At 72.7% G+C, this 56492-nt stretch carries 55 protein-coding genes (1 of these 55 running past the window's edge); 33 read left to right on the forward strand and 22 right to left on the reverse strand.

Annotated elements, in window-relative coordinates; genetic code table 11:
- Window positions 1-96 precede the first annotated feature (96 nt).
- From F4692_RS19780 to F4692_RS19790, 3 genes are read right to left on the reverse strand one after another with little or no spacing between them, the layout of a single operon-like run.
- Window positions 97-1149: a tetratricopeptide repeat protein gene (locus F4692_RS19780; protein WP_179621460.1), complete on the reverse strand. Its 1053-nt coding sequence runs from the start codon at window positions 1147-1149 to the stop codon at window positions 97-99.
- A gap of 4 nt (window positions 1150-1153) precedes the next feature.
- Window positions 1154-2368: an AAA family ATPase gene (locus tag F4692_RS19785; protein WP_308645393.1), complete on the reverse strand. Its 1215-nt coding sequence runs from the start codon at window positions 2366-2368 to the stop codon at window positions 1154-1156.
- Between the two features lie 22 nt (window positions 2369-2390).
- Window positions 2391-3455 (reverse strand): tetratricopeptide repeat protein, encoded by a 1065-nt coding sequence (locus F4692_RS19790; RefSeq protein ID WP_179621461.1) that lies wholly within the window; start codon window positions 3453-3455, stop codon window positions 2391-2393.
- A gap of 32 nt (window positions 3456-3487) precedes the next feature.
- Here F4692_RS19790 and dxr point away from each other — a divergent pair, with 32 nt between their 5' ends.
- The 6 genes from dxr to F4692_RS19820 all read left to right on the forward strand — a co-directional run bounded on the left by dxr (window position 3488) and on the right by F4692_RS19820 (window position 9233).
- Window positions 3488-4567 carry a 1-deoxy-D-xylulose-5-phosphate reductoisomerase gene (gene dxr, locus F4692_RS19795; RefSeq protein WP_308645402.1) on the forward strand — a complete coding sequence of 360 codons (1080 nt, stop codon included), beginning with the start codon at window positions 3488-3490 and terminating at the stop codon, window positions 4565-4567.
- A gap of 16 nt (window positions 4568-4583) precedes the next feature.
- Window positions 4584-5930, forward strand: a complete 1347-nt coding sequence (locus tag F4692_RS19800) for a M50 family metallopeptidase (protein WP_179621463.1) — start codon at window positions 4584-4586, stop codon at window positions 5928-5930.
- Window positions 5931-6066: 136 nt separating this feature from the next.
- Entirely contained in the window at window positions 6067-7218 is a 1152-nt protein-coding gene (ispG, locus tag F4692_RS19805; RefSeq protein ID WP_179621464.1) for a flavodoxin-dependent (E)-4-hydroxy-3-methylbut-2-enyl-diphosphate synthase, read from the forward strand.
- 30 nt (window positions 7219-7248) lie between these two features.
- On the forward strand, window positions 7249-8100 hold the full coding sequence (locus tag F4692_RS19810) for a GNAT family N-acetyltransferase (RefSeq protein ID WP_179621465.1): 852 nt from the start codon (window positions 7249-7251) through the stop codon (window positions 8098-8100).
- Window positions 8101-8184: 84 nt separating this feature from the next.
- Window positions 8185-8778 (forward strand): RNA polymerase sigma factor, encoded by a 594-nt coding sequence (locus F4692_RS19815; RefSeq protein WP_218858814.1) that lies wholly within the window; start codon window positions 8185-8187, stop codon window positions 8776-8778.
- The gene (locus F4692_RS19820; RefSeq protein WP_179621467.1) at window positions 8775-9233 is read left to right on the forward strand and encodes a peptidase associated/transthyretin-like domain-containing protein; all 459 of its coding nucleotides are present in this window, start codon (window positions 8775-8777) and stop codon (window positions 9231-9233) included. Before F4692_RS19815 ends, F4692_RS19820 begins: the two co-directional genes overlap by 4 nt.
- Before the next feature lie 18 nt (window positions 9234-9251).
- Here the strand turns inward: F4692_RS19820 and F4692_RS19825 are convergent, their stop codons facing one another.
- Window positions 9252-10523: a S8 family peptidase gene (locus F4692_RS19825; protein WP_179621468.1), complete on the reverse strand. Its 1272-nt coding sequence runs from the start codon at window positions 10521-10523 to the stop codon at window positions 9252-9254.
- An 81-nt stretch (window positions 10524-10604) separates the two neighbouring features.
- Between F4692_RS19825 and F4692_RS21905 the strand changes: the two genes are divergently transcribed.
- Complete coding sequence (locus F4692_RS21905) at window positions 10605-13190, forward strand: CHAT domain-containing protein (protein WP_179621469.1); 2586 nt, start codon at window positions 10605-10607, stop codon at window positions 13188-13190.
- Window positions 13191-13252: 62 nt separating this feature from the next.
- Window positions 13253-15046 (forward strand): proline--tRNA ligase, encoded by a 1794-nt coding sequence (locus F4692_RS19835; protein WP_257030101.1) that lies wholly within the window; start codon window positions 13253-13255, stop codon window positions 15044-15046.
- A gap of 269 nt (window positions 15047-15315) precedes the next feature.
- Here F4692_RS19835 and F4692_RS21910 read toward each other — a convergent pair whose 3' ends face one another.
- Together F4692_RS21910 and F4692_RS21915 are read right to left on the reverse strand one after the other, a co-directional pair.
- Window positions 15316-15744, reverse strand: coding sequence for a ferritin-like domain-containing protein (locus F4692_RS21910; protein ID WP_179621470.1), 429 nt, complete (start codon window positions 15742-15744; stop codon window positions 15316-15318).
- Window positions 15741-16235, reverse strand: coding sequence for a hypothetical protein (locus tag F4692_RS21915; protein WP_179621471.1), 495 nt, complete (start codon window positions 16233-16235; stop codon window positions 15741-15743). The genes F4692_RS21910 and F4692_RS21915 overlap by 4 nt, the downstream gene beginning before the upstream one ends.
- A gap of 116 nt (window positions 16236-16351) precedes the next feature.
- On the opposite strand from F4692_RS21915, the gene rimP reads away from it, so the two are divergent.
- From rimP to F4692_RS19885, 8 genes are all read left to right on the forward strand, one after another.
- Entirely contained in the window at window positions 16352-16846 is a 495-nt protein-coding gene (gene rimP, locus F4692_RS19850) for a ribosome maturation factor RimP (RefSeq protein ID WP_179621472.1), read from the forward strand.
- A complete protein-coding gene (gene nusA / locus F4692_RS19855; protein ID WP_179621473.1) occupies window positions 16846-17823 on the forward strand; it encodes a transcription termination factor NusA in 978 nt (325 codons plus the stop codon). Before rimP ends, nusA begins: the two co-directional genes overlap by 1 nt.
- A 117-nt stretch (window positions 17824-17940) precedes the next feature.
- Complete coding sequence (locus F4692_RS19860) at window positions 17941-18249, forward strand: YlxR family protein (RefSeq protein ID WP_308645403.1); 309 nt, start codon at window positions 17941-17943, stop codon at window positions 18247-18249.
- A gap of 99 nt (window positions 18250-18348) precedes the next feature.
- The gene (gene infB, locus F4692_RS19865; protein WP_179621475.1) at window positions 18349-21174 is read left to right on the forward strand and encodes a translation initiation factor IF-2; all 2826 of its coding nucleotides are present in this window, start codon (window positions 18349-18351) and stop codon (window positions 21172-21174) included.
- Between the two features lie 110 nt (window positions 21175-21284).
- Complete coding sequence (gene rbfA / locus F4692_RS19870; RefSeq protein ID WP_179621476.1) at window positions 21285-21785, forward strand: 30S ribosome-binding factor RbfA; 501 nt, start codon at window positions 21285-21287, stop codon at window positions 21783-21785.
- Window positions 21785-22654 carry a tRNA pseudouridine(55) synthase TruB gene (gene truB / locus F4692_RS19875; protein WP_179621477.1) on the forward strand — a complete coding sequence of 290 codons (870 nt, stop codon included), beginning with the start codon at window positions 21785-21787 and terminating at the stop codon, window positions 22652-22654. The genes rbfA and truB overlap by 1 nt, the downstream gene beginning before the upstream one ends.
- Before the next feature lie 21 nt (window positions 22655-22675).
- The gene (locus tag F4692_RS19880; protein ID WP_179621478.1) at window positions 22676-23611 is read left to right on the forward strand and encodes a bifunctional riboflavin kinase/FAD synthetase; all 936 of its coding nucleotides are present in this window, start codon (window positions 22676-22678) and stop codon (window positions 23609-23611) included.
- Complete coding sequence (locus F4692_RS19885) at window positions 23608-24585, forward strand: hypothetical protein (protein ID WP_179621479.1); 978 nt, start codon at window positions 23608-23610, stop codon at window positions 24583-24585. The genes F4692_RS19880 and F4692_RS19885 overlap by 4 nt, the downstream gene beginning before the upstream one ends.
- Window positions 24586-24730: 145 nt before the next feature.
- Here the strand turns inward: F4692_RS19885 and F4692_RS19890 are convergent, their stop codons facing one another.
- The 4 genes from F4692_RS19890 to F4692_RS19905 are packed head-to-tail and all read right to left on the reverse strand — an operon-like array spanning window position 24731 to window position 28871.
- On the reverse strand, window positions 24731-24973 hold the full coding sequence (locus F4692_RS19890) for an HPr family phosphocarrier protein (protein ID WP_056602465.1): 243 nt from the start codon (window positions 24971-24973) through the stop codon (window positions 24731-24733).
- 51 nt (window positions 24974-25024) lie between these two features.
- Window positions 25025-27145: a PTS fructose transporter subunit IIABC gene (locus tag F4692_RS19895; RefSeq protein WP_179621480.1), complete on the reverse strand. Its 2121-nt coding sequence runs from the start codon at window positions 27143-27145 to the stop codon at window positions 25025-25027.
- A complete protein-coding gene (locus F4692_RS19900; RefSeq protein WP_179621481.1) occupies window positions 27142-28107 on the reverse strand; it encodes a 1-phosphofructokinase family hexose kinase in 966 nt (321 codons plus the stop codon). The genes F4692_RS19895 and F4692_RS19900 overlap by 4 nt, the downstream gene beginning before the upstream one ends.
- A complete protein-coding gene (locus F4692_RS19905) occupies window positions 28104-28871 on the reverse strand; it encodes a DeoR/GlpR family DNA-binding transcription regulator (RefSeq protein ID WP_179621482.1) in 768 nt (255 codons plus the stop codon). The genes F4692_RS19900 and F4692_RS19905 overlap by 4 nt, the downstream gene beginning before the upstream one ends.
- 86 nt (window positions 28872-28957) lie before the next feature.
- On the opposite strand from F4692_RS19905, the gene ptsP reads away from it, so the two are divergent.
- The 4 genes from ptsP (at window position 28958) to F4692_RS19925 (ending at window position 34667) form a co-directional block, all read left to right on the forward strand.
- Window positions 28958-30646 (forward strand): phosphoenolpyruvate--protein phosphotransferase, encoded by a 1689-nt coding sequence (ptsP, locus tag F4692_RS19910; RefSeq protein WP_179621483.1) that lies wholly within the window; start codon window positions 28958-28960, stop codon window positions 30644-30646.
- A 37-nt stretch (window positions 30647-30683) separates the two neighbouring features.
- Window positions 30684-32420 carry a zinc-binding dehydrogenase gene (locus tag F4692_RS19915; protein WP_179621484.1) on the forward strand — a complete coding sequence of 579 codons (1737 nt, stop codon included), beginning with the start codon at window positions 30684-30686 and terminating at the stop codon, window positions 32418-32420.
- A 138-nt stretch (window positions 32421-32558) separates the two neighbouring features.
- Window positions 32559-34082 carry a PTS mannitol transporter subunit IIBC gene (locus F4692_RS19920; RefSeq protein WP_179621485.1) on the forward strand — a complete coding sequence of 508 codons (1524 nt, stop codon included), beginning with the start codon at window positions 32559-32561 and terminating at the stop codon, window positions 34080-34082.
- Window positions 34083-34232: 150 nt separating this feature from the next.
- Entirely contained in the window at window positions 34233-34667 is a 435-nt protein-coding gene (locus F4692_RS19925) for a PTS mannitol transporter subunit IIA (protein WP_179621486.1), read from the forward strand.
- A 107-nt stretch (window positions 34668-34774) separates the two neighbouring features.
- Here the strand turns inward: F4692_RS19925 and F4692_RS19930 are convergent, their stop codons facing one another.
- Entirely contained in the window at window positions 34775-36916 is a 2142-nt protein-coding gene (locus tag F4692_RS19930; RefSeq protein ID WP_179621487.1) for a molybdopterin-dependent oxidoreductase, read from the reverse strand.
- Window positions 36917-37033: 117 nt separating this feature from the next.
- Between F4692_RS19930 and F4692_RS19935 the strand changes: the two genes are divergently transcribed.
- From F4692_RS19935 to F4692_RS19950, 4 genes are all read left to right on the forward strand, one after another.
- The gene (locus F4692_RS19935) at window positions 37034-37300 is read left to right on the forward strand and encodes a DUF6458 family protein (protein WP_179621488.1); all 267 of its coding nucleotides are present in this window, start codon (window positions 37034-37036) and stop codon (window positions 37298-37300) included.
- 152 nt (window positions 37301-37452) lie between these two features.
- Window positions 37453-37728: a 30S ribosomal protein S15 gene (gene rpsO / locus F4692_RS19940; protein ID WP_056906479.1), complete on the forward strand. Its 276-nt coding sequence runs from the start codon at window positions 37453-37455 to the stop codon at window positions 37726-37728.
- A gap of 258 nt (window positions 37729-37986) precedes the next feature.
- A complete protein-coding gene (locus F4692_RS19945; RefSeq protein ID WP_179621489.1) occupies window positions 37987-40218 on the forward strand; it encodes a polyribonucleotide nucleotidyltransferase in 2232 nt (743 codons plus the stop codon).
- A 110-nt stretch (window positions 40219-40328) separates the two neighbouring features.
- Complete coding sequence (locus tag F4692_RS19950; protein WP_179621490.1) at window positions 40329-41639, forward strand: M16 family metallopeptidase; 1311 nt, start codon at window positions 40329-40331, stop codon at window positions 41637-41639.
- A 57-nt stretch (window positions 41640-41696) separates the two neighbouring features.
- On the opposite strand, the gene F4692_RS19955 is transcribed toward F4692_RS19950, so the two are convergent.
- Window positions 41697-42212 (reverse strand): class I SAM-dependent methyltransferase, encoded by a 516-nt coding sequence (locus F4692_RS19955; RefSeq protein WP_179621491.1) that lies wholly within the window; start codon window positions 42210-42212, stop codon window positions 41697-41699.
- 99 nt (window positions 42213-42311) lie between these two features.
- Here F4692_RS19955 and dapB point away from each other — a divergent pair, with 99 nt between their 5' ends.
- Window positions 42312-43055 (forward strand): 4-hydroxy-tetrahydrodipicolinate reductase, encoded by a 744-nt coding sequence (gene dapB, locus F4692_RS19960; protein ID WP_179621557.1) that lies wholly within the window; start codon window positions 42312-42314, stop codon window positions 43053-43055.
- A gap of 1 nt (window position 43056) precedes the next feature.
- On the opposite strand, the gene F4692_RS19965 is transcribed toward dapB, so the two are convergent.
- The 5 genes from F4692_RS19965 to F4692_RS19985 form a co-directional block, all read right to left on the reverse strand.
- Entirely contained in the window at window positions 43057-43356 is a 300-nt protein-coding gene (locus F4692_RS19965) for an AzlD domain-containing protein (protein WP_179621492.1), read from the reverse strand.
- Window positions 43356-44042: an AzlC family ABC transporter permease gene (locus F4692_RS19970; RefSeq protein WP_179621493.1), complete on the reverse strand. Its 687-nt coding sequence runs from the start codon at window positions 44040-44042 to the stop codon at window positions 43356-43358. The genes F4692_RS19965 and F4692_RS19970 overlap by 1 nt, the downstream gene beginning before the upstream one ends.
- 35 nt (window positions 44043-44077) lie before the next feature.
- Window positions 44078-44305, reverse strand: a complete 228-nt coding sequence (locus F4692_RS19975) for a hypothetical protein (RefSeq protein WP_179621494.1) — start codon at window positions 44303-44305, stop codon at window positions 44078-44080.
- A gap of 113 nt (window positions 44306-44418) precedes the next feature.
- Window positions 44419-44985: a GNAT family N-acetyltransferase gene (locus tag F4692_RS19980; protein WP_179621495.1), complete on the reverse strand. Its 567-nt coding sequence runs from the start codon at window positions 44983-44985 to the stop codon at window positions 44419-44421.
- The gene (locus F4692_RS19985) at window positions 44982-45578 is read right to left on the reverse strand and encodes a DUF3043 domain-containing protein (protein WP_308645394.1); all 597 of its coding nucleotides are present in this window, start codon (window positions 45576-45578) and stop codon (window positions 44982-44984) included. The genes F4692_RS19980 and F4692_RS19985 overlap by 4 nt, the downstream gene beginning before the upstream one ends.
- Before the next feature lie 160 nt (window positions 45579-45738).
- Here F4692_RS19985 and F4692_RS19990 point away from each other — a divergent pair, with 160 nt between their 5' ends.
- The 5 genes from F4692_RS19990 to F4692_RS20010 are packed head-to-tail and all read left to right on the forward strand — an operon-like array spanning window position 45739 to window position 49499.
- The gene (locus F4692_RS19990) at window positions 45739-46545 is read left to right on the forward strand and encodes a PspA/IM30 family protein (RefSeq protein WP_179621496.1); all 807 of its coding nucleotides are present in this window, start codon (window positions 45739-45741) and stop codon (window positions 46543-46545) included.
- Entirely contained in the window at window positions 46542-46820 is a 279-nt protein-coding gene (pspAA, locus tag F4692_RS19995; protein ID WP_179621497.1) for a PspA-associated protein PspAA, read from the forward strand. The genes F4692_RS19990 and pspAA overlap by 4 nt, the downstream gene beginning before the upstream one ends.
- A 13-nt stretch (window positions 46821-46833) precedes the next feature.
- A complete protein-coding gene (gene htpX / locus F4692_RS20000) occupies window positions 46834-47736 on the forward strand; it encodes a zinc metalloprotease HtpX (RefSeq protein WP_179621498.1) in 903 nt (300 codons plus the stop codon).
- Window positions 47737-47745: 9 nt separating this feature from the next.
- Entirely contained in the window at window positions 47746-48321 is a 576-nt protein-coding gene (gene pspAB / locus F4692_RS20005; protein WP_179621499.1) for a PspA-associated protein PspAB, read from the forward strand.
- Entirely contained in the window at window positions 48318-49499 is a 1182-nt protein-coding gene (locus tag F4692_RS20010; protein WP_179621500.1) for a GAF domain-containing sensor histidine kinase, read from the forward strand. Before pspAB ends, F4692_RS20010 begins: the two co-directional genes overlap by 4 nt.
- A gap of 24 nt (window positions 49500-49523) precedes the next feature.
- Here F4692_RS20010 and F4692_RS20015 read toward each other — a convergent pair whose 3' ends face one another.
- Window positions 49524-50705, reverse strand: a complete 1182-nt coding sequence (locus tag F4692_RS20015; RefSeq protein WP_179621501.1) for a winged helix DNA-binding domain-containing protein — start codon at window positions 50703-50705, stop codon at window positions 49524-49526.
- Window positions 50706-50719: 14 nt separating this feature from the next.
- Window positions 50720-51904, reverse strand: coding sequence for a quinolinate synthase NadA (gene nadA, locus F4692_RS20020; protein ID WP_179621502.1), 1185 nt, complete (start codon window positions 51902-51904; stop codon window positions 50720-50722).
- Between the two features lie 124 nt (window positions 51905-52028).
- Here nadA and F4692_RS20025 point away from each other — a divergent pair, with 124 nt between their 5' ends.
- Entirely contained in the window at window positions 52029-53264 is a 1236-nt protein-coding gene (locus F4692_RS20025) for a glucose-1-phosphate adenylyltransferase family protein (RefSeq protein WP_179621503.1), read from the forward strand.
- A gap of 31 nt (window positions 53265-53295) precedes the next feature.
- Here F4692_RS20025 and F4692_RS20030 read toward each other — a convergent pair whose 3' ends face one another.
- Window positions 53296-54183, reverse strand: coding sequence for a GNAT family N-acetyltransferase (locus F4692_RS20030; protein ID WP_218858816.1), 888 nt, complete (start codon window positions 54181-54183; stop codon window positions 53296-53298).
- Window positions 54180-54599, reverse strand: a complete 420-nt coding sequence (locus F4692_RS20035) for an SRPBCC domain-containing protein (protein WP_179621504.1) — start codon at window positions 54597-54599, stop codon at window positions 54180-54182. The genes F4692_RS20030 and F4692_RS20035 overlap by 4 nt, the downstream gene beginning before the upstream one ends.
- Window positions 54600-54641: 42 nt before the next feature.
- On the opposite strand from F4692_RS20035, the gene F4692_RS20040 reads away from it, so the two are divergent.
- Window positions 54642-55724, forward strand: a complete 1083-nt coding sequence (locus F4692_RS20040) for a glycerate kinase family protein (RefSeq protein ID WP_179621505.1) — start codon at window positions 54642-54644, stop codon at window positions 55722-55724.
- Between the two features lie 160 nt (window positions 55725-55884).
- Window positions 55885-56244 (forward strand): iron-sulfur cluster insertion protein ErpA, encoded by a 360-nt coding sequence (gene erpA, locus F4692_RS20045; RefSeq protein WP_090971856.1) that lies wholly within the window; start codon window positions 55885-55887, stop codon window positions 56242-56244.
- A gap of 93 nt (window positions 56245-56337) precedes the next feature.
- Here erpA and F4692_RS20050 read toward each other — a convergent pair whose 3' ends face one another.
- On the reverse strand, window positions 56338-56492 hold the 3' portion of the coding sequence (locus F4692_RS20050) for a hypothetical protein (RefSeq protein WP_179621506.1). Its footprint extends 100 nt past the window's final position; only the last 155 of its 255 coding nucleotides appear in the window; the start codon falls outside the window, past its right edge; its stop codon occupies window positions 56338-56340.

Genomic DNA, 56492 nt, shown 5'->3' on the forward strand with positions numbered 1-56492 from the left:
TAGACAGCTCCACTCCACGCCCGGAGGTCTTCGCCTTCCAAGCTCATTCAGATCGTGTCGTCACACGATCTCGACCAACGTGCCCGATCAGTACACCTAGCGTGGTCCGGACCGCTCCCACCGGTGGGCGACGTAGGCCAGGACTCCGATCCCGGCCACGACCCACATCAGGACGCTCGCGGCGTCCTGGGCGAGGTCAGCCACGCGATCGGGAGCGAACGCCGTCACGACGACGCACGCGCCGAAGAGGAGCAGTCCCGACGCGATGGCGCGCAGCGGGAGGGTCAGCCGGGACAGCACGCCCCGCGCCCAGTGCCGCAGCCCCCGGGGGACCTGCCGGGCGAACCACGTCACCAGCAGGCCCAGCACCGTCAGGTGGACCGCACCCGTCAGCGCCCGGCCCCACCAGGGGGCACCGAGCTGCAGCTCCGCGCGCAGCACGAAGAGCGCGAGCAGCGTCGGCCAGACCAGGCGTACGCCGAAGCGCAGCACCAGGGTGTCGAGGTTCTGGTGCACGACCGGCTCCTGCGGCATGCCGCCCGCGGCCGCACGCAGGTGCCGCCCCGTGCGCCCGACGCGGAGCCCGCGGTCGAGGTCGAGCTTGGCGAGGTTGTTGTGGAGGTAGGGGTCGTCGGGGCTGATCCGCAGGCCCTCGCGCATCACCCGCCGCCCGGCCCGGCGCTGACCGAGACCGGCCAGCGCGAGACCGAGGACGCTGTGCGCCGCCGTGGCGCCCGGCTCGAGCTCGAGCGCGCGGGCGGCGGCGTCGCGGGCCTCCTCGTTCCGCGGCGGGTCCGAGCGGTGCAGCGCCCAACCGAGCGCGTGGTGCGTGGCCCAGCCGTGCGGTGCGAGGGCCACGGAGCTGCGGGCCACCGCCACGGCCTCCTCCGCCTGCTCGTCGCCCACCAACGCCCACGCCAGCGCGACGAAGGCGTCCGCGTGCTCGGGATCCGCGGTCACGGCGGCCCGTCCAGCCGCCACGGCCTCGGCGTGACGTCGCTGCCCCGCGAGCGCGCGGGTCAGCACGGTCAGCGCCTCCACCGACCCCGGGTCGGCGCCGAGCGCCTCGCGCGCCGTCGCCTCGGCCTCGACCGGCCGGCCGAGCTCGAGGAGCGCGGTGGCCCGCTCGACCTGGTGCTGGGGATCCACGCGGTCAGCGCTGCTTGCGCAGCCACTTCGCCAGGTCGTCGTACTCCCCGGACGCGTTGGCGTAGAGCGCCACGTTGCGTGCGGTCTCCATCCACGGCCCGATCGAGGGCCGGATCTCCGCCAGCGCCTGGTCGAAGTCGCGCATCGCGATCATCCGCACCTGCCCGGACCCGACGGAGTCCATCAGCGCGTTCTCGGAGGCCGACTCGCACAGGTGGGCGAGGTCGGCGCCGCTGAACCCCTCGGTGGCCTTGGCCAGGCGCCGGGTGTCGATCCGCTCGACCGGGCGGTCTCTGAGGTGGGTGCGCAGGATCGCCTCGCGCGCCTCCCGGTCGGGCGGCAGGACGAGCAGGGTCCGGTCGAGGCGCCCCGGACGGCGCAGCGCCGGGTCGACGTCCCACGGGTGGTTGGTCGCGGCGAGGACGAAGACGCCCTCGTTGTCGGACCCGACGCCGTCGAGCTCGGTGAGCAGCTGGTTGACGGTCGTGCGCGCGCCCGAGCTGCGGTTGAGCGAGCGCTTGCCGCCGATGGCGTCGAGCTCGTCGAGGAAGAGCACGCAGGGCGCGGAGGTGCGGGCGACCTCGAAGAGCTCCTTGACGTTGCGCTCGCTCTGGCCGATGTACATGTCGAGCACGTCGGCCAGGGACACGTGGAGGAAGGCGGCCCCGAGCTCGCCGGCGACCGCCTTGGCGAGGAAGGTCTTCCCGCACCCGGGCGGGCCGTAGAGCAGCAGACCACCGCGCAGCGACTTGCCGTAGAGCGCCCGCAGCTCCGGGTTGCGCAGCGGCGCGAGGAAGCTGGCCTCGAGGCGCTTCTTCACCTCGCTCAGCCCGCCGACGTCGGCCAGCCGGACGCCGGCGCTCTCGACGTCGTACGGCGCCGGGCCCGGGTCCTCGGTCGAGCCGTCGACGAACATCGGGCCGACGGCGCCGCCGAGGTCGGACTCGGCGGCACGCCAGTCGAAGCCCGCGGGGGCCGCAGGCTCGTCCGCCGGAGCGACGGGGGGGTCCGCCGCGGGCGGGGTCCCCATCGCCCGGGCCATCAGGTCGCGGGCCTCGGCGGAGCCGGGGTCGGAGGCCAGCACGGTGGCGGCGTGGGAGATCGCCTCGGGTCCCCGGCCGGCGTCGACGAGCAGGCCGGCGAGGTGCAGCCGCAGCGTCAGGTCGTCGGGGGCCGCGGACACGGCCGCGGTGAGGCTGTCGATGAGGCGGTCGTCCACGTCGGCCAGCCTAGGGGCGTGGTCAGCGACCGCGCACGAGGTTGACCGCGGCGACGCCGATCCAGCCGAGCACGCACACCATCCCGATGAGCTGGAGCGAGGAGCCCAGCGCGACACCCGCGGCGGCGGCGATCGGGGAGGGTGCGAACGCGAGGAGCAGGACGCCGACGGTGCAGAGCGTCAGCAGGCCGATGAGGTACTTGCCCTGCCACCGCGTCCGTCGCCAGATGCCGCGCCCCCACTGGCTCACCCCCCGCGGCAGCTGCGACCGCACACGGTGCAGCAGCCAGCCGAGGACGCCGACGTACGCCACACCGCTGAGGGCGCGCGCCCACCACGGCGCGCCCGTCGCGAGCAGGATGCCGAGGACGATCGCAGCGCCGAGCAGCGACCAGAGCACCCGGCGCCCGAGCATCAGGAGGACCACGTCGAGGTTGTCGCGGACCCGCTTCTCCTGGGGGTCGTTGCCGACCGCCGTGCGCAGCAGTCCGGCGGCCCGGCCGAGCCGCCCGCGATCCATCTCGAAGGCGGCCAGGTTGTTCTGGGCCAGGGTGTGCTGCGGGTCCAGCTCGAGGGCGTTGCTGAAGGCGGTGCGGGCGGCCTCCGGGTTGCCGAGGGCGTCGAGGCACAGTCCGACCAGGTTGTGCGCGTCGGGGCTGTGCGGCGCGAGGTCGACCGCGCGCAGGGCCGCGCCGTACGCGTCGCGGACCCGCGGCCGCCGCAGGCTGAGCAGCGCGCGGGCGTACTGGTAGTGCGAGCTGAAGTCGTGCGGCGCGAGCCGCACCCCGCTCTCGGCTGCCGACACCGCGGCGGGCCCGTCCCGCCGGTCGCACAGCACGTCGACCAGCACCCGGTAGCCGCCGGCGTCGTCGGGCTCGAGCGCGATCGCGCTCCGGACCGCCCGCTCGGCCTCCTCGTGGCGGTCCTGCCGGTTCAGCGCGCGGGCGAGCCCCTGCAGGCCGCGGACCGACTCGGGGTCGCGGGACAGGACGTCGCGGAAGCGCTGCTCGGCCTCCCGGTCGCGGCGCAGGTCGAGGAGCATCTCGGCGTGCGCGATCGCCTGCCAGTCCGCCCCTGCGCTGTCCACGTCGCCCATCCTGACAAACTGGCGGCGTGACTGTGCGCGACATCGTGATCCTCGGCTCGACCGGGTCGATCGGGACCCAGGCCCTCGACCTCGTGCGCGCCAACCCGGAACGCTTCCGGGTCGTCGGGCTGACCGCCGGCGGCTCGAACCCCGACCTGTTCGAGCGACAGGTCGCCGAGTTCGCCCCCGCGTTCTCCGGGCTGGGGGAGGAGGCGTCCACCGAGGCCGCCGGCCGCCCCTGCGACGTGGTGCTCAACGGCATCACCGGAGCCGTCGGGCTGCGGCCGACCCTCGCCGCGCTCGACGCCGGCACCACCCTCGCGCTCGCCAACAAGGAGTCGCTGATCATCGGCGGGCCGCTGGTCAAGGAGCGCGCGAGGCCGGGGCAGATCGTCCCGGTCGACTCCGAGCACAGCGCGATCGCCCAGAGCCTGCGTGCCGGCAGCGCGGACGAGGTGCGCCGGCTGGTGCTCACCGCGTCGGGCGGGCCGTTCCGCGGGCGTACGCCCGACGAGCTCGCCGCGGTCACCCCCGAGCAGGCGCTGGCCCACCCCAACTTCGCGATGGGCCGGGTGATCACCACCAACTCCGCGACGCTGGTCAACAAGGGCCTCGAGGTGATCGAGGCGCACCTGCTCTTCGACGTCCCGTTCGACCGGATCGACGTCGTCGTGCACCCGCAGCAGCTCATCCACTCCATGGTCGAGTTCGTCGACGGCGCCGTCGTCGCCCAGCTCGGGCTGCCGACGATGCTGGTCCCGATCTCGCTCGGCCTCGGCTGGCCCGACCGCGTCGTCGACGCGGAGACGCCGATCGACTGGACGAGGGCGGTGGACTGGCGCTTCGAGCCGCTCGACGACGTCGTGTTCCCGGCCGTGCGCCTGGCCCGCGAGGCGGGGGAGCGGGGCGGCACCGCGCCCGCGGTCTACAACGCCGCCAACGAGGTGGCCGTCGACGCGTTCCACGACGGCCGGCTGCGCTTCCCCGACATCGTCGCCACGATCTCCCGGGTCCTCGCCTCCCACGACGTACCATCGAGGGAGCACTTCACCGTGGACGACGTCCTCGCCGCCGATGCCTGGGCGCGCGCAGAGGCGTCCGCCCTCATCTGACAAGGATCGCCCCACCATGACTGCCCTGCTCTACACCGTGGGCGTCGTCACGTTCGTCGTGGCGATCCTCGTGTCGATCGGACTCCACGAGTTCGGACACCTCGTCCCCGCCAAGAAGTTCGGGTGCAAGGTCCCGCAGTGGTTCATCGGCTTCGGTCCGACCGTGTGGAGCAAGCAGATCGGCGAGACGGAGTACGGCGTCAAGGCCATCCCGCTCGGCGGCTACGTCAAGATCGTCGGGATGCTGCCCCCGGGGGCGGAGGGCCTGGTCGAGGAGACCACCTACGACGAGGACGGCGAGGCCGTCCACAAGGTGCGCCGCTCCAACACGGGGCTGTTCACCCAGCTCATCTCCGACGCGCGCGCCGCGGAGTGGGAGTACGTCAAGCAGCACGACACCGACCGCCTGTTCTACCGCCTCGCGTGGTGGAAGAAGGTGATCGTGATGGCGGGCGGCCCGATGGTCAACATCGCCATCGCGTTCTCGCTGTTCGTGCTCCTGTTCGCGACCTACGGCAACCCGCGTGACGAGGTCGTCGAGCCGACCGTCGCCTCGGTACCCGCCTGCGTCATCCCGGTCGAGGAGCTGCCGCGCGACTGCACGGCGTCCGACCCCGCGACGCCCGCCAGCGAGGCCGGCATCCAGCCGGGCGACGAGATCCTCAGCTTCAACGGCCAGCCCTTCCGCGACTGGGACAGCTTCCAGTCGCTGATCCGGGCCAACGCCGACGGTGACGCCGTCATCGAGGTGCAGCGCGGCGACGAGCGGCTGACGCTGACGACCAACACGACCGTCACCCTGCGCCAGACCTCGGTCGAGGACCAGACGCTCACCGAGGTCGGCTTCCTCGGCGTCCAGCCCGAGACCCACTTCGCCACCGGCGGGCCGATCTACACCGCGATCCAGATGGAGACGATGGCCGTCGAGACGGTCAAGGCGCTCGGCCAGCTCCCGGTGAAGGTCTACGAGGTCGGCCGGGCGATCGTCGGGCTCCAGGAGCGCGACCCGGAGAGCCCGGTCTCGATCGTCGGCGGCGGCCGCTTCGCGGGAGAGGCCGCGTCGAGCGAGGCGTTCCCGCTCACCGAGAAGATCGTCACGCTGCTCTTCCTCATCGCGAGCTTCAACTTCTTCATCGGCATGTTCAACTTCGTGCCCCTCCTCCCGCTCGACGGCGGCCACATCGCGGGGGCCCTCTACGAAGGCCTCAAGCGTGGTGCGGCCCGGCTCCTCGGACGTCCCGACCCGGGCCACGTCGACGTCGCCAGGCTGCTCCCGGTGGCCTACGTCGTGGGGCTGGCGATGCTGGTCATGGGCGTCGTGCTGATCGTGGCCGACATCGTGGTGCCGCTGCGCCTGAGCTGACGCGGCAAAGAAATTCCCGACCGTCCGCGGTGCCCGTCCGCGCGTGTGATCCTGCTGCTGCACCGCCGCCGGGCGCGGGGTGCGGGAGGCGTGCCCGAGCAGCGGTGTCCACTGGCCCGGCCCGTACGATGACGGCATGAGCACCGTCGGACTGGGCATGCCCGCCCTCCCGCCCCCCGTCCTCGCCCCGCGTCGCAAGACCCGCCAGATCAAGGTGGGCTCGGTGGGGGTCGGGAGCGACTCGCCGATCTCGGTCCAGTCGATGACCACCACGCTCACCTCCGACGTCAACGCGACGCTGCAGCAGATCGCCGAGCTCACCGCCACCGGCTGCGACATCGTGCGCGTCGCGTGCCCCAGCCAGGACGACGCCGACGCGCTGCCCCAGATCGCGCAGCACTCGCAGATCCCGGTGATCGCCGACATCCACTTCCAGCCCAAGTACGTCTTCGCCGCGATCGACGCCGGCTGCGCGGCCGTGCGGGTCAACCCCGGCAACATCCGCAAGTTCGACGACCAGGTCAAGGAGATCGCGCGGGCCGCCAAGGACCGCGGCACCTCGATCCGCATCGGCGTCAACGCCGGCTCGCTCGACAAGCGGATCCTCGACAAGTACGGCAAGGCCACGCCCGAGGCGCTCGTCGAGTCGGCCGTGTGGGAGGCCAGCCTCTTCGAGGAGCACGACTTCCACGACTTCAAGATCTCGGTCAAGCACAACGACCCCGTCGTCATGGTCCGCGCCTACGAGCTGCTCGCCGAGGCCGGCGACTGGCCGCTGCACCTCGGCGTCACCGAGGCCGGCCCCGCCTTCCAGGGCACCATCAAGTCGGCCGTCGCGTTCGGCCACCTGCTCAGCCAGGGCATCGGCGACACGATCCGGGTCTCCCTCTCCGCGCCCCCGGTCGAGGAGGTCAAGGTCGGCCTGCAGATCCTGGAGTCGCTGAACCTCAAGCCGCGTCGGCTCGAGATCGTCTCCTGCCCGTCCTGCGGGCGCGCGCAGGTCGACGTCTACAAGCTCGCCGAGGAGGTCACCGCCGGCCTCGACGGCCTCGAGGTGCCGCTGCGCGTCGCCGTCATGGGCTGCGTCGTCAACGGACCGGGGGAGGCACGCGAGGCCGACCTCGGTGTGGCCTCCGGCAACGGCAAGGGCCAGATCTTCGTCAAGGGCGAGGTGATCAAGACGGTCCCGGAGTCGCAGATCGTGGAGACCCTCATCGAGGAGGCCATGCGCATCGCGGAGGGCATGGAGACGGTCGACGGCGCCGAGGCCACGGTCAGCGTCTCCTGACCCTCACGGGGGAGCCACTAGGCTCCGAGCGTGTTGAGGACTCGCGAGCAGGTGCGCGTGCTGGGCCCGGGTGACCGGGACCGCTTCATCGCGCTCGCGGAGCAGGACCCGGTGGTCAACGTCTTCGCCGACTACCGCGCCCGCCTCACCAACCTCGACGAGCGCTGGCTCGGCGGGCAGGTCTGGGGTCGGTTCGAGGGCGACGAGCTCGTCGCGGGCTGCCACCTCGGCGCCAACCTCGTGCCGGTGCAGTGCACGCCGGACGACGTGGGCGCGTTCGCCGACGTGGCGCTGCGTCGCCGGAGCACGGTCGGCACCATCGTCGGCCCGAGCGACGTCGTGGCGTCGCTGTGGGACACCATCTCGCCGCGGTGGTCGCGACCGCGCGAGCACCGGCCCGACCAGCCCCACCTCCAGACCAGCCGGCTCTCGGCCGTGCCCCCGGCCCGGGACGTCCGCGTCACGACCCCGAGCGACCTCGAGGCGCTCTACCCGGCGTGCGTCGCGATGTACACCGAGGAGGTCGGGGTGTCCCCGGAGAGCGACGCGGGCGGCGGCGACCTCTACCGGGCCCGCGTCCAGCAGCTCATCGGCCGCGGCTGGTCGCTGGCGAGCTTCGACGACCGCGGCGTGGTGTTCAAGGCCGAGGTCGCCTGCGCGACACCGTTCGCCGCGCAGGTGCAGGGCGTGTGGGTACGCCCCGACCGCCGCGGCGAGGGCCTCGCGACCAGCGGCATGGCGGCCGTCGTCGCCCGCGTCCTCGGGTCGGGCATGGCGCCCGTGGTCTCGCTCTACGTCAACGAGTGGAACACCGCGGCGCGTGCGGCGTACGCCCGGGTCGGCTTCGAGCAGACCGCGACCTTCGCCACGCTGATGTTCTGACCTGCTCGGGAAAACTCCTCGGGCCCGGGACGTATCACGCAGGGGTGTGCGCGCACCTGAGCAGACATGGGGACAATGGTCACCATGTCAGAGGACCGCAGAGCTGAGGGGCAGCTCGACCAGTCACCGTGGGACATGGCCAGTGGGGCGTTCATCGCCTGGCGCTCGGGGGAGCCCGGCGCGATGGACGAGCTGGTGTCCGCGATGACCCCGGTCCTGTGGCACGTGGTGAGGGCGTACGGGCACGACCGCCAGTCCGCCGAGGACGTCGTCCAGGCGACCTGGCTGGCCTTCGTCCGCTCGCACCAGACCATCAAGGACCCACAGGCGGTCGCGTCCTGGCTGATCACCTCGGCCAGGCGCGGCGCCGCCGCTCACGCCCGCACCGCACGCCGTGCGCTGCCGGTGGAGGACGAGTCGCTGCACGCCGCACTCCCGGACACGGAGTCGGCCGAGGCGCTCGCCGTGCTCGGAGACGAGAGGTCACGGCTGTGGGGTGCCGTGGCCTCCGTCGACGAGCGGTGCCGGAAGCTGCTGCGGGTCGTCGCCTTCATGGACCGACCCGACTACCAGTCGCTCAGCAAGGACCTCGACATGCCTGTCGGGAGCATCGGGCCCACCCGGGCCCGGTGCCTGGCCAAGGTCAGGACCGCCCTAGCGAAAGGAGGCGAGCGATGACTGATGGGGACGCCGCTCTCCTCGAGGAACTGCGAGACATGTGGACCACCTACGACCCTCCGCCGCCGGACCTGGTGGCGACGATGATCGCCGCCGTCGCGGCCGCCGAGCTCGACGACGAGTGGGAGATGCTCGTGCTGATGCGCGACTCGGCCGACGGTCCCGTCGCCCAGGTGCGCGGGCTCGGCACGTCGCGGATCCTCTACTTCACCGCGGCCGAGGGCTGGTCCCTCGACGCCGAGCTCGACGAGGGCCAGGTGCGCGGGCAGCTGCTCGACCTCGACGGTGACATGGGGGCCGTCGAGATCGTGGTGGAGACCTCCCACGGCCAGACCTGGGAGACCACGCTCGACGACTACGGCTTCTTCGCCATCAGCGCCGAGCCGACGGGGTCGCTCCGCTTCACCGTGCGTCGCGACGGGCACTCGGCCACCAGCCGGTGGGTCGAGCTCTGAGCCTGCCGGCCGTGCCGGTCAGGCCCCGGGCAGGGGCAGCTCGAGGTGCGGGCCGACCAGCGGGTCGGAGTCGCGTACGGCCCGCGCGAGCACCGCGTCGCGGGCGTCGGTCGCCGAGCAGCCGGTCTCGCTGATCTCGCGGGCGATCATGCCCGCGACGACGGGGGCCGCGAAGGACGTGCCGCTCCAGCGCGCCATGCCCGTGGAGAAGACCCGGACGTCGCCCTTGTTCGGCGTCTCGTGGCACACGAACGTCCCGTCGGGATAGGCGTTCACGAGGTTGCGGCCGACGGTGTAGACATCGGCCGAGACGCCGTAGTTGGAGAACTCCGACACCCGTCCGTCGCGGTCGAGCGAGCCCACGCCGACCGCCCACCGGAACGCCGCGGGCCAGAACGGCGCGGCCCAGGAGTCGTTGCCGGCGGCGGCCACGAGGACGCAGTCCGCGCCCTTGAGGTGCTTGCGGTGGAACCGCGCGAAGGCCTTGGACGGCAGGTCCCGGCGGGTGCGGCACCCGGCCGAGAGGTTGATGACCTGCGGGTCGTGCCGCATCGCCTCGACGAGCTGGCCCACGATCTCCGACTCCAGGATGCCCCCGCCGCCGACGCCGCCGACGGCGAAGCCCTCGACCCACACGTCGGTCCTCGGTGCCACGCACCGCACCACGCCGGCGATGAAGGTGCCGTGACCGGCGTAGGGGCGCAGGTCGGGACGGTTGTCCTCGTCGTCGCCCTCCACGCCCTTCAGCCAGGGCGTACGCCCGTCGGACCCCGACGCCGGGTTCCAGCCGGTGTCCACCACGACGACGCTGACCCGGCGGCCCTCGTCCTGCGGCTGGACGGCGGGCCACGGCTCGGCGAGACCGGTCTCCTCGGGCTCGGTCGCGGGGCAGGTCTGACCGCCACCACCGGGGCTGACGTGCACCCAGTGGTCGGGCGTGGCGACCCCGTGGCGGAGCCCGCCGGCCTCGAGCAGGTCGAGCACGTCGGGCACGCTCTCGCCGCCGGCACGCTCGGGAAGGACGTAGCGCACCAGCTCGCCGTCGAGCAGGCGCACGTCGTCGCGGCGCGGCGGCTCGCCCAGCACGCCCTTGTCGAGGCGGTCCACCGCGGCCTCGAACTCCTCGACGTCCTCGATCTCCACGAGCACGTGGTCGGGGTGGTAGAGGTAGGTGAAGTCCGCGGGGGCCTCGGTGTCCCAGGCCACCTGCCCCCGGTTGGCCTCGTTGAGGTCACGGAGCTGGTCCGTGCTGCGTCGTCGCTTGTCGTCGCCGATCTTCCAGTCGCCCATGGCCCGACGCTATCGGGACGCGGGGCCCCGGAGCCACGGAATCGGGCGCGGATCGCCTGGGGGATCGGCAAGGATGGCGCGGTGGACCGGGCCGAGGCGGATGAGCTGCTGCGCACGCTCTTCACCGACCCGGCCGCCGCCCGGGCGCGCGCGGCCGCCGAGCTCGTCCCCGACCCCGACCCCCATGTCGCCTCGGTCGGCCACCAGGTCGTCGCGATCGTGCTGCGCGACCTGGGGCACCCCGAGGACGCGCTGGCCCACCTGGGTGAGGCCCTGCGGCTCGCCCGACGCACGGACGACGGCGAACGGGCCGGCGACGTCCGCGCGACCCTCGGCGCGACGCTCGCCCGGGTCGGGCGGGTCCGCGAGGGCATGCGCGAGCTCGACCGTGCCGCCGAGGGCCTGACGGGCCTCCCGCTCGCGCGGCTGCTCGTGCGGCGTGCCCAGGTGCTGGGCTACCTCCTGGCGCGCTACGAGGACAGCATGGTCGACCTGCGTCGTGCGGTGGGCGTGTGCGAGCGCGAGGGCGACCTCGTGTGGAAGGCGCGTGCGATCAACCTGATGGGGCTGGCGCACGTGGCGCTCGGCGAGCTCGCCGAGGCGAGCGTCGCGTTCGAGGAGTTCGGACGCCTCTCGGCGGCGGAGGGCAACGCCTCGGCGGTGGCGACGTCCGTGCACAACCTCGGGTGGGTGGCCCAGGTCGGCGACGACCTGCCGCTCGCGCTCGCCCGCTACGCCGAGGCCAGTGACCTGTTCGCGAGCATCGGGCAGACCAGCACCGACCTGGTCACGGACTGGTGCCGGGCCTACCTCGCCGGGGGACTGGCCGCCGACGCGACGGCCGTCGCCGAGCAGGCCCTGGCCGCACGCCCCCTGCTCCCACCCGAGCGCGCCGACGTGCTCGTCTCGCTCGCCGACGCCGCGCTCGCGGCCGGGTCCGACGCCCGTGCCGCCGACGCGGCCGAGGAGGCGTCGGCGCTGCTGCGCGTGCAGGGTCGTGCCCAGGCTCGCGTGCGTGCCGACCTGCTCGCGCTGACCGCCCGCTCGCGGATGGGTGGGCAACGGGCGCCACTGCTCCGCAGGGCCGAGCGTCTCGTCGTGGCTGCGCGGTCGACGGCAGCCCCCGAGCTCCCGCAGGTGCTGCTCCTCGCGGCCAGGGTCGCGCGGTCGGTGCGCTCGCAGCGCGCCGCACGGCTCGCCGCGGACTGGTCCGGGCAGGCGTCGGCCTCGACCTCCGCCGCGACGGCGAACGATCGCGCTCTCGGCTGGCTCGCCGCGGCGTGGCTGGGCGCGAGTGCCGGGGACGCCGCGGCCACGCTGCGTGCCTGCGACCGGGGACTCACCGAGCTCGACGAGCACCGGGCCACGTTCGGGAGCCAGGAGCTGCGCGCGCTGTCGTCCGGGCACGGAGCCGAGCTCGCCGAGCTCGGCACCCGCACCGCGCTCGAGTCCGGTGACGCGCGACGGCTCCTGCGCTGGTCCGAGCGCTGGCGCGCCACGGCCCTGTCAGTTCCCTCCGCCTTCGGCGGTCACGACGCGGCCACGACGGCGGATCTCGCCGCCCTGCGGGTCCAGCAGCAACGGATCGCCGAGGCGCGGGCCGAGGGTGCTCCGACCGACCGGCTCCAGGCACGCGCCTCCCGGCTCGAGCAGGACGTGCGCCGCAGGCTGCTGCACGCCCGTGGGTCCGGACGGGCCGTGGACGTCCTCGACGTCGGCGCGCTGCTCGAGGCCCTGGCCGAGGACGACACGGTCCTCGTCGAGCTCGCGGAGATCGACGGGGTCCTGCACGCGCTCGTCGCGGGCGGCGGCCGCGTACGGCACCGCGTCGTGGGCAGCGCGGAGGCCGCGGCGCGGGCGGTCGACTTCGCCCTCTTCATGCTGCGCCAGGCGGCGCGCGGTCGGCGCGCGCAGCTCGACGTGGCCGGGGCGCGCCTGCAGGACGCGCTCGTGGGCCCGGCGCTCGACGGGGTCCCCGGGGCGAGGGTCGTCGTGTCAGCGACCTCGGCGCTGCAGGGCGTGCCGTGGGGGCTGCTGCCCGGCCTGGCAGACCGGGCGTTCACCAGCACGCCGTCGGCACGGCTGTGGCTGCGCGCCCGGGCCGCCGCCGCCGAGGACGACCGGCGCGTGCTGCTCGTCGGCCCGGGGCTCGGCAGCGGTGGGGCGGAGGTGCCCGCCGTCGCCGCCGAGGACCCGGACGCCGAGGTCATCGACGGGTCCGACGCGACCGTGGCGGCCTCCCTCGCCGCGCTCGACGGCGCCGCGCTGGCCCACGTCGCCGCGCACGGCCACTTCCGCGAGGACAGCCCGCTGTTCTCCTCGCTCACGCTGGCGGACGGACCCCTGCTCGTGCACGACCTCCAGCGCCTGGAGCGGCCCCCGCACCGGGTGGTGCTCTCGGCGTGCGAGTCCGGGGTCATGCAGCCCGTCGGGGACCAGGAGCTGCTCGGCCTCTCGGCGGCACTGCTGTCCATGGGGACCGCGGGCGTGGTCTCCAGCCTCGCGGAGGTGGACGACGAGGCCACCGTCGAGGTGATGGTGGCCCTGCACGCACGGCTGCGCGAGGGCGGCGGGCTCGGTGACGCGCTGCTCGCCGCCCGGCGGGCCGCCGCCGGCAGCCCGGTCCTCGCGGCGACCGCGGCGTCCTTCACCGTCCTCGGGGTCTGACGCACCGCGCACGGGCGAATCTGGTTCGCGGTCCTCGGAGGCCCACACCTATCCTTGCGCCCATGACTGGCCGCATCCTCCGCATGTCGACCCTGTTCGTGCGCACCCTGCGCGACGACCCCAACGACGCCGAGGTGCCGAGCCACAGGCTGCTGGTCCGTGCCGGCTACATCCGCCGCAACGCGCCGGGCATCTACACCTGGCTGCCGCTCGGCCTGCGCGTGCTGCGCCGCATCGAGAACATCATCCGCGAGGAGATGGACGACATGGGCGCCCAGGAGCTGTCGTTCCCCGCGCTGCTGCCCAAGGAGCCCTACGAGGCGACCAACCGGTGGACCGAGTACGGCCCCAACATCTTCCGGCTCCAGGACCGCAAGGGCGCCGACTACCTGCTCGGCCCCACGCACGAGGAGATGTTCACCCTCGTGGTGAAGGACCTCTACTCGTCCTACAAGGACCTGCCCCTCTCGATCTACCAGATCCAGACCAAGTACCGCGACGAGGCGCGTCCCCGCGCCGGCCTGCTGCGCGGGCGCGAGTTCGTGATGAAGGACTCCTACTCCTTCGACGTCACCGACGCCGGGCTCGAGGAGTCCTACCAGAAGCACCGCGACGCCTACATCCGCATCTTCGACCGGCTCGGCTTCGAGTACGTCATCGTCAAGGCGACCTCCGGCGCGATGGGCGGCTCGGCGAGCGAGGAGTTCCTCGCCAAGGCCGAGGTCGGCGAGGACACCTACGTCCGCTGCACCCACTGCGACTACGCCGCCAACGTCGAGGCGGTGGCCGTACGCGCGCCCGCAGCGGTGTCGACGGCGTCCGACAACTGGGGCGACGCGCCGGCCGCGCACGCCGAGGACACGCCCGACACCCCGACCATCGACTCGCTCGTCGACCACCTCAACGAGGCGTACCCCCGCGACGACCGTCCCTGGGCGGCCGGCGACACCCTCAAGAACGTCCTGGTCGTGCTCAAGCACCCCGACGGCACCCGCGAGCCCCTCGCCATCGGCGTCCCCGGCGACCGCGAGGTCGACCAGAAGCGCCTCGAGGGCCAGCTCGAGCCGATCGAGGTGGAGGCGATGGACGAGGCCGAGCTCGCGAAGCACCCGGCGCTGGTGAAGGGCTACATCGGTCCCGAGGTGCTCGGGGAGGAGTCGAAGTCCGGCATCCGCTTCCTGGTGGACCCCCGCATCGCCGAGGGCACCCGCTGGGTCACCGGCGCCAACGTCCCCGGCTCCCACGTCATCGACATGGTCGTCGGTCGCGACTTCACCCCCGACGGGACCATCGAGGCCGCCGACGTCCGCGACGGCGACGCCTGCCCCAACTGCGACGAGGGCACGCTCGAGTCGGCCCGCGGGGTCGAGATGGGCCACATCTTCCAGCTCGGCCGCAAGTACGCCGAGGCGCTGGGGCTGCAGGTGCTCGACGAGAACGGCAAGCTGGTCACCGTCACGATGGGCTCCTACGGCATCGGTCCGTCGCGCGCGGTGGCCGCGATCGCCGAGGGCACCCTCGACGAGATCGGCCTGTGCTGGCCGCGCAACGTGGCGCCCGCCGACGTCCACGTCGTCGCCGCCGGCAAGGACGAGGCGATCGCCGCCGCGGCCGAGCAGCTCGCCCAGGACCTCAAGGCCGCCGGTCTCGAGGTGCTCCTCGACGACCGCACCGGCAAGGTCAGCCCGGGCGTGAAGTTCAAGGACGCCGAGCTCATCGGCGTCCCGACGATCGTCACCGTGGGCCGGGGCCTCGCCGACGGCAACGTCGAGGTCCGCGACCGTGCCTCCGGTGAGCGCGAGGACGTCGCCGTCGGAGCCGCCGTCGCGCGGATCACCGACATCGTCCGCTCCTGAGGGGGCTCGGTACTGCAAGTTTGTGCGGTGCAGGAACATGCAAGTCCGATCCACTTTCCACCGCATCGGAACGAATGCATGATTGTGCATGTCGCCGGGACCACCCCCACAGGCCCCGCGGCACAGGGTGATGCTGACCAACCCCATGAGCGGTCCGCGTCCTCGGCCTTTGGGAGAGATCTCGGGACTTTCCCAAAGGTTGGGGCCGCGGGCCGCTCTCAGCATGTCCGGACACGCGGACGTCGCGGCCGTCCCGGCCGCCGCACCGCTCAGCCCAGCTCGGGTGCCCCCGGCCACGTCACGGGCTCGGCGCCCTGCGTGACCTGCCAGGTCGCCGACCAGACCGCCTCGGTGAGCGCCCACTCGCGCACGTCTCCCGAGGACCGGGCGACCAGGGCGAGGAGGACCTCGGCGCTGGTGGCCTCGAGGTCGAGCGCGGCCTGCACGACCTGCGCCGGGCGCCGCACCGGGCCGGGCAGGGCGTACGCCACCTCGGCCGCCACGGGCGTACCCCCCGCGTCCACGACCATGAGGCGCAGCTGGTCGCGGCGGGCACGGTGGCGCCGGTAGGCCGTGGTGAGTGCGTCGTACGTCGCCGGTGTCGCGGCCTGGGAGGTGCGCGCTCCGAGGACGCCGTAGGTGTAGACGGCCGCGTGCTCGTCGGCCAGCGTCGCCTGCAGGGCGTCGAGGACCGTCACGCGCGGGCTCCGTCGGCCAGGGCGGCGGCGTGCTGGGCGGTGGAGGCCACGATGCTCGCGAGCACGCGGGCCAGGTCGCCGCTCGCGGCGTCCACGCACCCGCGCCGGACCTCGCGCAGGAGGCGCTGCTCCGCGCGACGGACGGCGGCGAGCGCGGCCGGGGCCGTGACGACGGGCGGCGCGGACGGCGTCGTCGCGGCGTCCGGCACCGCGCCGAGGAGGACGTCGAGGTGGGCGGCGTGCGCGGTCGCGAGCGGCTCGAGCCGTGGGGTGAGGTCCGGGGCCGACAGGGTCGCGGCCTCGATGACCGACCGGGAGAGCACGAGCGCGGCGACGACGGAGGCGACGAGGGCCGAGTCCTCCGGCGGGGGAGCGGTGGCGGGGGCGGCGCCGTCGCGGGCGGGTGGATCGATGTCGCAGCCGGCCAGCAGGACGGGTGTCACGAGCGCGGTGCCGACGGCCGTACGGCGGGTCAGCGGGCGTCCGGGCACCCCACGACCCTACCCAGTGCCGGGGTCGGTCCGGACCGGTCGGCCGGGGATGTCGACGCGCTGGAGCCGGCGGCTAGGGTGTTCACTCGACAACTGCACAAGGAGGTCGGATCCACATGAGCCCAGCCCACCAGGACACCACCCGGGACCGCATCGAAGCGGAGCTGGTCGACCCCTTGCGCGTGATGGACCTCGACGTCGAAGCCGTCGAGATCACCCCGGCCGGCAAGCGTCGCGTGCTGCGGGTGGCCGTCGACAAGGACGGCGGGGTGACCCTCGACGACGTCGCCGACGCGACGCGCGAGGTCAACCGCGTGCTCGACGAGTCCGACGTGATGGGCGAGCAGCCCTACACGCTCGAGGTGACCTCCCGCGGCGTCGACCGGCCGCTCACGCTGCCGCGCCACTGGCGCCGCAACCAGGACCGGCTGGTCAAGGCCAGCCTCCGTGACGGCTCGAGCCTCACCGGACGGGTCCTGTCCTCGACGGAGGAGGCGGTGACCCTCGACGTCTCCGGGCAGCGGCGGGAGGTCGCGTACGCCGACGTGACGAAGGCGCTCGTGCAGATCGAGTTCAACCGCAAGGCCGACACGGACGAGAAGGACGACTGATGGACATCGACCTGAGCATCCTGCGCATGCTGGAGCGGGAGAAGGAGATCTCCTTCGAGGTGCTGGCCGAGGCCATCGAGCAGGCCCTGCTGACCGCCTACCAGCGCGCCACCGAGTCCCAGCACCCCGCGCGCGTCGAGCTCGACCGCAAGACCGGGCACGTCACCGTGTGGGCGCGCGAGGTCGACGACGAGGGCACCGCGGGCCCGGAGTACGACGACACGCCCCAGGGCTTCGGCCGCATCGCCGCGACGACCGCGAAGCAGGTCATGCTGCAGCGCCTGCGCGACGCCGAGGACGAGATCCGGTTCGGCGAGTTCGCCGGCAAGGAGGGCGACATCATCTCCGGGATCATCCAGCAGGGACGCAACCCCGACGACGTGATGGTCGACCTCGGCAAGCTCGAGGCGCTGCTGCCCGTCAGCGAGCGGGTCCCGGGGGAGAAGTACGTCCACGGCGAGCGCATCAAGTGCCTCGTGACCTCGGTCCGCAAGGGCATGCGGGGTCCGCAGATCACCCTGTCGCGCTCCCACCCGACCCTGGTCAAGAAGCTCTTCGCCCTCGAGGTCCCCGAGATCGCCGACGGCACGGTCGAGGTGGCCGCCATCGCGCGCGAGGCCGGCCACCGCACCAAGATCGCCGTCCACTCCACCGTCCCCGGGGTCAACGCCAAGGGCGCCTGCATCGGTCCGATGGGCCAGCGGGTGCGCAACGTGATGGTCGAGCTGCACGGGGAGAAGATCGACATCGTCGACTGGGCCGAGGACCCGGCCGAGCTGGTCGCCCACGCCCTGTCGCCGGCTCGGGTGAACTCGGTCGAGATCGTCGACCTCGCTGCGCGGTCGTGCCGCGTCGTCGTCCCGGACTTCCAGCTCTCCCTCGCCATCGGCAAGGAGGGCCAGAACGCCCGGCTCGCCGCGCGGCTGACGGGCTGGCGCATCGACATCCGTTCGGACGAGGCGCCCGCCCCGCAGTAAGGAGCGGGCGAGCCGCCGGTGCCCGCCCAGTTAGTGGACAGGTGGCCTCACCGGCTATTGTTGAGGACAGTGGCCACCACGTCTGACACCCCTGCGCCCGGACCCGTCCGGACCTGCGTGGGTTGTCGGGCCAAGGCCGCTGCGAACGAGCTGCTCCGCGTGGTCGCGGGCTCGGACGCCGAGGGCCGACCGGCCCTGGTGCCCGATCCGGATCGCCGGGCACCCGGCCGCGGGGCGCACGTCCACCCCACGCCCGAGTGTTGGCAGCTCGCGGTGCGACGCCGAGCCTTCCCCCGGGCCCTCCGCTCGGGCGAGGCACTCGGCACCGCGCTGGTGGAGGAGCTCCTCCGGGAGGCCCCCGCCGCGCACGCACCACCGTCCGGATCACCGCAGCACCGACCAGGAACTGGAGCACACAGCTCATGAGCACTCGATGAGTAACTCGTAATGAGTGTGCACACCCACTAGCTGTTCCGTCTCCCCTCTCCTTCTGGGGTCACGGACCAGAAGGAGCGAAAAACCACCGTGGCAAAGACCCGAGTCCACGAACTCGCCAAGGAGTTCGGAGTCGAGAGCAAGTTCGTTCTCGAGAAGCTCAAGGAGATGGGGGAGTTCGTCAAGTCGGCGTCGTCGACCGTCGAGCCCCCCGTCGAGATGCGCTTCAAGAAGCAGTACGGCGACGAGCTGAAGGCCGCAGCGGCCGCAGCGCCCGCCGAGACGGCGGCGCCGGCTGAGAAGCCCGCCGCCAAGAAGGCCGCGCCGAAGCCCGGTCCCAAGGCCCCGGCCGCCCCCGTCGAGGAGGCGGCACCCGCCGCCGAGGCACCCGCGACCGAGGCACCCGCGACCGAGGCACCCGCGACCGAGGCACCTGCGACCGAGGCACCTGCCGCAGCCGCACCTGCCGCTCCGGCCGCCAGGCCCGGCCCCAGGCCCGGCCCCAAGGCCCCGGCCGCCGAGCCCGAGGCCCCGACGGCCGAGCCCGAGGCGCCCGCCGCCCCGGCCGCGAAGTCGCCGAGCCCGGCTCCCCGCCCGGTCGGCCGGCCCGGTGCGCCGCGCCCCGGCAACAACCCGTTCGCCCCGAGCCAGGGCATGGGCCAGCGTCCCGCCCCGCGCACCGGTGGCGACGACAACCGCCCGCCGCGTCCGCCGGCCGGTGGTGGCGAGGCCCGTCCGGGCATGCCGCGTCCCAACCCCGCGATGATGCCGAAGTCCCCGGCGGCGTTCGGCAACGGTCCGGGCGCCCGTCCGGCCCGTGGCGGACCCGGTGGCGGCCCCGGCCGTCCCGGTGCCCCCTCGCGCGGTGGCGCTCCGGGTCGCGGCGGTGCTCCGGGTGGAGCCCCGGGCGGTGCCCCCGGGCGTCCCGGTGGCTTCGGCCCGTCCGGTGGCGGTCGCCCCGGTGGCGGTCGTCCCGGCCAGCGCGGCCAGACCCAGGGCGCGTTCGGTCGCCCCGGCGGCCCGTCGCGTCGCGGTCGCAAGTCGAAGCGCGCCCGTCGCCAGGAGTTCGAGGCCATGGAGGCCCCGACGATCGGCGGCGTGCGCGTCCGCAAGGGCAACGGCGAGACCGTCCGTCTCCCGCGTGGCGCCTCGCTGACCGACTTCGCCGAGCGGATCAACGTCGACGCGGCAGCGCTCGTGCAGATGCTGTTCTCGCTCGGCGAGATGGTGACCTCGACCCAGTCGGTCGGTGACGAGACGTTCGAGCTGCTCGGCGAGGAGCTCAACTACGTCGTGCAGATCGTCTCGCCCGAGGACGAGGACCGCGAGCTGCTCGAGACGTTCGACCTCGAGTTCGGTGCCGACGAGGGCGACGAGGGCGACCTGGTCGTACGCCCGCCGGTCGTGACCGTCATGGGTCACGTCGACCACGGAAAGACCAAGCTCCTCGACGCGCTGCGCAACGCCAACGTCGTCGACAAGGAGGCCGGTGGCATCACCCAGCACATCGGTGCCTACCAGGTCCACACCGAGGTCGAGGGCGAGGACCGTCGCATCACCCTCATCGACACCCCCGGTCACGAGGCGTTCACCGCCATGCGTGCCCGTGGTGCCCAGGCCACCGACATCGCGATCCTCGTGGTCGCGGCCGACGACGGCGTGATGCCGCAGACGGTCGAGGCGCTCAACCACGCCAAGGCCGCCGAGGTGCCGATCGTCGTGGCGGTCAACAAGATCGACAAGCCGGAGGCCGACTCGACGAAGGTCCGCGGCCAGCTCACCGAGTACGGCCTGATCCCCGAGGAGTACGGCGGCGACGCGATGTTCGTCGATGTCTCGGCCAAGGCCAACCTCAACCTCGACAAGCTGCTCGAGGCCGTCGTCCTCACCGCCGACGCGTCCCTGGACCTGCGGGCCAACCCCGACCAGGACGCCCAGGGCCTCGTCGTCGAGGCGCACCTCGACCGGGGCCGCGGCCCCGTCGCGACCGTGCTGGTCCAGCGCGGCACGCTGCGGGTCGGCGACTCGATCGTGGCGGGTCCGGCCCACGGCCGTGTCCGCGCCATGCTCGACGAGCACGGCAACGAGATCGCCGAGGCCGACCCGTCGCGTCCGGCGATGGTCCTGGGCCTCTCGGCGGTGCCGGGTGCGGGCCAGAACTTCATCGTGGTCGAGGACGACCGCATGGCCCGCCAGATCGCCGAGAAGCGCGAGGCGCGCGAGCGTGCGGCCATGCAGGCCAAGCGTCGCGTGCGTCGCAGCCTCGAGGACTTCATGGCCTCCATGGAGAAGGGCGAGAGCCAGGAGCTCAACCTCATCCTCAAGGGCGACGTGTCCGGCTCGGTCGAGGCCCTCGAGGACGCGCTGTCGCAGATCGACGTCGGCGACGAGGTGTCGCTGCGCGTGATCGACCGCGGTGTCGGTGCCATCACCGAGACCAACGTCGACCTGGCGGCTGCCTCCGACGCGATCATCATCGGCTTCAACGTCCGCCCGCAGGGCAAGGCGACCGAGATGGCCGACCGCGAGGGCGTGGAGATCCGCTACTACACGGTGATCTACCAGGCCATCGAGGAGATCGAGGCCGCGCTCAAGGGCATGCTCAAGCCGATCTACGAGGAGTCGACCCTCGGGCAGGCGGAGATCCGCGAGATCTTCCGCTCGTCCAAGGCCGGCAACATCGCAGGCTGCATGGTCACCTCGGGTCTCATCCGCCGCAACGCCAAGGTGCGCGTCATCCGCGACGGCGCGGTCGTCCAGGACAACCTGGACCTGGCCTCGCTCCGCCGCGAGAAGGACGACGCCTCCGAGGTCCGCGAGGGCTTCGAGTGTGGTCTGGTGCTCCGCAACTTCCAGGACATCAAGATCGGCGACATCGTCGAGTCCTTCGAGATGCGCGAGATCCCGCGCGGCTGATCGATCCGCAGCACCACCCGAGTCGGCGTCTCCCCACCGCGTGTGGGGAGGCGCCGACTCGGTACGTTGGAGTCGAGCCACGAGCCGACCTGCCCGAGAGAGTGAGCACCATGAGCAGCAACCCCCGCGTGCGGAAGATCGCCGACCGGATCCAGGTGATCGTCGCCGAGATGCTCGAGCGCCGGATCAAGGACCCGCGTCTGGGCTTCGTGACCGTCACCGACGTCCGCGTCACCGGCGACTCCCAGCAGGCGTCGATCTTCTACACCGTCCTCGGCGCCGAGGAGGAGCTCGCCAGCACCGCGGCGGCGCTCGAGTCGGCCAAGGGCGTCATCCGCTCCGAGGTCGCCAAGCAGCTCGGCATGCGGATCGTGCCGTCCCTGACCTTCATCCCCGACGCGCTGCCGGAGAGCGCGCGTGCGCTCGACGAGGTGCTCGAGCGCGCCCGCCAGCAGGACGAGGAGGTCGCCGCGCGCCGCGTGGAGGCGTACGCCGGTGAGGCGGACCCCTACAAGAAGCCGCGCGTCGTCGAGGACGACGAGGACGACGAGGACGACGAGGACGACGCCGACGGCGCCGGCAGGGCCCACCCAGAGGACCTCGACGACTGATGGCCGACCCCGGTCTGGTCGTCGTCGACAAGGCCCCGGGCATGACCTCGCACGACGTGGTGGCCCGGGTGCGCCGGCTCGCCGGCACCCGCAAGGTCGGCCACGCCGGCACGCTGGACCCGATGGCGACGGGTGTGCTGGTGCTGGGCGTCGACCGCGCCACGCGGCTGCTCGGGCACCTCATGCTCACCGAGAAGTCCTACGACGCCACGGTGCGGCTGGGCGTCTCGACGACCACCGACGACGCCGAGGGCGAGGTCGTCGCCGAGACCGCCGCCTCGTTCCACCAGCCCGGTCTGGTCGCGGCGGAGTTCGAGGAGCTCGTCGGGGACATCGAGCAGGTGCCGACCGCCGTCTCGGCGATCAAGGTCGACGGCAAGCGCGCCTACCAGCGGGTGCGCGACGGGGAGCAGGTCGAGCTCAAGGCGCGGCCGGTGACGATCCACGAGCTGGTGGTGCACGACCAGCACGTCGTCGGCGACTGGCTCGACGTGGACATCTCGGTGCGCTGCTCGTCCGGCACCTACGTCCGGGCGATCGCCCGCGACGTCGGGCAGGCCCTCGGGGTGGGCGGGCACCTGACCGCGTTGCGGCGTACGGCTGTCGGTCCATTCGGTCTCGACGTGGCACGCACCCTGGAGCAGCTCGGCGACGACCTCGCGATGGTGCCGATCGCCGCTGCGGCGCGAGCGTCCTTCGCCGGCGTGGACCTCGACGAGGAGCAGGCCTCGCACGTGCGCTTCGGCCGTCCGCTCGACCTCGCCCTGCCGGGTCCGGGCGCGCACGCGGTCTTCGCTCCCGACGGTGAGTTCCTCGCGCTCTACGAGGCGCGGGGCGAGCAGGCCCGACCGGTCGCCGTCTTCGTCTGAGCGCGCCAGTAGGCTTCGCGCGTGCAGATCTGGCGTGACGTCGACGACGTGCCGGCCGACCTCGGCCGCACGGTCGTCAGCATCGGCAACTTCGACGGCGTGCACCTCGGGCACGCCCACGTGCTGCGGGAGGCGCGCGCGACCGCCGACCGGCTCGGCATCGACACGGTCGTCGCGGTGACGTTCGACCCGCACCCGATGGCCGTGCTGCGGCCCGACCACGCCCCGCCGACGCTGACCTCCATCGACACCCGCGCGCGGCTGCTGGAGTCGGCCGGCGTCGACTCGATCCTGGTGATCGGCTTCGACCGCGAGATCGCCGCCTGGTCGCCGGAGCAGTTCATCGACCGGATCCTCGTCGACGCGCTCCACGCCGGAGCCGTCGTGGTCGGCGCCAACTTCCGCTTCGGCGCCAAGGCCGCCGGCGAGGTCGCCACGCTCGTCGAGGCGGGCGCCACCCGCGGCTTCGAGACGGTCGGCGTGCCGCTGGACGGCGGCCCGCAGGTGTGGAGCTCGACCTACGTCCGCCAGTGCCTGTCCACCGGCGACGTCGCCGGCGCGACCGAGGCGCTGGGCCGCCCCTTCACCGTGCGCGGCACGGTCGTCGAGGGCGACAAGCGCGGCCGCGAGCTCGGCTACCCGACGGCCAACGTCCCGATCCCACCGATCGACGCCGCGCCGGCGGACGGCATCTACGCCGGCTGGCTGACCCGGCTCGACACCGGGGAGCGCTTCCCCGCCGCGATCTCGGTGGGCACCAACCCGACCTTCGAGGGCGAGCGCGAGCGCCGCGTCGAGTCCTACGTCCTGGGCCGCGACGACCTCGAGCTCTACGGCGTCGAGGTGCTCGTCGAGTTCGTCGAGCGGCTGCGCGGCATGGTGAAGTTCGAGGGCATCGACGCGCTGCTCGAGACGATGGCCGACGACGTGCGCCGCGCGCGCGAGCTCCTCGGGTGACGCAGGACCGCACCCCGGTCGAGGCGTGGTTCCTCGACCACGGCCTGCCCTACTTCGTCCCCGAGGAGCGCGCCGCCGCGCGCGCCGGGCTGCGACCACGGAGGCTGGCGGGGCTCGCGTTCGCGCTGCTGGTCCTCGCCGCCGGCGCCGGTCTCCTCGCGTGGTCCTCGGACGCCTGGGCCGCCGGGCCGGCGCTGTGGCTCTCGGTCACCGTCCTCGGCCTGCTGGCGTACGCCGCGACCGCGCTCCACGCCCGCCCGATCCTCGCCTTCGCGCTGTCCCGCACCCTGGGCAGCGTGCGGTTCATCGCGCCGATGGCGTCGCGGGCGCTGCCCCTACTGCTGGTCTTCGTGACGTTCCTCTTCGTCAACGCCGAGGCGTGGGAGATGACGTCCAACCTGCCCTTCGGGCTGCTGTGGTTCACCGTGCTGCTGATGTTCGGCCTCGCGGTGCTGTTCCTGCTGGTGCGGCTGCCGGAGGAGGTCGACCGGGTCGACGACGAGGTCGACGACGAGTTCGTCGTACGCGCGTGTGCCGGCACGCCGCTGGAGCAGGCGAGCCGGGAGGTCGCCGCCGACCCCTCGATCGACCCGCTGGAGCACGCCCAGGTGTCCGGCTTCGAGCGGTGGAACCTCATCCTCGTGCTGCTGGTGATCCAGGCGGTGCAGGTCCTGCTGCTGTCGGTGACCGTCTTCGTGTTCTTCATGCTGTTCGGGTCGCTGGTCATGGAGACCGCGACGCAGGAGTCGTGGACCGGCCGCAGCGACGTCGGCAACGCGCCGTTCCTGCCGCAGGCGTCGCTGTCGCTGATGAAGGTCTCGCTCTTCCTCGCGTCCTTCAGCGGGTTCTACTTCACCGTCTCGGCCGTCACCGACGACACCTACCGGCGGCAGTTCTTCTCGGTGGTGGAGAGCCACCTCGAGCGGGCCGTCGGGATGCGCGCGGTGTACGTCGCCACGCGCTCGCGCCCCTGAGCGGTGCGTGAGCCACCTTCTCGGGGCTCGGAACGTGTCTCACGCACCGACCGGCAGCGTGTCGGGGCCGGACATGGGTGTGGGCGGTGCGTGAGCCACCTTCCAGACCTGCAGAACGTGGCTCACGCACCGCCCACGGGGCGTCTCAGGCGTCGAGGTCCTGCTCGACGAGCGCGGCGATCGCGTCGACCGCGGCCTGGTCGTCACCGGCCACCTCGACGGTGTCGCCGTTGCCGGCGCCCAGGGTCATGATCATCAGCGAGGAGCTCGCGTCGACCCCGTTGATGGTCACGTCGGAGCCGAGCTCGCCCGCCTTCTCGGCGATGATCGCGGCGGGACGGGCGTGCAGGCCGACGGCGGAGCCGACGACGACGGACTTGCTGGGCATGGTTCTCCTTGGGTTGTCGGGAGGGTTGTCGGGCGTACGGTCGGGCTGGGGTCAGACAGTAGCGAGGTCGGTGTCGCGGCGACCCATGCTCTTGAGGGCGACGACGAGGGCGGTCGACACGAGCACCCCCGCGACCAGGGCGACGAGGAACCACACCTTGTTGTCGACCGCGAAGAGCACGAAGATGCCGCCGTGCGGGGCGCGGAGCCCCACGTCGAGGCCCATGGAGAGGGCGCCGGTCACCGCGCTCCCGGCCATGATCGACGGGATCACCCGCAGCGGGTCGGCCGCCGCGAACGGGATGGCGCCCTCGGTGATGAAGGACGCGCCCATCAGCCAGGCGGCCTTGCCGTTCTCGCGCTCCGGGACCGTGAACAGCCCGGGGCGGACGACGGTCGCGAGCGCGAGGGCGAGCGGGGGCACCATGCCGGCGAGCATGACCGCGGCCATGACCTTGAGCTCGGGAGCGTCGGTGGCGGTGGCCGCGGCACCCAGACCGGCGGTGGCGAAGGCGTACGCCGTCTTGTTGAGCGGCCCGCCCATGTCGAAGGCCATCATCAGGCCGAGGATCACACCGAGCAGGACCGCGGAGCCGCCCGAGAGGCTGTTGAGGCCGTCGGTGAGGTTCGACATGAGGCTGGCGAGCGGCCGGCCGAGGATCACGATCATCACGAAGCCGGAGATGAGGGTGGCGAGCAGGGGGATGACCAGCACCGGCATCAGGCCGCGGGCCCAGGTCGGGACCTTCCAGGACGCGATCCAGTGGGCGCTGACGCCGGCGAGGACACCGCCGACGATGCCGCCGAGGAAGCCGGAGTTGATGATGCCCGCGACCGCGCCCATCACGAAGCCGGGCGCGATGCCGGGGCGGTCCGCGATGGCGTACGAGATGTAGCCGGCCAGCGCCGGCACGAGGAAGCCGAAGGCCGCGGCGCCGAGCGAGAACAGCAGCGAGCCGATGTAGAGCATGAACCCGGAGTCGCCCGGGACGCGCTCGAGGCCGAGGGCCGTCGGGTCGGGGAGGTTGAAGAAGGTGTTGCCCGTGACGATGTCGCCGGCGGGGCCGGTGACCTCGTAGCCGGCGAACAGGAAGCCGAGGGCGATCAGGAGGCCGCCGGCGGCGACGAACGGGATCATGTAGGACACGCCGGTCATCAGGACGCGGCGGATCCGCCCGCCCCACGACTCGTCGGCCGTGGTCGACCCGCCGCCGGCGGCGGAGGCGTCGCCCTCGACCCTCGGCGAGCCGGCCGGGTCGGCGGCGTAGCGCAGGGCCTCGGCGATCATCGCGTCGGCGTCGTCGATCGGTCGCTTCACGCCGGAGCTCACCATCGGCTTGCCGGCGAACCGCGAGCGGTCGCGGACGCCCACGTCGACCGCGAAGATGACGGCGCCGGCGGCGGCGATGGTGTCGGGGGACAGCGGCGTGGAGCCGGCCGAGCCCTGTGTCTCGACCTGGAGGCGTACGCCCGCGCGCTCGGCGGCGGCCTCGAGGGCCTCGGCGGCCATGTAGGTGTGGGCGATGCCGGTCGGGCAGGCGGTGACCGCGACCAGCGACGGCGTGTCGCCCGACGGAGCAGCCGACGCGGAGGTGCCGGTGGCGGCGGGCGTCGAGCCGCCGACCGGTGCGGAGCCCGCGGCGGGCGCCGTCTCGCCCTGGGTCGGGGTCGCGGTGCCGGAGGGGGCACCGGAGGCGGGGGCGGCGGACCTCTGCGGGGCGGGCTCGCCGAGCTCGTGGGTGACGAGGTCGACGACCTCCTCGACGGACTCCGCGTGGCGCAGGGCGTCGGTGAAGGCCGGCTTGACCAGGGCGCGGGCCAGCTTGGTGAGGATCGTCAGGTGGTCGGCGTCGCCGTCGGCGGGAGCCGCGATGAGGAACGCGAGGTCGGCCGGTCCGTCCTTGGCGCCGAAGTCCACACCCGGCTCGAGACGGGCGAACGCCAGGGTCGGGGTCTCGACCCCGGAGGTGCGGCAGTGGGGGATCGCGATGCCGCCGGGGAGCCCGGTCGCGGAGGTCGACTCGCGGGCGAACGCGTCGGTGACGAGCTGGTCCTTGTCGGTCGCGCGCCCGGCGTCGTCGACGACCCCGGCGAGCGCCCGGATGACGTCGTGCTTGTCCGAGCCCCAGTCGGCGCCCAGCCGGACGAGCTCGGTGGTGATGAGTGCGGTCATGGTGTGCCTTCCGGGGGAGCAGTCAGTGCGGTGACGCCGACGAGCTCGGTGCGGAGCTGCGAGGGCTGGGGGATGGTCGTGCCGGGAAGACCTGCGGCGGCGCTGCCGTAGGCGACGGCCAGAGCCAGGCGCTCCGGGGCGGGGAGCCCACGGATGTCGCCGAGCAGGTAGCCGAAGAGGCTGGAGTCGCCGGCACCCACGGTGCTGACGACGGTCGTGGGCGGCGGCGACGCGTGCCAGGCGCCGTCGGGCGTGACGAGCACGGCACCGTTGCCGCCGAGGGTCGCGAGGACGGCGCCGACGCCGCGGTCGATGAGCTGCCGGGCGGCCCTGGCGGTGGCCCGCGGGTCGGACTCGAGCTCGTCGGCGTCGCCGCCGGTGAACGACGCGAGCTCCTCGCCGTTGGGCTTCATCAGGTCCGGGGCCGAGGCCGGGAGGGCGTCGACGAGCGCCTGCAGCGGCGCCTCGCTGGTGTCGACCGCCACCCGGCCGCCGACCTCGCGGAGGCGGCGTACGAGCTCGGCGTAGTACGACGGCGGGGCACCCGCCGGCAGGGAGCCGGCGAGCACGGTCCAGTCGGCGCTGGACGCCCGGACGAGGACGGCCTGGGCCATCAGCTCGAGGTGCAGCGGCAGCACCTCGGCGCCGGGGGAGTTGAGCTTGGTCGTGGTGCCGTCCGGCTCGGTGATGGTGAGGTTGACGCGGACGTCCCCGGCGGGGCGCACGGGGCGGCAGTCGATGCCGGCGCCGAGGAGCTCGAGCACGAACGGGTCGTCCTTGGCGGCGGGCACGACGGCGATGCTGGGGATGTCGGCGCTGACGGCCGCGCGGGAGATGTTCACTCCCTTGCCGCCGGCCTGCGACGTCACGGACGCGACCCGGTGGACCTGGCCGCGGGCGAGCTCGCCGTCGAGGGCGACCGTGCGGTCGATGCTCGGGTTGGGGGTGAGGGTCAGGATCATGCGATCACGACCTCGATCCCGGCGGCCTCGAGGGCGCGGCGGTCGGCGGGCTCGATGTCGCTGTCGGTGACCAGGACGTCGAGGCTGTCCAGCGTGGCGAAGCGCACGGCCGTCTCGACCCCGAGCTTCGTGGAGTCCGCCAGCACGACCGTCTTGCGCGCACACGCGATCATGGCACGCTTGCTGGCCGCTTCGTCACTGTCGGGCGTGGTCAGCCCGTGCCCGACGGTGAGCCCGTTGGTCGCGATGAAGGCGACGTCGGCGCGCAGGTCGGCCAGCGCCGCCACCGTGTCGGACCCGACGGCGGCGTGGGTGGTGGGTCGCACCTTGCCCGGGAGCAGGTGCAGCTCGATCTGCGGCAGGCCGGCGAGCCGCGTGGCCACGGGCACGGCGTGGGTGATCACGGTCAGCCGGTGGTCGCGGGGGAGGGCGGCGGCGAACCGCGCGGTGGTGCTGCCGGCGTCGATGACCACCACCGAGTCCGGCGGGGGGAGCAGGGCGACCGCGGCGCCGGCGATCGCCTCCTTGGCCTGCGTGTTCGACTGGTCACGCTCGCCGATCCCTGATTCGATGACCGAGAGGGAGCCGGCAGGCACCGCACCACCGTGGACGCGGCGGACCAGTCCCATCCGGTCCAGCGTCGACAGGTCGCGGCGGACCGTCTCGGTGGTGACCTCGAACTGCTCGGCCAGCTGGACCACGGACAGCCGACCCCGCCGACTGATCAGGTGAGCCATCGCCTGCTGGCGTTCTTCCGCGTACATGGTCCACCTCCGGGGTGATCTGTGTATGTGTTGTTTTAGTCCCGAACGTGTTGCTTGTCAACATCCCGGTGTTCTACGGTGTGTCCATGACCACACCCGAGTCTTCCTCCACGTCGTTGAGCGGGACCCCGGTCGTGCCGGGCGTCGCCGCCGGTCCGGTGCTGCACGTGCGTGGGGAGGTCTCGCCCGACGCGATCGCCCGCTACGGCGACGGTGACTTCGCCGGCGCGGACGCTGCGCTGGCGGCGTACGACGGGGCCGCGGAGGCCGTGGCGGAGACCTTCTCGTCGAAGGCGGCCAACGCCCAAGGCGCGGCAGCCGAGGTGCTGACCGCGAGCGCGGGCCTGGCCCGCGACAAGGGCCTGCGCTCCGCGGTGGCGAAGAACCTGCAGGCCGGGCAGGGACCCGTCACGGCGGTGCAGGGCGCGGTCGACCAGTTCGTCACGATCTTCACCACCATGGGCGGCCTCATGGCCGAGCGGGTCACCGACCTGCGCGACATCGAGCGCCGCGTGGTCGCGCACCTCGTCGGCGAGCCCGCGCCGGGCGTTCCGACGCCGACCGAGCCCTCCGTCCTCGTCGCCGAGGACCTCGCGCCCAGCGACACCTCGGGCCTCGACCCCGCCCTCGTCACCGCGCTGGTGACCGAGCGCGGCGGGGCCACCAGCCACACCGCGATCATCGCCCGCCAGCTCGGCATCCCGTGCGTGGTCGGTGCGGCCGGGATCATGGAGGTCCCGGCGGGCACCTTCGTCGTCGTCGACGGCGAGGCCGGCACGATCGAGCAGGGGGCCGACCCCGACGAGGCACGCGGCCGCGTCGAGGAGAGCCGCCGGCTGCGCGAGGAGCTCGCCAGCTGGAGCGGCCCGCCGTCGACCTCCGACGGCCTGCCGTTCAAGCTCCTGGCCAACGTCGCCGACGGTGCGTCCGCGGAGTCCGCGGGCACCGAGCCGGTCGGCGGGGTGGGCCTGTTCCGCACCGAGCTGTGCTTCCTGGACCGCAAGGAGGAGCCGACGGCCGAGGAGCAGGCCGACATCTACAGTGCCGTCCTCGCGCCCTACTCCGACGGGCGCTACGTCGTCGTCCGCACCCTCGACGCCGGGTCGGACAAGCCGGTCGCCTTCGCCACCCACGACGGCGAGGAGAACCCCGCCCTCGGCGTGCGCGGCCTGCGGCTCAGCTTCGACAACCCCGGTCTGCTCGACCGGCAGCTCGACGGCATCGCCGCGGCGGCCGAGCGCACCGGCACCGAGACCTGGGTGATGGCGCCGATGGTCGCCACCGTCGCGGAGGCCGCGGACTTCTCCGCCAAGGTCCGCGGGCGCGGGCTCAAGGCCGGCGTGATGGTCGAGATCCCCAGCGCCGCCCTGCTCGCGCACCGGATGCTGGAGGTCGTCGACTTCCTCTCCATCGGCACCAACGACCTCACCCAGTACGCCATGGCGGCCGACCGGATGGCCACCGACCTGGCGCACCTGACCGATCCCTGGCAGCCGGCCGTGCTCCAGCTGATCGCGATCACGGCCCACGCCGGCACCGAGGCCGGCAAGCCGGTGGGCGTGTGCGGCGAGGCCGCCGCGGACCCCCTGCTCGCGACCGCGCTCATCGGGATGGGCATCACGTCGCTCTCGATGGCGGCGCGCGCCGTACGCCCGGTCGGCGCCCAGCTGGGCCGGGTGAGCTTCGAGACCTGCGAGGCCGCCGCCGAGGCCGCCCTCGGCGCCCCCGACCCGATGGCCGCGCGCGCCGCCGTGCGCGAGCTCCTCGGCCACTGACCGTTCCCGCCCCCACCCACCTCACGACGGAGGAAGCATGACTTCAGCGTACGACCGCTACCGCGCGGCAGACGGCGAGCTGCCGGAGGGATCCTGGACCTGGTTCCTGCACGGCGCGGGCGAGGACAACATGGGCCAGGACGGCGAGCCCGAGCTGGTCCCCGTCCCCACGCCCGACGCCGACCACATGCTGGTGCGCATCGACAGCGTGGGCCTCTGCTTCTCCGACGTGAAGATCATGCGGCAGGGCGGCAGCCACCCCAAGCTCTACGACCGTGACCTGTCCGCGGACCCCACCCGGCTCGGCCACGAGGTGAGCCTGACGGTGATCGAGGTGGGGGAGAATCTCCGCGACCGCTACCACGCCGGTCAGCGCCTGGCCGTGCAGCCCGACATCTACCAGGACGGGAAGAGCACCGCCTACGGCTACACCATCCCGGGCGGTCTCACCCAGTACCACCTCATGGGCGCGGAGATGCTCGAGACCGACGACGGCGCCTGTCTGCTGCCCCTCCCCGAGACGATGGGGTACGCCGAGGCCTCGACGCTGGAGCCCTGGGGCTGCGTGATGGCGGCGTACACCCAGCGACGCCGCCTCGAGCCCAAGCCCGGCGGGACGATGTGGATCATCGGCCGGCCCGGCGACGAGCGCGACTACTCCTTCTCGTCCGGGCTGGACGCGCCCGCCACCGTCGTGCTCACCGACGTGCCCGCCTCGGTGGCGGCCCTCGTGGAGCAGGCCTCCGCCACCGTGGTCGTGCGGGACGGGATCGGCGACGGTGACCACCAGGCGCTGGTGGACGAGCTGACCGACGGTGCGGGCTTCGACGACATCGTCGTGCTGGACCCGCGCTCCGCGGCGACCGTGGGCTCGGTGGCCACGCACATCGCCCGGCGGGGCACCCTCAACCTGGTCGGCGAGACCGAGCTCGACGGCCTGGTGGCGACCGACGTGGGCCGCCTCCACTACGACTACACCGCCTACGTCGGCGGGCGCGGCCCGGACATCGCCGCCTCCTACGGCGAGGCGCGCAACCGTGCCGACCTGCGCCGCCGGGGCACGACGGTGTTCGTCGGCGCGGGCGGTCCGATGGGGCTGATGCACGTCCAGCGGGCCATGCAGCAGAAGGACGGGCCGCGCACGATCGTCGCCACCGAGGTGAGCGACGAGCGGTTGAAGAGCCTCGAGGACCGGCTCGGCCACCTGGCCGAGGTCAACGATTGCGAGCTCGTCACCTTCAACTCCCAGACCGCCGAGCAGTCGCTGCACGAGTTCGTCATGGGCATCACCGACGGCCGTGGGGCCGACGACGTCGTGGTCAGCGTCCCCATCGCCGAGGTGATGGCCGAGGCGGACACCCTGATGAGGTCCGACGGCATGCTCGTCTTCTTCGCCGGCGTCCCCAACGGCACGCTCGCGCCGCTGAACCTGAGCGCGGTCTACCTCGACAACGCCCAGTACACCGGGACGTCGGGCCTCACCATCCACGACCAGCAGCAGGTCGTGGACCTCGCCACCGCCGGCCAGCTCTCCCCGGGGTCGATCGTGGGGGCCGTCGGCGGCATGCGGGCCGCCAAGGACGGCCTCCAGGCCCTCGTCGACGGCAGCTACTCCGGCAAGGTCCTCATCTTCCCCCAGATCCACGACCTGCCCCTGATGGGCCTCGACGAGCTCGCGGAGCGCCTGCCCGAGGTCGCCGCCCAGCTCGGGCCCGGAGGCACCTGGAACGGCGAGGTCGAGCGGGCGCTGTTCGACAGCCAGCTGGGTGGCTGATCACCGATCCCGGGTAAAGCCACAGGTTCGGGCAGAATCCATGCCCGAATGCTTGGCAACGGGCCCGAACGTGAGGTTTAATCCGTACATCATGTGATCGGGGTCACCCACCCCTCGTTCCATTGGAGGACACACAGCATGGCGACCACAACCTCTCCCGCCGCCCGCCCGGGCGCCCGGGTCCGCGTGCAGAAGTTCGGCACGTTCCTCTCCAACATGGTCCTGCCCAACATCGGCGCGTTCATCGCCTGGGGACTCATCACCGCCCTGTTCATCGAGGTCGGCTGGCTCAACCTCGGCGGCGGCGACAACGCCTGGCTCTCGCCCGACAGCTGGGTCGCCGAGTTCGGCGGCTGGGGCAACTCCGAGAGCGGCGGGATCGTCGGCCCGATGATCACGTTCCTGCTCCCGCTGCTCATCGGGTACACGGGTGGCCGGATGATGTACGACGACAACATCCGCGGCGGTGTCGTCGGCGCGATCGCCACCACGGGCGCGATCGTCGGCGCCGGCGTCCCGATGTTCCTCGGCGCGATGATCATGGGCCCGCTCGGCGGCTGGTCGATGAAGAAGCTCGACGCGCTGTGGTCCCACCGGATCCGCCCGGGCTTCGAGATGCTCGTCAACAACTTCTCGGCCGGCATCTGGGGCATGATCCTGTCGATCGTCGGCTTCGTCGTGGCGGGTCCCTTCGTCGAGTGGTTCAGCGCCCGCGCCGGGGACATCATCGACTTCCTCGTGGAGAACAACCTGCTCCCGCTGACCTCGGTCTTCATCGAGCCGGCCAAGGTGCTGTTCCTCAACAACGCCATCAACCAGGGCATCCTGACCCCGCTCGGCACGGCCGAGGCCGCCACCGACGGCAAGTCGATCCTGTTCCTGCTCGAGGCCAACCCGGCCGCCGGCGCGGGTCTGCTCCTCGCCTTCATGTTCTTCGGCAAGGGCGCCGCCCGGGCCTCCGCCCCCGGCGCGCTGCTGATCCACTTCGTCGGCGGCATCCACGAGATCTACTTCCCCTACGTGCTGATGAAGCCCAAGCTCATCCTCGCGATGATCGCCGGCGGCATGACCCAGATCTTCATCAACCTGGCCTTCAGCTCCGGACTGCGCGCACCCGCTGCGCCGGGATCGATCATCGCGGTGCTCATCGCGACACCGGGTGGGAGCTACGTGGGGGTCATCCTCTCCGTCATCGGCGGAGCGGCCGCCTCCTTCGCGGTGGCCGCCTTCCTGCTCAAGACCGACAAGTCCGACGACGAGGGCGACCTCGCCGCCGCGACCGCGGACATGGAGTCCATGAAGGGCAAGAAGTCCTCCGTGGCCGGGACCCTGACCGGAGGCGCCGCCACGGCGACCGCCACCGACACCCGCGAGATCCGCAACATCGTGTTCGCCTGCGACGCGGGCATGGGGTCCTCGGCGATGGGTGCCTCGGTGCTCCGCAAGAAGATCCAGGCGGCCGGCCACGGTGAGGTGACGGTGGTCAACAAGGCCATCTCCAACCTCCAGGACGACGTCGACCTGGTCGTCACCCACCAGGACCTGACCGACCGGGCCCGCGAGAGGACCCCGTCGGCGATCCACGTGTCCGTCGACAACTTCATGGGCAGCCCGCGCTACGACGAGATCGTGGCGATGGTGGAGGAGAACAACCGGACCTGACGCCCTGACGGTCCCCGATGCTCGAGCCCGGCCCTCCGACCCCCGGGAGGGCCGGGCTCGACGACCTCGCGGCCGACCGGCCGTGTGGTCTGATGAACGACAGCTCACTTCGACAACCAACCGACACACGCGAGTGGAAAGAGGCGGCAGATGAGCGACGTACTGAGCCGGGAGGCCATCGTGCTCGGCGGTCAGGCCAGGGACAGGGACGCGGCGATCACCGAGGCGGGCCGGCTCCTGGTCGCCAGCGGCGCGGTGGACGAGGCGTACGTCGAGGCGATGCACGAGCGTGAGACCTCGGTCTCCACGTTCATGGGCAACGGCCTCGCCATCCCGCACGGCACCAACGAGGCCAAGGCGCTGATCCGCCACACGGCGATCTCGTTCGTCCGCTACGACGAGCCGATCGACTGGAAGGGCAGCCCGGCCAGGTACGTCGTGGGCATCGCCGGTGCCGGCGACGACCACCTCACGGTGCTCCAGGCCCTGGCCGGTGCGTTCACCGACGACGACCAGATCGCCGCGCTCGACGCGGCCCAGACCCCGGACGACGTCCTTGCCGTCCTCGGTGACGTGAGCGCCTGACCCGCCCGTACGACCCCAGCACGAGAGCCCCCGCCGGTCCCGGCGGGGGCTCTCGACGTCCGGGGGGACACCGCCCGGGACCCGCTCCCGGGACCGCTCCGACGGGGTCAGGCGGGACTGACCGCGACGGGCACGCCGTTGAGCGCGGCGTTGCCCGACACGTCGAGCCGCTCGGGGTCGGTGAGGTCGTTGACCGACACGCCCGGGACCTCGCGGCTGCGACCCATCAGGACGCCGTCACGCGCGTGGCCGTAGCCGTGGGGGAGCGACACCACGCCGGGCATGAGGTCCTCGGACGCCGCCACCTCGACCTCGACCGACCCGACGCGCGAGGTGACCCGGACCCGTGAACCGTCGGCGATCTCGCGCGCGGCGAGGTCGTCCGGGTGCATCAGGAGCTGGTGTCGCGGTCGGCCCTTGGTGAGGCGCGCGGAGTTGTGCATCCAGGAGTTGCAGTCCTGCTGGTGGCGCCGGCCGATCAGCAGCAGCCCACCGTCGTCCGGCGCGTCGACGGCCGCGAGCCGCGCCACGTCGCGCACGACGAGGTCGGGGGCGAGGTCGACCCGGCGGCCCCTCGACGGCAGCCGACCGGGCAGCTGCCCCGCACGCAGCGGGCCGAGGTCGATGCCCTGCGGGCGGCTGCGGAGCTTCGCCATCGTCACCCCGCTCGCGCCGCGGCGCAGGAGCGCGGTGACGAGCAGTGTCGGACTGGCGGTGAGCCGCGCCCGTTGGACGAGCCGCTTCTTCAGCGGTGCCCTGCGCTCGAGCAGCGCCGTGGTGCGCAGCGTGATCTCCTTGAACACCTGCCAGTCGTGGCGCTGGTCCGCGTCCTTGTCGAAGACGGCCGGGGTGAACCGGGCGGTGTTGCGCACGGCGAGCAGGTGGAAGACCAAGTCGTAGTGGTCGCGCTCCAGGGCGGTCGTCGGCGGGAGGATCACGTCGGCGTGCCGCGTCGTCTCGTTGACGTAGATGTCGACCGCGACCATGAAGTCGAGCCCGCGCAGGGCGCCGTCCAGCCGGGCGCCGTCCGGGGTGGACAGCACCGGGTTGCCCGCGACCGTGAGGAGCGCGCGGACCTGCCCCTCCCCGGGCGTCTCGATCTCCTCGCGCAGCGCCGAGACCGGGAGCTCGCCCCCGGTCTCCGGGAGGCCGCGCACCCGTGAGCGCCAGGCGTCGTGGTGGCCCCGGCCGATCAGCCCGGTGCCCACGGCGTCGATCGCGGGGGTGGTGAACAGCGCGCCCCCGACGCGGTCGAGGTTGCCGCTCAGGACGTTGAGGCAGTTGACCGCCCACTGGCACACCGTCCCCCACGGGCCGGCCGAGACGCCGATGCGGCTGTAGACGACCCCGCCGTCCGCGGCGAGCAGCTCGCGCGCCAGGCGGCGTACGTCCTCCGCGGGCATCCCGCTCATCGTCTCGGCGACCTCGGGGGTGAACCCCGCGACGAGGTCGGCCACCGTGCCTGCGCCGTCGGCGTACGCCGGCACGGGCGGCAGCTCGTCGGACAGCTCGGCGGTGAGCACGTGCAGCATCGCCAGCAGCACCCACGCATCGGTGCCGGGGCGGACGAAGTGGTGCTCGTCGGCGACCTTCGCGGTCTCCGTGCGCCGGGGGTCGAGGACCACCATCCGCCCGCCCCGGCCGCGCAGCTCGCGCAGCCGGCGGGGGAAGTCGGGCACGGTCATCAGCGATCCGTTGGACGCCATCGGGTTCGCCCCGACGACGAGGAACCACGACGTGCGGTCGATGTCGGGGACCGGCAGGAACAGCTGGTGGCCGAACATGAGGTGCGCGACCAGCTGGTGGGGCAGCTGGTCGACCGACGTGGCCGAGTAGCGGTTCCTCGTCCGGAAGGACTTGAACATCGCCGTGCCGTGCGTCATCGAGCCCAGGCTGTGGGCGTTGGGGTTGCCGAGGTAGACGGCCAGCGCGTCGTCCCCGTGCTCGTTCACCACCCGGGCGAGGTTCTGCGCGACGAGGTCGAACGCCTCGTCCCACCCGATCTCCTCCCACCGGGCGTCGCCACCCTCGCCGACGCGGCGGACGGGGCGGCGCAGGCGGTCGGGGTCGGCGTACACGTCGCCGATCGCGACGCCCTTGGGGCACACGTGCCCGCGCGACAGGGGGTCGGCGCGGTTGCCCCGCACGCCGACGACCGCCCGTCCCTCGACGGTGATCTCGAGCCCGCAAATGGCCTCGCAGAGGTTGCAGACCCCGATGCGGGTCTCCCTCGTCGGCGTCGCGTCCATGCCGGGCATCGTCGCACGGGGCGGCCACCCGCAGAGGGGTTCCGCGCGTCGGGCAGGTCGGGCACACTCGGCGCGCGCCGGGCTGACCCGGTGCCCCCGAGAGAACGGAGAGACGTCATGGGTTTCGGAGGACCGATCGGACTGGTCGTCGTCGGCCTTGTGCTCGCGCTGGCCTTCAACGAGCGCCAGGTGGGACCGCTGGAGGTGCCGACCCTGGGCTGGATCCTGGTCCTGGCCGGTGCGCTGTGGCTGGTGCTGACCCTGGTGCAGCAGAACACCCGTCGCCGCCACACCACCACCGCCACCACGACCGACGCGCAGGGCCGCCAGGCGACCACGCAGCGGACCACCGAGTCCGACCCGCCGCCCCCGCCGGCGCTGTGAGCCACGCTCCGCGGATTGGGTCGGCCCACCCCGCCTCGATATGATCCTCCGGTTGCCCACGACGGGCGACACGCCGTCAGACGGCCGCGGACCCAGAGTGCCCCGGTGGACAAGCCCGGGCGCGCCGCGCAACGAGAACCGAAGGAGCCCCCATGTCGATCGGTACCGACGCGGAGACCAAGAAGAAGATCATCGCCGAGTACGCCCTGACCGAGGGTGACACCGGTTCCCCCGAGGTCCAGATCGCGCTGCTCAGCCACCGCATCTCGCACCTCACCGAGCACCTCAAGACGCACAAGCACGACCACCACAGCCGTCGTGGCCTGCTGCTGCTCGTCGGCCAGCGCCGCCGCCTTCTCAACTACCTGCAGAAGACCGAGATCGAGCGCTACCGCTCGATCGTCGAGCGCCTCGGCCTGCGTCGCTGAACCACTGGAGCGGTCTCCCGGACACGGGGGGCCGCTCCGCTCGGTTCGGAGGCCGTCCCGCGCTAGGGTCGGCCCCGAAGAACCAGCACAACTGAACACCCGAAGATCCAGGAGCGACCCGCGCGCCCGGCTCGGTCCTCGGTAGTGGCTCTCAGATCCGTCGATCACTCGACGACGATCTGCGGGCCTCGATCGAAGACCGGCACCTCATGCGGCGTCGCGGATCGCTCCGCGAAGAGAAAGCAGAGTCCTGCTTCCATGAGTGAACCCATCATCTCCGCTGTCGAGACCGTTCTCGACAACGGCTCGTTCGGCACCCGCACCGTCAAGTTCGAGACCGGCCTGCTGGCCCGTCAGGCCGCCGGCGCCGTCACCGCCTACCTCGACGACGAGACCATGCTGCTCTCGGCGACCACGGCCGGCAAGACGCCCAAGGACCACTTCGACTTCTTCCCCCTCACGATCGACGTCGAGGAGCGGATGTACGCCGTGGGCCAGATCCCCGGCTCGTTCTTCCGCTCCGAGGGCCGCCCGGGCGAGGACGCGATCCTCGCGTGCCGCCTCATCGACCGCCCCCTGCGCCCGACCTTCAAGAAGGGCCTGCGCAACGAGGTCCAGGTCGTCATCACGGTCATGGCCCTCGACCCGAACATGCCCTACGACGTGCTGGCGATCAACGCCGCGTCGATGTCCACCCAGCTCTCCGGCCTGCCGTTCTCCGGCCCCGTCGGCGGGGTGCGCGTGGCCCTGATCGACGGCCAGTGGGTGGCCTTCCCGTCGCACTCGCAGCTCGAGAACGCCGTCTTCGACATGGTCGTCGCCGGCCGCGTCACCGAGACCGGCGACGTCGCCATCATGATGGTCGAGGCCGAAGCCCCCGAGGACACCATCGCCCTCATCCAGGGGGGCGCCCAGGCGCCGACGGAGGAGGTCGTGGCCAGCGGCCTCGACGCCGCCAAGCCCTTCATCAAGCAGCTGTGCGAGGCGCAGTCCCAGCTCGCCGCCGAGGCCGCCAAGCCCGTCCAGGACTTCCCGGTCTTCCTCGACTACGAGGACGACGTCTACGCCGCCGTCGAGTCCGCCGCCAAGGCCGACCTGACCGCCGCGATGCAGATCGGCGACAAGCAGGAGCGCGAGTCGCGCACCGACGAGCTCAAGGGTGCGCTGCTCGAGCAGCTCGCCGGCCAGTTCGAGGGTCGTGAGAAGGAGATCGGCGCGGCGTTCCGCTCGGTCAGCAAGGCGGTCGTGCGCGAGCGCGTGCTGCGCGACAAGGTCCGCATCGACGGTCGCGGCCTCGCCGACATCCGTCCGCTGCACGCCGAGACCGACGTCATCCCGCGCGTCCACGGCTCCGCGCTCTTCGAGCGTGGCGAGACGCAGATCCTGGGTGTGACCACCCTCGACATGCTCAAGATGGAGCAGCAGCTCGACACGCTGTCGCCGGAGAAGCACCGCCGCTACATGCACAAGTACGTCTTCCCGCCGTTCTCGACCGGCGAGACCGGCCGCGTGGGCTCGCCCAAGCGCCGCGAGGTCGGCCACGGCGCCCTGGCGCGCCGCGCCCTCCTGCCGGTGCTGCCCTCGCGCGAGGAGTTCCCCTACGCGATCCGCCAGCTCTCCGAGGCCATGGGCTCCAACGGCTCCACCTCGATGGGCTCGGTCTGCGCGTCCACCCTGTCGCTGCTGCAGGCCGGTGTGCCGCTCGAGGCCTCCGTCGCCGGCATCGCGATGGGCCTCATCTCCGGCGAGGTCGACGGCGAGACCCAGTACGTCGCGCTGACCGACATCCTCGGCGCGGAGGACGCCTTCGGCGACATGGACTTCAAGGTCGCCGGCACGCGGGAGTTCGTCACCGCCCTCCAGCTCGACACCAAGCTCGACGGCATCCCCGCCGAGGTGCTCGCCGCCGCGCTGACCCAGGCCCGCGACGCGCGCCTGGCGATCCTCGACGTGATGGCCGAGGCCATCGACGCGCCGGAGGAGATGTCGGTCCACGCGCCGCGCATCATCACCATCCGCGTGCCCGTCGACAAGATCGGCGAGGTGATCGGTCCCAAGGGCAAGGTCATCAACCAGATCCAGGACGACACGGGCGCGACGCTGTCCATCGAGGACGACGGCACGGTCTACATCGGGGCGACCAACGGCGAGGCGGCCGAGGCCGCCAAGGCCGCGGTCAACGCGATCGCCAACCCGACCATGCCCGAGGTCGGCGAGCGTTACCTCGGCACCGTGGTCAAGACGACCAACTTCGGTGCCTTCGTCTCGCTGCTCCCGGGCAAGGACGGCCTGCTCCACATCAGCAAGTTGCGCGGCCTCGCCGGCGGCAAGCGCGTGGAGGCCGTCGAGGACGTGCTGGCCGTGGGCCAGAAGGTCCAGGTCCAGATCGCCGAGATCGACGACCGCGGCAAGCTCTCCCTCGTCCCCGTCGTCGAGGAGACCGAGGACGCGGCCTCCGAGGACGCCCCCGAGGCGACCGACGCCGAGTGACGCTCGACTGACGCTCCACCCACGACCGGCCGGCCGTCTGGCCGGCCGGTCGTGGTGCTCCGCCCTGTGCACCAACCAGCACCACCCCTGCAGCACCCGGAAGGACCCTCGTGCAGAAGAACGGCACCACCCGCACCCTCCACACCGTCAAGGACGCCGACGGGGCGGTGACCTCGCGCGTACGCCGCACGGTCCTGCCCAGCGGCCTGAGGGTCGTCACCGAGCAGATGGCCGGCACCCGCTCGGCGAGCATCGGCGTCTGGGTCGCCGTGGGCTCGCGGGACGAGACCCCGGCGCTGCACGGCTGCTCGCACTTCCTCGAGCACCTGCTCTTCAAGGGGACGCCCGAGCGCTCGGCCATGGACATCTCGGTCGCGCTCGACGCGGTGGGCGGCGAGTTCAACGCCTTCACCACCAAGGAGTACACCGTCTTCCACGCGCGGGTCCTCGACGAGGACCTCGACACGGCCGTCGACGTGCTCGGCGACATGGTCACCGCCTCGACCATCACCGCCGCCGACGTCGAGGCCGAGCGCGACGTGATCCTCGACGAGATCGCCATGCACGACGACGACCCCGACGACGTGGTGCACAACCTGTTCGCCAGCCAGGCGTGGGGCGACAGCCCGCTCGGGCGCCCGATCGCCGGCACCGAGGCGTCGATCTCCGCGATGACCCGCGCCCAGATCCAGCGCTTCTACCGGCGCCACTACCGCCCCGACAACATGGTCGTGTCCGTCGCCGGCAACATCGACCACGCCACCGTGGTGCGCCAGGTGCGCCAGGCGTTCGGTCGTGGCGGCTTCCTCGAGGGAGAGGCCGAGCCGACCCCGACGCAGCAGTCGGAGAAGGCCCGCAAGGTCCAGCCCGGCACCGCACGCACGATCCGCCCGCAGGAGCAGGTCAACCTCGTCGTCGGCGTGAAGGGCCTCACCCGCACCGACCCCCGCCGCTACGCCCTCGGCGTGCTCAACACCGCGCTCGGCGGCGGGACGTCCTCGCGGATGTTCCAGGAGGTCCGCGAGCTGCGCGGGCTGGCGTACTCCGTGTACTCCTTCGCCACCCACCACGCCGACGCCGGCGTGGTCGGGGTGTCGGTCGGCTGTCTGCCCGGCAAGTACGCCGCGGTGCTGGAGACGGTGCGCAACGAGCTCGCCAAGGTCGCGGCCGAGGGCCTGACGGACGAGGAGGTCGAGCGCGGCAAGGGCCAGCTCAAGGGCGGGCTCGTGCTCGGTCTCGAGGACTCGGGCTCCCGGATGTCGCGCATCGGCAAGGCCGAGCTGGTCCACGACGAGCTGCTCACCATCGACGAGGTGGTCGCGCGCATCGAGGCCGTGACGGTCGAGGACGTCTCCCGGTTGGCCGCGGAGCTCTTCACGCAGCCGGAGATGCTCGCGGTGGTCGGCCCGAAGGCCGGCTGAGCCTGCCGCTGCTCGACCACCGTCGGTCGCCGTCCGGAGCTCCGCCCCGTGCGACGGTCACCTGCGCGCGATGAGCCCGATGACCGGGGGAGCCTTCTGCTCGACGACGCTGACCCGGAAGCCGCCCCGCAGGAGGTTCTCCGAGGCCTTCTTCACGATGTTGGGGACCAGCTCGGGCTGCGCCGCCTCGTAGAAGAGGTAGACGGCCCCGCCGGGGACGACCCGCTCGTGCAGCAGCGCGATCTCGTCGTCGCACGCGCGGACCCAGAAGAGGTTGACGTTGAAGGCGAACACCTTCGTGAGCCGTTTGACCGGGACCCGCAGCGTCGCCAGGTCGATCTGGCGCACCACGAGGCGTCCGGCGTCGACGTACTTCTGGTTGCGGCGCTTGGTGCGGTCCACCCCGGACTCGGAGCGGTCGATGGCGAACAGCTTGCCCGTCTCGAGCTTGCTGCAGATCGCCTCGGCGCCGGCGCCCGGGCCACACCCGATCTCGAGCACCTGGTCGTTCGGCTGGACGTCCATGAGGTCGACGGCCCACTTGATGCGAGGCGGGATGGTCGGGCTGGGCATGGCCCACAGCCTGCCAGACGCGCGTTCACGAGTCAGCCACCGCCACCCGCGATGTCGCGACGGCGATAGGTTGACGGGGTGAGCGCAGCAGGAGAGCCCATCAAGGTCGGCGTGCTCGGCGCCCGCGGCAAGGTCGGGGCGGAGGTCTGCCGGGCCGTGGAGGCGGCCGACGACACGGAGCTGGTCGCGTCCGTCGACGCCGGTGACGACATCACCGCCCTCAACGCCGCGGGCACCGAGGTGGTCGTCGACTTCACCCACCCCGACGTCGTGATGGAGAACCTGCATCACTGCATCCAGCACGGCATCCACGCCGTCGTGGGCACGACGGGCTTCGACCGGGGTCGTCTCGACCAGCTCGAGGCCTGGCTCGCCGACGCGCCCGGTGTGGGCGTGCTGATCGCGCCCAACTTCTCCATCGGCGCGATCCTCATGATGCGCTTCGCCGCCCAGGCCGCGCCCTTCTTCGAGTCGGTCGAGGTCGTCGAGCTGCACCACCCCGACAAGGCCGACGCGCCGTCCGGCACCGCGGGGCGTACGGCCGAGGTGATCGCCGCCGCCCGCCGCGACGCCGGCAGCGCGCCGATGCCCGACGCGACGTCGACCGGGCTCGACGGCGCACGCGGGGCCGACGTCGACGGGGTGCGCGTGCACAGCCTCCGGGTGCGCGGACTGGTGGCGCACCAGGAGGTGCTGCTCGGCACGGCGGGGGAGACCCTGACCATCCGCCACGACTCCCTCGACCGGGTCTCGTTCACGCCCGGCGTCCTCGCCGGCGTGCGCGCGATCGCGGACCACCCGGGCCTCACGGTGGGCCTCGACGCGTTCCTCGACCTCGGCTGAGTCACAGCAGTCGGGCGAGGGCGGCGACGACCGACGCGCCGACCACCACGACGAGGAACGGCATCCGCAGCAGCAGGGCGACGACGGCGAACGCCAGCCCCAGCGCCCGCGCGTCGAGCGCGAGCGACGGGCCGTCCGCCGAGAAGACCTGGACGGCGACCAGTGCGGCCAGCAGCGCGACCGGGATCAGGTCGGCGACGCGCTCGACCGTGGGGTGGCTCAGCACCCGCTCCGGCAGGGAGAGCCCGGCGAGCTTGAGCACGTAGCAGCCGACGCAGGCCAGCAGGACCGCGGTCCACATCAGCGGTGACCTCGGGCGAGCACACCCACGAGCAGGGCCACGCCGCCCGCGGCCAGCACCGGCACGCCGGGCGCCGAGACGGGCACCATCGACAGGGCGACGGCGGCCGCGAGCACCGCCACGAGGACGTTGCGCCGCTCCTGCAGGCGGGGCCAGAGCAGCGCGAGGAAGGCGGCACCGACGGCGGCGTCGAGACCGAAGGTGCGCGGGTCGCCGACCGCCTCACCCGCGATCGCCCCGACCGCGGTCGCGAGGTTCCAGAGGACGAAGACGGACCACCCGGTCGTGAGGAACCCGAGTCGTACGCCCTCGGTCGTGCGGCGGTTGACCGCCATCGCGGTCGACTCGTCGATCAGCACGTGCGCGGCCGCGAAGCGCCGCCAGCCGCGCCACTGCAGCAGCGGCGCCATGCGCAGGCCGTACAGGGTGTTGCGGGTGCCGAGCAGCAGTGCGGTGGCGGCGCCCGACATCGGTGCCCCGCCGGCGGCGACGACGCCGGCGAGCGCGAACTGGCTCGCCCCGGTGAACATCAGCAGGGACAGCACGCACGTCTGCGCCACGCTCAGGCCGGAGGCCACCGACACGGCCCCGAAGCCGACGCCGTACGCCCCCGTGGCGAGCCCGACGGCGAGGCTGTCGCGGATGATCCCCGACCGCTCGCTGGACGACAGGGCGGGCTCGCTCACGCCCCGAGGCTAGGTCATCGCAGGAGGCGGGACGTTCAGCCGTGGCGGCGGCGGACGCGGGCGGTCCGGGCCTGGCGGTGGTGGAAGTCGTGCACCAGCGCGAACGCCGCCGCCACACCGGTCGCGGCGCCGGCGAGGAGCCCGACGCGGAGGTTGAGCGGGATCTCCGGCATCGCGCCGAACCAGAAGCCGATGCCCAGGCACACGACCAGGGCCGCGAGGACGAGGACGAGCCTGTGCAGGGTGGGAAGCGGACCGAACATGGTGGACCCCCGTGGGTGCTCCGGCGAGGTGGCCGGACCTCCATGGTGACGGGCGTCACGCGAAAATCAAGCAGCCCGAGGGGTGAACCCGCCCGCGAGCCCGGGAGCCGGGCTCAGCCGATGGCGGTGTGGAGGCGTACCTGCTTGACCGTCGTCGTGCCCGATCCGTCGAGGTCCAGCTCGCGGTGGGCCGTGTCGGGGGCCCAGCCGGCGTCGGTGAGGAACGTCCGGAGGGCGTCGTCGCCGGCGTTGACCCAGGTGACGGCACGGGTGAAGCGGTCGGCGGCGAGGGTGTCGACCGCGGCCTGCAGCAGGCGCGACCCGTGCCCCTTCGCGCGCTCGGCCGGGTCGAGGGTCACCTCGGCGAGCTCGCCGTCGGCCACCGGGTCGCAGTCGGGGTCCGTCGCGGGGGAGGTCAGCGCGAACCCGACGACCCGGTTGCGCTCGAGGGCGACGAGGACCCGGTTGCGGGCGTCGGCAGGTCGCGACATCGCCTGTCGCCACTGGGCGGCGACGGCCTCGACGTCGGTGGGCAGCACCTCGGCGGGCAGCAGGCCGGCGTAGAGCTCGGGCCACGCACGCAGCTGCACGGTGGCGATGGCGTCCGCGTCGTCGGACCACGCGACGCGCACGGACACGTCGGCCGTCGGCCCTCCGGGGTGGGGGTGGTCGTGGCTCACCGGTAGATCTCGGGGAGCTTCTCGCCGATCTTGACCTGCGCCTTGGGCAGGCGCAGGAACTTCATCTGCAGCGAGCGCATGGCGGCATAGAGGGTGGTGCCCTTCGTGGGCTCGTCGGGGAAGCGGCGCGCCAGCTCGCGGCGCAACCGGAACCGGAGCATCACGATGTCGACGATGATCACGAGCAACGTCGTGAACAGGACGGTGTTGCCGAGCTGGATCATGCTCGGGTTGCCGGAGTAGCCCAGGACCATCGAGACGATCAGCAGCGGGATCATCAGCTCGATGAACGAGAAGCGCGAGTCCACGAAGTCGCGGATGAACCGGCGCACGGGTCCGCGGTCGCGGGCGGGCAGGTAGCGGTCGTCGCCGGTCTTCATCGCCTCACGCATCTTGCGCGAGGTGTCGCCGCGGGCGGCACGCTGCGCCGCGGCCTGCTCCTTGCGGGTCCGCGGCACCTTGGCCTTGGCCCGGGCCGCGGCCTCGGCCTCCTTGCGCGTGGGCGTGGGGCGCCCCTTGCCGCCCACCTTGTCGACGGGGGCGGTGGTCTCCTGCTCGGAGCTGTTGCGACGGAACACAGGTGCTGCCCTCACGTGGACTTCGCGGATCGGATGCTGGTGCCAGCCTATCGTCGTGACGGTCCGATGCCCGACTCGCGGCCCGGCCACGCGCCGGGATGGCCTACCTCCGGCTTGGGTTTGGTTCTAGGGTGAGGACGACGTCCCTGTGATCCGAGAGAGGGTTTCCACCCCGATGAGTCTCATGAAGCGCATCAGCCTGATCTTCCGCTCCAAGGCCAACAAGGCCCTGGACAAGGCGGAGGACCCACGCGAGACCCTCGACTACAGCTACCAGCGCCAGCTCGAGCTGCTCTCCAAGGTGCGCCGCGGTGTCGCCGACGTCGCGACCAGCCGCAAGCGCGTGGAGCTGCAGGTCAACCAGCTCGAGCAGCAGGCCGCCAAGCTCCAGGGCCAGGCCGAGAAGGCCATCGGCGCCGGCCGCGAGGACCTCGCCCGCGAGGCGCTGACCCGCAAGTCGGGCCTCGCCTCGCAGATCACCAGCCTCAAGGAGCAGCAGGCCACGCTCCAGGGCGAGGAGGAGAAGCTCGTCCTCGCGCAGCAGCGGCTGCAGGCCAAGGTCGAGGCCTTCCGCACCCGCAAGGAGACGATCAAGGCGACCTACACCGCAGCGGAGGCGCAGACGCGCATCGGTGAGGCGATGTCGGGCATCGGCGAGGAGATGGGCGACGTCGGCCTCGCCATCCAGCGCGCGGAGGACAAGACCGCGCAGATGCAGGCGCGCGGCCAGGCCATCGACGAGCTGATCGCCTCGGGCGCGCTCGACGACGCCTCCCAGCTCAATGCCGGCGACGACATCTCGCGCGAGCTCGACGCCCTCAGCTCCGGCTCCGACGTGGAGGCGGAGCTGGCCCGGCTCAAGGGGCTCAACGCGCCGCAGGCGACGCCGGCGATCGAGGCGTCCGAGGGTGGCGACATCCTGGGGCAGACGCCCGCGGAGCAGCCCGTCCAGCGGGAGGCCAACGGAGGCGGCCAGGCATGATCGTCCGGATCCTCGGCGAGGGTCAGTACGACCTCGACGACCACGCCCTCGACGCCCTCAACGGCCTCGACAACCAGATCGAGCACGCGATCGAGTCCGGCGACGAGGCGATGTTCCGCACCGCGCTGCACGGCCTGCTGTCGGCCGTGCGCGCGAGCGGCAGCCACCACGCGCCGGACTCCCTCGACGAGTCCGACCTGATCCTGCCGCCGCCCGACGCGACCATCGACGAGGTGCGCGAGCTGCTGGGCGACGACGGCCTCATCCCTGGCTGAGGCGCACCGTCAGGTGGCCACCTCCCGCTTCATCAAGGACACCGGGCTCACCGCCCGGATGACCCTGACCATGTTCCTGCTCGGCGGGCTCTACGTCGGGCTCGTGGTCGCGGTGCTGGTCTTCGTGCGCAGCGCGGGCGGCGCCGTCGTCGTGGCCGTCGTGGCCGTCGCGATCGCGTTCTGGCAGTGGTGGACCTCCGACACGGTGGCCATGCGGGCGATGCGTGCGCGCGAGGTCACGCCGGAGCAGGCTCCCGAGCTGCACGGCATGGTCGATCGGCTGTGCGCCCTCGCCGACATGCCGAAGCCGCGCGTGGGGATCGCTGACCTGTCGGTCCCCAACGCGTTCGCCACCGGACGCTCACCGGACCGGGCCGTCGTGTGCGTCACCACCGGGATCCTGCAGACCCTCGACGCCGAGGAGCTCGAGGCGGTCCTGGCCCACGAGCTGAGCCACGTGGCGCACCGTGACGTCCTCGTCATGACGGTGGCGTCGTCCGCGGGCATCGCCGCAGGCCTGCTGATGCGGTTCGCACAGATCGGCGGCATGCGCCGCGGCAACGGCCGGACCCTGCCGGCCGTGCTCGTGGCGCTGCTCGTCAGCCTCGTCGTCTACGCCGTCAGCTTCCTGCTGCTGCGCCTGCTGTCGCGCTACCGCGAGCTCAGCGCCGACCGCGCCGGGGCGTACCTCACCCTCAAGCCGGGAGCGCTCGCGAGCGCACTGCAGAAGATCAGTGGCCAGGGTGCGGCGACCCCGACCGCGGACCTGCGATCGTCGGGAGCCGCGAGCGCGCTCTGCATCGTCCCGGCCCTCGACGGCGGACTCAGCGGGCTGATGGCCACGCACCCGCCGCTCCAGCAACGCCTCGAGCAGCTCGCGCGGATCCAGGCCGAGCTCAGCAGGCCCGCGGGCTGAGGACCGACGATGGGACTGTGGGAAGCCATGCGGGCACGGGTGCAGCCCCGGCGCAACGACCTCGACGCTCTCTTCCACGTCCCGAGCGCGGCGATCACCCTCCAGACGGCCCTCGGCCTCGAGCCGACCGGCACCGGCTCAGTCTGCTACCGCGCAGCCGGGGGCGCGGCGTTCGCGCAGGCCCAGCAGGACGTCCTCGCCCTCATCGAGGGCGACGCCGACGCACCTGACGTGACGGTGACGCAGGACGACTTCGGCTTCACCTGGCTGGTGGTGGCCGGGCACGACGGGTCCGACCTGTCGGGTCTGTGCACCGACCTGCACGCCGTCAACACCACGCTCGAGCTCAACGGGTTCGCCTCCGGGCTGCTGTGCTCGATGGTCCCGTTCGCCAACGCGGCCGGGCAGCGGTTCGGCCTGACCTACCTCTACAAGCAGGGCACGTTCTACCCGTTCGCACCGCAGGGTGGACAGACCCGTGACACCCTGCTGGAGTTGTCCGTGCGCGACCTACTGGTGGAGGAGCTGCCGATGGAGCCCGATCTGCAGCGCTGGCTGGCCGTCTGGAAGGCCCCCGGACTGTGAGCGGCACCCCGAGCGGCGCCACCCGCGACCGCGCGATCGCGACGTACGACGTCCTCGGCGGCCCGCCGCGCCGGGAGCTGGACTCCCTCGTCGAGCTGGCGGCGCAGGTCGCGGGGGTGCCGTTCGCCGCGGTCAACCTGCTGAGCTCGCACGCCCAGCACCAGGTCGCCACGGCGGGCTTCGAGGGGGAGGAGTCGCCCATCGACCACTCGATGTGCCGCCTGGTCGTCGAGTCGGGCAGCCCGATCATGCTGGAGGACGCGGGGCACGACGTCCGCTTCGCCGAGAACCCGTGGACGACGGGCGAGATCGCCGACGTGAAGTACTACGGCTCCCACCCGCTCACGACGCCCGAGGGCGTCACCATCGGGACGCTCTGCGTGTTCGACAGCGAGAGCCACCACGTGACGCCCCAGGCCGCCCGCGGGCTCGCGCAGCTCGCCGAACGGGTGGTCGACGTGCTCGAGCTGGAGCTGGCCTCGCGGCGGCTCGCGGAGGTCAACACCCGGCTCAGCACGTCCAACGAGCGGTTGGCCCACTTCGCCGGCCAGGTCAGCCACGACCTCAAGAACCCGCTCACCTCGGTCTCGCTGTCGCTGGAGTCCCTCGAGCTCGAGGTCTCCGACCCGTTCCAGGTCGACACCGTCGCCCGCGCGCGTCGCGGCGTGGACCGGATGAACGGCCTGATCAGCAACCTCCTCGAGTTCGCGTCCCAGGGCGAGGCCCCGGGGGACGACCTCGTCGACCTCGACCTCGAGCTGACCCACGCGCTCGACGACCTCGCCGCACGGATCCCGCGCGAGCGCGTACGCCGCGGCGTCCTGCCCAAGGCCCGCGGCGACGCCGCCCAGCTGCGGTCGGTGCTGATGAACCTCATCGACAACGCCGCGAAGTTCACCGTCGACAGCCAGGCCGCCGAGGTCGAGGTGGTCGCGACCGGGACGGGCGACGGTGGCAACCGGATCGAGGTCCGCGACCGCGGCCGGGGCGTGCCGGACGAGAAGAAGGAACGCATCTTCGCCCCGCTCGCCCGGCTCGACAAGACCGTCGAGGGCACCGGCATCGGACTGGCCACGTGCCGCCGCATCGTGGAGGCGCACGGGGGGAGCATGGGCGTCATGGACCGCGCCGGCGGTGGCGCGGTGTTCTGGTTCCAGCTGCCCGTCGTGCGCGACTGATCCCCGGGCGGGCCGTCCGGCGACTCAGGGCAGGCGAGCCTGCTTCATCTGCCGCGAGGCATAGACGTTGCCGATGACGGTGCCGTCCAGCCAGTCCGTCAGCCGCTCCGCCTCGCGCTCGAGCGCGGCCGTGCCGTCGGGGCCGACGTCCTCGAGCAGGGACAGGCGGACCCGGCCCGTCGCGTCCTGGACCCAGCAGCCGACGACCCGGCCGTCCCACCACGCGGTGGTGCCGGCGTTGCCGTTGGTGTCGAACAGGTAGGGCACGTGCGCGGGGTCGAGGTAGAAGCCGCGGGACCTCCAGCCCATGACGGTGGGGTCCAGGGTGGGGAGCAGCGCCGCCCAGGGCTCGAGGGGGCCGGCGTCGACGGTGTCGTCGGGCAGCACCCAGCCGGTCGTGCCGTCGTCGAGGGCGACCTCCTCCGCCTCGAGGTCGGCCAGGGCCCGGGTGACGGCCGTCTTGGTCGAGCCGAGCCACCACTGCACGTCGGCCGCCGTGCCCGGGCCGAAGGTGCCGAGCCACCGGCGTACGAGCTCGGCGTAGCCCGCTGCCTCGTCGAGCGGCGCAGGCACCTCGCCGAGCCAGTCCTCGGTCCGGACCCAGGTCGGCTTGTTGAGGCGCCAGTGGCCACCGTTGTGACCGCGGACGACGGCGCCGTCGAGGCCGAGGTGGGTGAGCACCCACGGGGCCACCGGGACGGGACGGTCCCACGTCTTGTCGGTGTCGCCGCCGATCGTCCCAGCGAGCTCGGGGACCTGTGCCCGGAGCTCGGCGGTCGTGGCGGGGCCGGCCGCCAGGCACGCGAGGGTCGCCTCGCGGGCGGCGTCGAGCCACGCCTCGCCGTCGGGGGCGATGCCGGCGCCCGTGATCGCCTTGGCGATCCGCTTGCGCTCCGAGGTGGCCACCCGGGCCGATGCGCTGCCCCACGCGGCGGGGAGCAGGTCACGGGGGAGGACGAACAGCGTCCGCCGCATCGCCAGTTGCTTGACCACCGAGCGGTCGTCGTAGAGGGCGGCGTCGACGTCCTGTGCGGTGACGCCCTCCGACCGGGCCGCGACGGCCAGGTGGACCGACGCGTACTCCGTCGAGTGGAGCACCGTCATCGCGCGGGTCACCGCCTCGGTGTCCCCGAGGCGGTGCGCCGGCGCGAGCGCGTGGCGTACGCCGATGCGGGCGCGGCGCTCGGCGTCGCTGATCCTGCGCACGGGTCCGGCCCGCCTCAGTCGCGGTGGGACTTGCCGGGCAGGTCGAGCATCCGCTGCAGCGCGACCAGCGCGTCGGCCTCGGTCTCGGGGTCGACGGTGATCTGGTTGACGACCTCGCCCGCGACGAGGTTCTCCAGGGCCCACACGAGGTGGGGGAGGTCGATGCGGTTCATCGTCGAGCAGTAGCAGACGTTGCGGTCGAGGAAGACGATCGTCTTGTCGGGGTGTGCGTCGGCGAGGCGCTTGACGAGGTTGAGCTCGGTGCCGATCGCCCACACCGTGCCGGGCTCGGCCGCCTCGATCGTCTTGATGATGAACTCGGTGGACCCGACCAGGTCGGCCTTGAGCACGACCTCGTGCCTGCACTCGGGGTGGACCAGGACGTTGATGCCGGGGTGCGCGGCGCGGAGCTCGTCGACGACGTCCTCGGAGAAGCGGCCGTGCACGGAGCAGTGGCCCTTCCAGAGGATCATCCGTGCCCGCTGCAGCTCGTCGGGGCTGAGGCCCCCACCGGGCAGGCGCGGGTCCCACACGACGCACTCGTCGAGGGCGATGCCCATCTGGAGGACCGCGGTGTTGCGGCCGAGGTGCTGGTCGGGCAGGAAGAGGACCTTCGCCCCGCCGTCGGCCCCGGCCTTCTGGTCGAACGCCCACTCCAGCGCGACGTCGGCGTTGGACGAGGTGCACACGACCCCGCCGTTGCGCCCGCAGAAGGCCTTGATGTCGGCAGAGGAGTTCATGTAGGTCACCGGCACGACGACGTCCTGGATGCCGGCGTCGGCCATCGCGTCCCAGGCGTCCTCGACCTGGCGCAGGCGGGCCATGTCGGCCATCGAGCAGCCGGCGGCGAGGTCGGGGAGCACCACCCGCTGCGTCGGCGAGGTCAGGATGTCGGCCGACTCGGCCATGAAGTGCACGCCGCAGAAGACGATGAACTCCGCGTCCGGGCGGGCTGCCGCGTCACGGGCGAGCTTGAAGGAGTCGCCGGTGACGTCGGCGAACTGGATGACCTCGTCGCGCTGGTAGTGGTGCCCCAGCACGAAGACCCGCTCGCCCAGCGCCGCCTTGGCCGCGCGGGCCCGCTCGACCAGGTCGGGGTCCGACGCCGCCGGGAGGTCACCGGGGCACTCGACGCCGCGCTCGGCGTCGAGGTCGCGGCCCTTGCCGAGGGGCAGCAGCGGGAGGTCGACGAGGCTCATCTGGGGTCCCTGCGGCGTTGGTCGGGGGAGCGAAGCGGAGGAGACGAACGTCGTGGGGTGTCTCTCATGCGGCCCATCCTAGGAGGGGGAGCGGGCGCCGAGCCGCGGGTGCCATGCTTCGACCATGACACGACGCGGCGAGGTCCTGGCCCTGGTGCAGGCGGGCGGTCAGGGATCCCGGATGGACGTGCTGACGCGCGAGCGCGCCAAGCCCGCGCTGCCGTACGGCGGCGTGCACCGGCTCATCGACTTCGCCCTGTCCGGGCTGGTCCACGCGGACCTCGCGGACGTGTGGGTGTCCCTGGAGTACCAGGTCACCTCCATCGACGACTACCTCTCCGGCGGGCGGCCGTGGAGCCTGGACCGCAACCGGGGCGGGTTCCGCAGGATCGTGCCGCAGACCGGGACCGGCCCCGCGACCGAGAGCGGCTTCGCCCACGGCAACGGCGACCTGCTGCTGCGGATGTCCGCCGACATCGAGGCGTTCGGTGCGCGCACCCTCGCGGTGCTCAGCGCCGACCACGTCTTCAACATGGACCTGGCGCCCGTCATCGAGGAGCACGTCGCGGCCGGCCGGGTCGCGACCGTCCTCACCAGCGACGTGACCCGCAAGGACGCCTCCGACAACGTCGTCGTGCTGACCGGCCGGGACGGCAGCATCACCGGGGTCGAGCACAAGCCGTCGCGGCCGTCGTCGGGGACCGTCGCCACCGAGATCTTCGTCTACGACACCGAGGTGCTGCTCGCGACGCTGCACGACCTGCGGCGCGAGCTGGCCGCCGGCGCGGACGACGCGGAGTCCGGGGACAGCGGCATCGGCGACTTCGGCGAGCACCTCCTCCCGCGGCTGGTCGAGCGCGGCCCGACGGCCGCCGTGCCGCTGAGCGGCTACTGGCGCGACGTCGGGCAGCCCGGCCTCTACCTCCAGTCGCACCGCGACCTGCTCGCCGGGAGGGTCGACGTCTTCGACCACCCGGGACGGCCGGTCATCTCGCACTGGCCGGACCGCCCCGCTGCGCGCGTACGCCCCTCCGGGGAGTGCCGCGGCTCGTTGCTGTCGCCGGGGGCGGACGTCGCCGGCCTGGTCGTCGGCAGCGTCCTCGGCCCGGGCGTGGTGGTAGAGAAGGGCGCGGAGGTCCACGACAGCGTGCTGATGGAGGACTGCGTGGTCCGCGCCGGCACGGTCGTGCGCACGGCCGTGCTCGACGAGCGCTGCGAGGTGGGTGGACGCGCTCGGGTCGGGGCCGAGCCCACGCGACGCCTGGCCCACGACGACGACCTGGTCCTGGTCGGCCGGGACTCCACGATCACCGCGGACGTCGGGGCGGGCGGGCGGCTCGAGCCGGGGTCGGACGCCTAGGCTGCAGCAGCGAGGGGAACCGCGGCGAGGGCTACAGCAGCGAGCCGTGGTGCAGGTAGGGCGAGGGCGGCGTCATCCGGCGCAGGCAGAGGTAGCCGTCGGTGTAGATGGCCAGCCGCGCCGCGAGGCCGACGTCGAGGGCCCACTGGTTGGCGGCCGTGACGTGCGGCACGGACACCTGCGCACCCGGGGCCGACGAGGCCAGCGCCTCCCACGTGAGGTGGGCGGCCGTGCGCCGGTTCGTCGCGGCCACCAGGACCGGCGTCCCGTCGGAGTCGACGTAGGCGTAGCCGGATCCCGTCGGGTGGTCGGTGACGACCAGTCGGAACTGGGCGAGCAGCAGCTCGTGGTCGCCGAGGTGGGCCGCGCCCCGGGTTCGCCGGTCGACCGAGTCGAGCAGGTCGAGGTCGCCCGCCGAGCCGTCGCGGACCCGGTCGACGACGGGGATGGCCGCGCGGTCGACGACCCCGGTGAGCGTCATCTGGGGGTGCAGGTCGAAGCCGGCCAGCCGGTAGCGGCGTACGGCGCCGGGGTCGGCGCTGGCGGCGAACATCCCGCGCAGGCAGCCGCGACCGTGGTGGAGCGCGGCCGCCATGAGCTGGGTGCCGATGCCCTGCGACTGGTGCGCGGGGAGGACGGCGAAGGACGCGAGGATCCACATGAGCTCGCGGGTGCGCGACACCGCGCCGCCGACGACCTCGCCGTCGACCTCGGCCACCCAGCAGCCGCCCGGGTCGGTCTCCAGCGCCCGCCTGGTGCGCGCGATCCAGTGGCCGTTGCGGCCGGCGGGACGACGTACGGGGTCGGGCCAGTCACGCTGCGCGGTCCGCAGGGCGGCCACGTGGTAGCTCGTCGCGGTGACCTCGGCGAAGTCGGCGAGGTCGGACTCGCGCATCGGCCGGATGACCGGCGCGCTCACGACACGTGGGTGGCGTAGCGCTGGAGCAGGGCGTCCCAGTGGGTGTACCTCGCGCGGACCTGCTCGGAGCCTTCGGCCCACCCGCTGTGCTCGAGTCGCACCCGGGTGCCGCTGCCCTCGTCGGTGAACCGCACGTCGAGCCGGGTCGGCGCCGCCTGGTCGTGGCCGAGCCAGAAGTCCATGACGAGGTGGCCCAACGGGTCCCAGGTGGTCACGCGGCCCCACGTGTAGCGCTGGTCGTCGTCGTGGACGGTCTCGACCGGACCGTTGGGGTCGATGGCGATGCTGCTGAACGTCGGCGGGTCCGGGCTCAGCATCGGGTCCCACCACTCGCCCATCTGCGCGGTGAAGCCGACGAACGCGAGCGCGGGTGCCACCGGGACCGTGATCTCCGCGACGACGGGGTCGAGACTCATGCCACCAGCATGCCGGACGACCGGGCTTGCCATCATGTCGCCATGCGCGTGCTCATCGCCCCGGACAAGTTCGCCGGCACCCTCACCGCGGTGCAGGCCGCCGAGGCCATCGCCGCGGGCTGGCGCCGGCACGCGCCCGACGACGAGCTCGACCTCGCCCCGATGGCCGACGGCGGACCCGGATTCGTCGACGTGCTCCACGTCGCGCTGGGCGGCCGGCTCGACGCCGTCACCGTCGGCGGGCCGCACGGGACACCCGTCCCGGCGGTGGTGCTGCGGGCGGGGGAGACGGCGTACGTCGAGAGCGCCCAGGCGGTCGGCCTGCACCTCGTGTCCGGGTCGCCGGAGACCGCGAGCAGCCGTGGCGTGGGCGAGCTGGTGCTGGCGGCCGTCGAGGGCGGCGCGACGACCGTGGTGGTGGGCCTCGGCGGGTCCGGGACCACCGACGGCGGGGCCGGCGTGCTGTCCGCGCTGGGCGCCGTGGCCGACGGCGACCTCGACGGCGGGGCCGCCGGGCTCGCCTCCGTCACGTCCGTCGACCTGTCCGCGGCGCGCGCTCGCCTCGAGGGCGTCACGCTCGTCGCGGCGAGCGACGTCGACAGCCCGCTCACCGGGCTCTTCGGCGCCGCGAAGACCTTCGGGCCCCAGAAGGGCATCGCCGAGGAGCGCATCGCCGTGGTCGACGGCTGGCTCGAGGGCTTCGCGGCGGCGACGGACCGGCGTACGTCCCTGGAGAAGGGCGCCGGGGCCGCCGGGGGGATCGGGTACGCCCTCCTCGCCCTGGGCGCGACGCGCGAGCCGGGCATCGGGCTGGTCGCCTCCGCCGTCGCCCTCGCCGACCGCGCCCGGTCCGCGGACCTCGTGGTCACCGGCGAGGGTGCCTTCGACTTCTCCAGCCGCGCCGGCAAGGTGCCCTACGGCGTCGCGGCGATCGCCTCGGAGGCGCTGCGCCCGTGCGTGGCCCTCGCGGGCCAGGTGCTCGTCGGGTCCCGCGAGATGCGCGCCCTCGGGATCGAGTCGGCGTACTCCCTCGTCGAGCTCGTGGGGGAGGAGCGCGCCTTCGCCGTCCCCGCCGACGCCCTCGCCGACCTCGCCGCCCGCGTCGCGCGCACGTGGTCGCGCTGAGGCGCTCGGAAGGGGTCGGCTTGCCCGGCTGCGCCGTGCAGCGCCGCTCCGCCGCGGCGGATCCGTCGACTCCGTCGCCGGCTCCTTGCGACGTTCAGGAATAACCCACCGTGTGCGACCATTGAGGCAAGCAGTACCCGAGACTTCCTGGAGTGATGAGATGACCGAGCAGGTCGAGACCACTGAGCGCCGCACCGACCAGATCAACCTCTCCGCTGTCGCCGCCGGCAAGGTGAAGAGCCTCCTGGAGCAGGAGGGTCGTGACGACCTGGCCCTGCGCATCTCCGTGCAGCCGGGTGGCTGCTCGGGCCTGCGCTACCAGCTCTTCTTCGACGAGCGCACGCTCGACGGCGACGTCACCACCGACTTCGACGGCGTGACCGTCGTCGTCGACCGGATGAGCGTCCCCTACCTCAACGGTGCCGAGATCGACTTCGTCGACACCATCGAGAAGCAGGGCTTCACGATCGACAACCCCAACGCCACCGGCTCCTGCGCCTGCGGCGACTCGTTCCACTGAGCGAGACCCGGTCAGTCGACTGACCACACCAGCAACAGCACGAAGGCCCCCGCCGTTCGGCGGGGGCCTTCGTCGTACGTCGAGGTGAGGCGGTCAGTCCAGGTGGAGGTGGAGCGCGTTGGCGATCCGCGCCGCGGCCTCGGAGACCCGGATCTCGCGCTTGCCCACCTCGGCGGGGAAGTCCTCGAAGCGCAGGCTCGGGGCGGGGGAGACGGCGGCCTGCGCGGCACGCTCGAGCCGGGTCTGGA

The organism is Nocardioides cavernae (assembly GCF_013410035.1).
Taxonomy (GTDB): domain Bacteria; phylum Actinomycetota; class Actinomycetes; order Propionibacteriales; family Nocardioidaceae; genus Nocardioides; species Nocardioides cavernae_A.

Bases quoted from the DNA above. Each gene is read 5' to 3' on its own strand.
- F4692_RS19975 (WP_179621494.1), bottom strand. From the start codon at position 44,305: ATGTTCGGTCCGCTTCCCACCCTGCACAGGCTCGTCCTCGTCCTCGCG.
- F4692_RS19820 (WP_179621467.1), top strand. From the start codon at position 8,775: ATGACTGATGGGGACGCCGCTCTCCTCGAGGAACTGCGAGACATGTGG.
- ptsP (WP_179621483.1), top strand. From the start codon at position 28,958: ATGACCACACCCGAGTCTTCCTCCACGTCGTTGAGCGGGACCCCGGTC.
- F4692_RS19965 (WP_179621492.1), bottom strand. From the start codon at position 43,356: ATGTGGACCGCGGTCCTGCTGGCCTGCGTCGGCTGCTACGTGCTCAAG.
- rbfA (WP_179621476.1), top strand. From the start codon at position 21,285: ATGAGCAGCAACCCCCGCGTGCGGAAGATCGCCGACCGGATCCAGGTG.
- pspAB (WP_179621499.1), top strand. From the start codon at position 47,746: ATGGGACTGTGGGAAGCCATGCGGGCACGGGTGCAGCCCCGGCGCAAC.
- F4692_RS19930 (WP_179621487.1), bottom strand. From the start codon at position 36,916: ATGGACGCGACGCCGACGAGGGAGACCCGCATCGGGGTCTGCAACCTC.
- pspAA (WP_179621497.1), top strand. From the start codon at position 46,542: ATGATCGTCCGGATCCTCGGCGAGGGTCAGTACGACCTCGACGACCAC.
- F4692_RS19900 (WP_179621481.1), bottom strand. From the start codon at position 28,107: ATGATCCTGACCCTCACCCCCAACCCGAGCATCGACCGCACGGTCGCC.
- F4692_RS19955 (WP_179621491.1), bottom strand. From the start codon at position 42,212: ATGCCCAGCCCGACCATCCCGCCTCGCATCAAGTGGGCCGTCGACCTC.
- F4692_RS19890 (WP_056602465.1), bottom strand. From the start codon at position 24,973: ATGCCCAGCAAGTCCGTCGTCGTCGGCTCCGCCGTCGGCCTGCACGCC.
- F4692_RS19925 (WP_179621486.1), top strand. From the start codon at position 34,233: ATGAGCGACGTACTGAGCCGGGAGGCCATCGTGCTCGGCGGTCAGGCC.
- F4692_RS20040 (WP_179621505.1), top strand. From the start codon at position 54,642: ATGCGCGTGCTCATCGCCCCGGACAAGTTCGCCGGCACCCTCACCGCG.
- rpsO (WP_056906479.1), top strand. From the start codon at position 37,453: ATGTCGATCGGTACCGACGCGGAGACCAAGAAGAAGATCATCGCCGAG.
- F4692_RS20035 (WP_179621504.1), bottom strand. From the start codon at position 54,599: ATGAGTCTCGACCCCGTCGTCGCGGAGATCACGGTCCCGGTGGCACCC.
- erpA (WP_090971856.1), top strand. From the start codon at position 55,885: ATGACCGAGCAGGTCGAGACCACTGAGCGCCGCACCGACCAGATCAAC.
- F4692_RS19945 (WP_179621489.1), top strand. From the start codon at position 37,987: ATGAGTGAACCCATCATCTCCGCTGTCGAGACCGTTCTCGACAACGGC.
- nadA (WP_179621502.1), bottom strand. From the start codon at position 51,904: ATGAGCCTCGTCGACCTCCCGCTGCTGCCCCTCGGCAAGGGCCGCGAC.
- F4692_RS19935 (WP_179621488.1), top strand. From the start codon at position 37,034: ATGGGTTTCGGAGGACCGATCGGACTGGTCGTCGTCGGCCTTGTGCTC.
- rimP (WP_179621472.1), top strand. From the start codon at position 16,352: ATGAGCCCAGCCCACCAGGACACCACCCGGGACCGCATCGAAGCGGAG.
- F4692_RS19815 (WP_218858814.1), top strand. From the start codon at position 8,185: ATGTCAGAGGACCGCAGAGCTGAGGGGCAGCTCGACCAGTCACCGTGG.
- F4692_RS19990 (WP_179621496.1), top strand. From the start codon at position 45,739: ATGAGTCTCATGAAGCGCATCAGCCTGATCTTCCGCTCCAAGGCCAAC.
- F4692_RS19800 (WP_179621463.1), top strand. From the start codon at position 4,584: ATGACTGCCCTGCTCTACACCGTGGGCGTCGTCACGTTCGTCGTGGCG.
- ispG (WP_179621464.1), top strand. From the start codon at position 6,067: ATGAGCACCGTCGGACTGGGCATGCCCGCCCTCCCGCCCCCCGTCCTC.
- truB (WP_179621477.1), top strand. From the start codon at position 21,785: ATGGCCGACCCCGGTCTGGTCGTCGTCGACAAGGCCCCGGGCATGACC.
- F4692_RS20025 (WP_179621503.1), top strand. From the start codon at position 52,029: ATGACACGACGCGGCGAGGTCCTGGCCCTGGTGCAGGCGGGCGGTCAG.
- F4692_RS19835 (WP_257030101.1), top strand. From the start codon at position 13,253: ATGACTGGCCGCATCCTCCGCATGTCGACCCTGTTCGTGCGCACCCTG.
- F4692_RS19905 (WP_179621482.1), bottom strand. From the start codon at position 28,871: ATGTACGCGGAAGAACGCCAGCAGGCGATGGCTCACCTGATCAGTCGG.
- F4692_RS19895 (WP_179621480.1), bottom strand. From the start codon at position 27,145: ATGACCGCACTCATCACCACCGAGCTCGTCCGGCTGGGCGCCGACTGG.
- nusA (WP_179621473.1), top strand. From the start codon at position 16,846: ATGGACATCGACCTGAGCATCCTGCGCATGCTGGAGCGGGAGAAGGAG.
- F4692_RS19920 (WP_179621485.1), top strand. From the start codon at position 32,559: ATGGCGACCACAACCTCTCCCGCCGCCCGCCCGGGCGCCCGGGTCCGC.
- F4692_RS19915 (WP_179621484.1), top strand. From the start codon at position 30,684: ATGACTTCAGCGTACGACCGCTACCGCGCGGCAGACGGCGAGCTGCCG.
- F4692_RS19825 (WP_179621468.1), bottom strand. From the start codon at position 10,523: ATGGGCGACTGGAAGATCGGCGACGACAAGCGACGACGCAGCACGGAC.